Here is a 56,257-nt window from a genome sequence, read left to right as displayed (position 1 = left end):
CGCGCTCGAATTGAAAGACCTGCGCAAGAATTTCGGCAAGACCGAGATCATCCGCGGCGCCAACCTGGCGGTGAATGCGGGCGAGCGCATTGCCATCATCGGGCCGAACGGGGCGGGCAAATCGACGTTGTTCAACCTCATCAGCGGGCGGCTGGCGCCGACCAGCGGCGAGGTGCTGCTCAACGGCCAATTGGTCAATGGCCTGCGGCCGTACGAGATCAACCGGCTGGGCCTGTCGCGCAGCTTCCAGATCACCAACATCTTCCCCAAGCTCAGCGTGTTCGAGAACCTGCGCTGCGGCGTGCTGTGGAGCCTGGGCTACCGCTACACCTTTCTGCGCTTTCTCTCGAAGCTGGACGACGCCAACGAGCGCACCGAGCAACTCATCCGCCAGGTCGGGCTGGAGCGCAAGCGCGACGTGCTGGCGGTGAACCTCACCTACGCCGAGCAGCGTGCGCTGGAGATCGGCGTGACCATCGCCGGTGGCGCCCACGTGATCCTGCTCGACGAGCCGACCGCGGGCATGAGCAAGACCGAGACGGCGCACTTCATCGCGCTCATCAAGGAGGTGACGGTGGGGCGCACGCTGCTGACGGTGGAGCACGACATGGGCGTGGTGTTCGGCCTGGCCGACCGGATCGCTGTGGTGGTGTACGGCGAGGTGATCGCCTTCGACACGCCGGCCGCGGTGCGCGCCAATCCACGGGTGCAGGAAGCGTATCTCGGCTCCGCGGTCGCCGATGCCCAAGGAGGCCACTGACATGCTGAAGCTTCAAGACCTGCACGCCTACTACGGCAAGAGCCATGTGTTGCACGGCGTGTCTTTCGAGGTCGGTGCGGGCGAGATCGTCGCGCTGCTGGGGCGCAACGGCTCGGGTCGCTCGACCACCGCCAAGGCCATCATGGGCCTGGTGCATGCCGAGGGCGGGCTGCATTGGAAGGGGCAGGACATCCTGCGCCGCAAGGCCTACGAGATCGCGCATCTGGGCATCGGCTACGTGCCGGAGAACCGCGAGATCTTCCCGAAGCTCACCGTGCACCAGAACCTGCTGCTCGGACAGAAGGGCAAGGTGGCAGCGAAGAATAGCCGCTGGTCTTTCGACGACATGTACACCATGTTCCCGCGGCTCAAGGAGCGTCAGCACAACGAGGCCGGCGTGCTCTCCGGCGGCGAGCAGCAAATGCTGACGCTGTGCCGCACGCTGATGGGCGACCCCGACCTGATCATCATCGACGAGCCCACCGAGGGGCTGGCGCCGAAGATCGTCGAGCTGGTCGGCCAATATCTGAAGCGCCTGAAGGATCGTGGGGTGTCGGTGCTGCTCATCGAGCAGAAGCTCACCATCGCGATGGCGATCTCCGACCGCGCGCTGGTCATGGGCCACGGCAGCATCGTGTTCGACGGCACGCCCGACAGCCTGCGTGCCGATGTGGCCACCCGCAAGGAGTGGCTGGAGGTCTGAACGTTCTGTGACAGAACGGTGCCGCGCTTTGTCCCTCCAGCGACTTCGTGACGTTGCCCGGTCGCAGGAAATGCCTAGAATTCTCGAAGAAAAAGAACACTCGTTCTTTTCGGAGACACAGCGTACGGCGCGCAGCGTGCCGGGTGTGCTGCGCTCCGCGGTTCTTCCTCTCTCCCAACTCTCACTCGAAGGAACGCAGCATGACGGCTGAATACAAGGTGCTCGACGACATCGCCGTGATCACGCTGGCCAACCCGCCGGTCAATGGCCTCGGCTACGCGACGCGGGTGGGCATCACCGACGGTCTGGCCAAGGCGAACGCCGACGACGCGGTCAAGGCGATCATCATCACCGGCGCGGGCAAGGCCTTCTCCGGCGGAGCGGACATCAAGGAGTTCGGCACGCCCAAGGCCATCCAGGACCCGAATCTGCTCAGTGTGATCCTCGCGCTCGAAGCATCGGCCAAACCGATCGTCGCGGCGATCCATTCGGTGTGCATGGGCGGCGGCCTGGAACTGGCGATGGGATGCCATTACCGCGTGGCCGCGCCGGGCACCAGCATTGCGTTGCCAGAGGTCAAGCTGGGGCTCTTGCCCGGTGCCGGTGGCACGCAGCGCCTGCCACGGTTGCTCGGCGTGGAAACGGCGCTCAACATGATCGTCAGCGGCGAAGCGGTGAAAAGCGAAGTGCTCGCCGCGCTGCCCGGCCAGAAGCTGTTCGACCATCTCGCGGCCTCGGCCGAATCGCTGTTCGACGAAGCCCTGATCTACGCCAAGTCGGTCACCGGCAAGCGAGGCGATGCGTTGCCGCTGGTGCGCAAGCTGCCGTGCCAGCACCCGCAGGGCGATGCCTACTTCCAGTTTGCGCGCAACATGGTCGGCGGCATGTCGAAGAACTACCCGGCGCCGCTGAAGTGCGTCGATGCGGTCGAGGCCGCGACCAAGCTGAAGTTCGATGACGGCATGGCCGAAGAGCGCCGCCTTTTCACCATGCTGATGTTCACGCCCGAGTCGATCGCGTTGCGCCACCTCTTCATGGCCGAGCGTGCCGCCAGCAAGATTCCCGACGTGCCCGACGACACGCCCAAGCGTGACATCAAGTCGGTCGCCGTGATCGGCGCCGGCACCATGGGCGGCGGCATCTCGATGAACTTCCTGAACGCCGGCATCCCGGTGAAAATGCTCGAGATGAAGCAGGAGGCGCTCGACCGCGGCATCGCCACCATCCAGAAGAACTACGAGGCGCAGGTCAAGAAGGGCAAGCTCAAGCAAGACAAGTACGAGCAGCGCATGGCCCTGCTCACGACCACGCTGAGCTATGCCGACCTGAAGGACGCCGACCTGATCATCGAGGCGGTGTTCGAGGAACTGGGCGTGAAGGAGCAGGTCTTCAAGCAGCTCGACGAAGTGGCCAAGCCCGGCGCCATCCTGGCGTCTAACACCTCCACGCTCGACGTCGACAAGATCGCTGCCTTCACCAAGCGCCCGCAGGACGTGGTCGGCATGCACTTCTTCAGCCCGGCCAACGTGATGAAGCTGCTGGAAGTGGTGCGCGGTGCCAAGACCGGCAAGGACGTGCTCGCCACCGTGATGGGCGTGGCCAAGAAGATCAAGAAGACGGCGGTGGTGTCGGGCGTGTGCGACGGCTTCATCGGCAACCGTATGATCGAACAGTACAGCCGCCAGGCCGGCTTCCTGCTGGACGAAGGCGCAACGCCGCAGCAGGTCGACAAGGCCGTCGAGAAGTTCGGCTTCGCGATGGGGCCTTTCCGCATGGGCGACCTGGCCGGCAACGACATCGGCTGGGCGATCCGCAAGCGCCGCGCCACCGAGCGCGCCGACATGAAGTACAGCCGCACGGCCGACAAGCTGTGCGAGCTGGGCCGCTTCGGCCAGAAGACCGGCGCGGGCTGGTACGACTACCAGGCCGGCAAGCGCGATGCGATTCCGAGCCAGGTCGTGCTCGACCTGATCGAGCAGCACCGCAAGGACGAAGGCATCGTGCCGCGCAAGATCAGCGATGAGGAGATCGTGCAGCGGCTGGTCTATGCGCTGGTGAACGAGGGCGCGCACATCCTGGAAGACGGCATCGCCAGCAAGTCCGGCGACATCGACATGGTCTACCTCACGGGCTACGGCTTCCCGATCTGGCGCGGCGGGCCGATGCACTACGCGAGCCAGGTCGGCCTGTACAACGTGGCCGAAGCCATGAAGCGATTCGCGAAGAACCCGCACGACGACGGCAAGTTCTGGGAACCGGCGCCGCTGATCCAGAAGCTGGTGGCCGAAGGCAAGTCGTTCAGCTGAGCCTGAACGCCCACATCACATCAAGGAACTAGCACATGACCAACGCCGTCATCGTTTCCACCGCCCGCACCCCCCTCGCCAAGAGCTGGAAGGGCGCCTTCAACATGACCCACGGCGCCACCCTCGGCGGCCACGCGGTGCAGCACGCCGTGCAGCGTGCCGGCATCGACGGTGCCGAGGTCGACGACGTGATCATGGGCTGCGCCACGCCGGAAGGCGCGACCGGCTCGAACATCGCGCGCCAGATTGCGTTGCGCGCCGGCCTGCCCGTCACCACCTCGGGCATGACCATCAACCGCTTCTGCTCGTCGGGACTGCAGACCATCGCGACCGCGGCGCAGCGCATCATCGCGGGCGAGGGCGATGTGTATGTCGCCGGTGGCGTCGAGAGCATCTCGTGCGTGCAGAACGAGGCCAACCGCCACATGATCCAGGACCCGTGGCTGGTCAAGCACAAGCCCGAGATCTACTGGAACATGCTGCAGACCGCCGAGCAGGTGGCGAAGCGCTACCACATCGGCCGCGATGCCATGGACGAATACGGTGCCGCCAGCCAACAGAGGGCCACGGCCGCACTGGAAGCGGGCCGGTTCAAGGACGAGATCGCACCCATCACCGTGCTGGCCGGCGTGGCCGACCCGGTGATGGGCCTGCGTACCAAGGAAGTCACCATCGAGAACGACGAGGGCATCCGCGCCGGCACCACCAAGGAAGGCATCAGCGGCATCCGCCCGGCCATCCCGGGCGGGTTGATCTCGGCCGGCAACGCCAGCCAGTTCTCGGACGGCGGCGGTGCCTGCGTGGTGGTCGACGAGCGCTATGCCGAGCGCAAGGGCCTGAAGCCGCTGGGCCGCTTCCTCGGCTTCGCGGTGGCGGGCTGCGAGCCCGACGAGATGGGCATCGGCCCGGTCTTCGCGATCCCGAAGGTGCTCAAGAAGCTGGGTCTCACGGTCAACGACATCGACCTGTGGGAATTGAACGAAGCCTTCGCCGTGCAGGTGATCTATTGCCGCGACAAGCTGGGCATTCCGGCTGATCGCCTGAACGTCGACGGCGGCGCCATCGCGGTGGGCCACCCTTACGGCGTGAGCGGTCAGCGCCTGACTGGTCACGCGCTCATCGAAGGCAAGCGCCGCGGCGCGAAGAAGGTGGTGGTCACGATGTGCATCGGCGGTGGCATGGGGGCTGCCGGTGTGTTCGAAGTGATCTGATCGCGCTGCGATGAGCCTGCGTCCGACCCTCGACTTCCTTTTGTACGACTGGCTCGACGCCGCCGCGCTGAACGGGCGCGAGCGCTTCGCCGACCACTCGCGCGAAACCTTCGATGCGGTGCTCGACACCTGCGAGCGCATCGCGCGCGAGAAGTACGCGCCGCACAACCGCACGGTCGACACGCAGGAGCCGCACTTCGACGGCGAGAAGGTCGTGCTGCCGCAGGCCACGCACGACGCGCATGCGGCCTTCGTCGAATCGGGCATGCTCGCGGCGGCGCAAGACTACGACATCGGCGGGATGCAGCTGCCCTACACGGTGCAGGCGGCAGCCAATGCCTTCTTTGCCAAGGCCTCGGTCAGCATCGGCTCGAACATGCTGACCAGCGGCAACGCGAATCTGCTGATGGTGCATGGCACCACGCTGCAGAAGGAGGTGTTCGCGCTCAACGAGTTCTCGGGGCGCTGGGCCGGCACCATGTGTCTGTCGGAGCCGCAGGCCGGTTCGTCGCTGAGCGACGTGGCCACGCGCGCTGTGCCTGATGGCGATGGCTTCCAGAACGATGAGCTCGGCCCGCGCTACCGGCTCACCGGCAACAAGATGTGGATTTCTTCGGGCGACCACGAGTTGACCGAAAACATCGTGCACATCGTGCTCGCGAAGATCCCGGACGCCGAGGGCAAGCTGGTGCCCGGCACGCGCGGCATCTCACTGTTCATCGTGCCCAAGCGCATGGTCGACACGCAGGGCCGGCTCACCGGCGAGCGCAACGACGTGGCGCTGGCAGGTCTCAATCACAAGCTGGGCTGGCGCGGCACCACCAACACGCTGCTGAACTTCGGTGAAGGCAAGTACCCGGTGGGGGGGCAGGCAGGCGCCGTTGGCTACCTTGTCGGGCAGCCCGGAAAGGGCCTGCACTGCATGTTCCACATGATGAACGAGGCGCGTATCGCCATCGGCATGGCGGCCACGATGCTCGGCATGGCGGGCTACGAGGCCTCGCTGGCCTATGCCAGGCAGCGGCCCCAGGGCCGGCCCGCAGGCCCGGCGGGCAAGGATGCGGCCCAGCCGCAGGTGCGCATCATCGAGCACGCCGACGTGCGCCGCATGCTGCTGGCGCAGAAGGCGTACTGCGAAGGCTCACTGGCGCTGCAGCTGTACTGCGCCCGTCTGGTCGACGAACAGAAGACCGGCGACGCGCAGGCCGCGGACGAGGCGCGCCTGCTGCTGGAGGTGCTCACGCCCATTGCGAAGAGCTGGCCCAGCGAATGGTGCCTGGAGGCGAACTCGCTGGCGATCCAGGTGCACGGCGGCTACGGCTACACGCGCGATTTCCCGGTGGAGCAGTACTGGCGCGACAACCGCCTGAACATGATCCACGAGGGCACGCACGGCATCCAGGCGGCCGATCTGCTGGGCCGCAAGGTGCTGATGGAAGACGGCCGCGGCCTGACGCTGCTGGCTGCGCGCATGGCCGAGACGGCGCGCCGCGCCGCTGCCGCGCCCTCGCTCGCAGCCCACGCGAAGGCGCTGGGCGAGGCGCTCGCGCAGGTGGGTGAGGCCACGCGGGCGGCATGGTCGACCGGCGATCCGAAGGAGGCCCTCGCGAACGCGGTACCCTATATGCAGGCTTTCGGCCACACCGTGCTGGCGTGGATCTGGCTCGACGTCGCGCATCGCTCCCTGCAGGGCGACCCCGCGGCGGCGACGCCGGCCACTGTCGGACGGCTTGCGGCCGCCAGCTATTTCTTTCACTACGAGTTGCCGAAGATCGGCGCTTGGCTCATTGTGGTCGCATCCCGCGACCCGATCTGCGCCCAACTGCCCGAGGAGGCATTCTGAAATGCACAGCGGAAGCTACATGCCAAAACTACGCTCGACCGAGCCGCCCAAGCCGCACGCGCGGTTGGAGAAGTGGATCTGGATCCTGATCTACGGTGGACTCTTCACCTTCGTCCTGGGCTTCAGCACGACGCGTATCGACGCGGCGCTGGGCTGGAGCATCGCGACGCCCGGCGCCATCGCGGTGGCGGTCGGTATCGTGCTGATCTATGTGCGCTCGCGCTTCAAGGACGACCCGCAGTGATCAAGCACATCGTGATGTGGAAGCTGGCGGATGCCGCCGAGGCGCCGCGCTTCAAGGAAATCCTCGACACCTGCAAGGGCCTGGTGCCCGGCATGCGCGAGTTCGAGGTGGCGGTGCGGGCTGACGGCCTGGAGGCCAACCACGACGTGGCGCTGTACTCGGTGTTCGACGACACGGCCTCGCTGCAGGCGTACATCGTTCACCCGCGCCACCAGGAAGTGGTGGCCACGCTGCCGGCGCGCGCATCGCGCAGCGTTTTCGACTATGCCGTCTGACCGAGGAACCGAGTCCATGAGCCAACGCACCGTCCAGCAACTCTTCGACCTCAAGGGCAAGACCGCGCTCGTCACCGGCGGCTCGCGCGGCCTGGGCCTGCAGATGGCCCACGCGCTCGGCGAGGCCGGCGCCCGCATCATGCTGAGTTCGCGCAAGGCCGACGACCTGGAGCAGGCCACCGGCGATCTGCAGGCGGCCGGCATCGACGCACGCTGGATCGCCGCCGACTGTTCGAAGGAAGAAGAAACCCGCCGCCTGGCCGACCAGACGCTCGAACGCATGGGTGCCATCGACATCCTGGTGAACAACGCCGGCGCCAGCTGGGGTGCCCCCGCCGAGTCGCACCCGGTCGAGGCCTGGGACAAGGTGATGAACCTCAACGTGCGCGGCTACTTCATCCTGTCGCAGCAGGTGGCCAACAAGTACATGATCCCGAAGAAAACCGGGCGCATCATCAACATCGCCTCGATCGCCGGCCTGAACGGCAACCCGCCCGACATCCAGACGCTGGCCTACAACACCTCCAAGACCGCGGTGATCGGCTTCACCAAGACGCTGGCCGCCGAATGGGGCAAGTACAACATCAACGTCAACGCGATCTGCCCGGGCTTCTTCATGACGAAGATGGCGACCAAGCTGATCCAGAACATCGGCGAAGAGAAGATGACCGCCACCGTGCCGCTCGGCCGCCTGGGCGACGACGAAGACATGAAGGGCCTGACGCTGCTCTACGCCAGCGCGGCCGGCAAGCACATCACCGGCCAGTGGATGGCGGTGGATGGCGGCGTGAGCGTGGTGCTGGCGTGACGGAGGCGCGTGTGACCACGTCCGACGTCAGCATCCGCTCGTACACCAGCCAGATCCCGTTCGCGCGGCATCTGGGCTTCGAGCTGACGAAGTTCGAGGGCGGCGAGTCGGAGATCCTCTACACCGCCAAGCCCGAGCACCTGAACACCTTCGACGTGACGCACGGCGGGGCCTGCATGACGCTGCTCGACATCGCGATGGCGGCTGCGGCGCGGAGCGTCTCGCCGGAATCCGGTGTCGTCACCATCGAGATGAAGACGAGCTTCATGCGCCCGTCGGTCGGGCCGCTGCACGCCCGTGGCCGGCTGATGCACCGCACCGCCACCATGGCTTTCGTCGAGGCGACGATCTACGACGAGAAGGAGCAGGCCTGCGCTCATTCGACCGGCACCTTCAAGTACGTGACGCGCCGCCTGCCCACGGGCCCGGCCAGCGCCAACGCGCAGCGCCCGCCTTCGACAGACTGATACCTCGGCCGCCGCGTGCGGCCGTTTCGTCGTTACTGCACCGGAGACATCCATGCCTACCAATCGTCAGCAGCATCTGGCCAACCGTCCCGAGGGCGAGGCCGTCGCCAGCAACTTCGAGCTGGTGACCACCGAGACCCCGCCGCTGCAGGAGAACCAGGTGCTGGTGCGCCACCACTACCTGAGCCTCGACCCGTACATGCGCGGCCGCATGAACGACGCCAAGAGCTACGCACAGCCGCAGCCGCTGGGTGAAGTGATGCAGGGCGGCACCGTCGGCGTGGTGGTCGAGAGCAGACATCCGAAGTACGCCGTGGGCGACCAGGTGGTCGGCTTCGGCGGCTGGCAGGAATACAGCGTGGTCGATGGCAACCAGGTCGGCGCGCTGCGCAAGGTCGACACCACGCACGTGCCCCTGTCGCATTACCTTGGCGCGGTCGGCATGCCGGGCGTGACCGCCTGGTACGGCCTGGTGAAAATCATCGCGCCCAAGGAAGGCGATACGGTGGTGGTCACGGCCGCCAGCGGCGCGGTCGGCAGCGCCTTCGGTGCCCTGGCCAAGGCACGGGGCTGCCGCGTCGTCGGCATCGCGGGCGGCCCGGACAAGTGCCGCTACGTGACGGAAGCGCTCGGCTTCGATGCCTGCATCGACTACCGCGCGCATCCGGACGTGAAGACCATGAGCAAGGCGCTCAAGGATGCCTGCCCGAAGGGCATCGACGGCTACTTCGAGAACGTCGGCGGCTACATTTTCGACGCGGTGCTGCTGCGCACCAACGCCTTCGCCCGCGTCGCCCTGTGCGGGATGATCGCCGGCTACGACGGCGCACCGATGCCGCTGGCCAACCCGGCGCTGATCCTGATCAACCGCCTCAAGGTCGAAGGCTTCATCGTCAGCGAGCACATGGATGTGTGGCCCGAGGCGCTGAAGGAACTGGGTGGCCTGGTCGCCAGCGGCAAGCTGCGCCCGCGCGAGTCGGTGGCCGAGGGCATCGCGTCGGCGCCCGAGGCCTTCCTCGGTCTGCTGAAGGGCAAGAACTTCGGCAAGCAATTGGTGAAGCTGGTCTAGCGGCAACGACCGGAGGCCCACCATGGACGCGGCGCACGAGGTCTTCAACCAGCCTGCGCCGCTCGCGGGCTACAACCTCTTTCGCACGAACCACGCGCTGCGCGATGCGTTGGCCTTCAACGCACCGCAGCTCGACCTGGGTGCGCTCGACGCGTTGGGCGCCGCTGTCGGCACGCCCGAGATGCAGGCGCATGCGCGGCTGGCCAATGTGCACGCGCCGGTGCTGCACACACACGACCGCTTCGGGCGGCGCATTGACGAGGTGGAGTTCCATCCGAGCTACCACGCGCTCATGAAGGGGGCGGTCGGTGCGGGCCTGCACGGCACGCCATGGGCAGGCGCGAGTGCCTCGCCGCACGTGCAGCGCGCCGCCGGTTTCATGCTCTTCACCGAGCTCGAACCCTCCATCCTCTGCCCGATCTCGATGACCTATGCCGCCACGCCAGCGCTGCGCGGCAATGCGGCGGTCTACGCGGACTGGGGGCCGAAGCTCACCAGCCACGCCTACGACCCTGCGTTGCTGCCGTGGCGCGACAAGCCCGGTGTGACCATGGGCATGGGCATGACCGAGAAGCAGGGCGGTTCCGACGTCCGCGCCAACACCACGCAAGCGGTGCGCGACGGCAGCGACGCCTGGGGCGATCGCTACGTCCTGACGGGCCACAAGTGGTTCTTCTCGGCGCCGATGTGCGACGCCTTCCTGGTGCTGGCGCAGGCGCCGGCCGGGCTCAGCTGCTTCTTCCTGCCGCGCGTGTTGCCCGATGGATCGCGCAACGCGATCCGCATTCAGCGCCTGAAGGACAAGCTGGGCAACAGGGCCAACGCGAGCTCGGAAGTCGAGTTCCACGCCGCCGGCGCCTGGCTGATCGGCGAGGAGGGCCGCGGCATCCCGCAGATCCTCGAGATGGGCACGATGACACGGCTCGACTGCGCGCTCGGCACCAGCGGGCTGATGCGCCAGGCGCTGGCCCTGGCGCTGAACCACACGGCGCAGCGCAGCGCCTTCGGCAAACCGCTGATCGCACAGCCGCTGATGAAGAACGTGCTGGCCGATCTGGCGCTCGAGAGCGAAGCTGCCACCGCGCTCGCCATTCGCCTGGCGCGTGCCTTCGACCGCCCCGACGATGCGCACGAGCGCCTCATGGCGCGGCTGCTCACGCCGGTCGCCAAGTTCTGGATCTGCAAACGCGGCAGCCACTTTGCGCAGGAGGCGATGGAATGCCTGGGCGGCAACGGCTACGTGGAGGAGGGCGGCGAAGGCGTGATGGCACGCATCTACCGCGAGATGCCGCTCAACTCGATCTGGGAAGGCGCCGGCAACATCATGGCGCTCGACCTGCTGCGTGCCACGCGCAAGGGCGACGTGGTGGCTGCGCTCGCCGAAGAACTCTCGCCCGCGCGCGGCGCGCATGCCGCGCTCGATCGGCTGGCCGACGCGCTGCCGTCGCGCATCGAGGCGATGGCCACCGAGCCCGAGGCGCGCCGCCTCGCGCAGGACGTGGCGCTGGCGGTGCAAGCCGCCTTGCTGGCGCAGACCGCGCCACCTGCTGTGGTCGACGCCTTCTGCGCCTCGCGCCTGGACGGCGACTGGGGCCATGCCTTCGGCACGCTCGGCACCGGTGCCGACCTCGATTCGATCATCGCCCGCGCGATGCCCCGCTGAACCTGAAGAACGCCCAAAGAAAGACCACGATGTCCGACCTGATCCTGCACCACTACGCCACCTCGCCCTTCTCCGAGAAGATCCGGCTGGTGCTGGGCTACAAGAAGCTCGCCTGGCGCTCGGTCATCGTGCCTCAGATCATGCCCAAGCCCGATGTGCAGGCGCTCACCGGCGGCTACCGCAAGACGCCCTTCCTGCAGGTCGGCGCCGACATCTACTGCGACAGCGCGCTCATCTGCGATGTGCTGGAGCATCTGCAGCCCGAGCCTCATCTCTATCCGGAACCGAGCAAGGGCCTGGCGCGCACGCTGGCGCAATGGGCCGACGACACCCTGTTCTGGACCGGGATGGCGCACAGCTTCAGTCCCAAGGGGGTCGAGGATCTGTTTGCCAAGGCGCCACCGGACGCGGCCAAGGCGTTCTCGGAAGACCGCCGCGCGATGAGCGGCAACCGGGTCCGCCTGAGGCCGGCCGATGCCACCGGGGCCTACAAGTCCTACCTGCGGCGGCTGTCGGACATGCTGGACGACACGCCCTACCTGCTGGGTGAGGTGCCGACCATCGCCGACTTCGCCTGCTACCACCCGCTGTGGTTCACCCGCAAGCGCACCCCTTCGATGGCAGGCGTGCTGCAACTGACGCCGGCGGTGCTCGACTGGATGGACCGCATGGCGGCCATCGGCCACGGCACCATGGAAAGCACCGACGCGGCGACGGCCATCGCGCATGCCGCCGCATCGGTGCCGCACACGCTGCTGACCGACAGCACCTTCCAGGACGAGCATGGCATTCCGCTGGGCAGCCGCGTAAGGATCACTTCCGAAAGCTTCGGCCCCGAGCCGACCGAGGGCGAGCTGATCGCCGCCACGCGGACCCACTACACGCTGCGCCGCACCGACCCGCGCGCGGGCACGGTGCATGTGCACTTTCCGCGCATCGGCTATGTGCTCAAAACATCGGAGACAACGACATGATCCAGGACTTCCACGGAAAGACTGCGGTGCTCACCGGCGCCGGCTCGGGCTTCGGCCTCGAATGCGCACGCATCGGCGCGGCGCGCGGCATGAACCTCGTGCTGGTCGACGTGCAGCAGGACGCGCTCGACCGCGCCCAGGCCGAGATGGAGGCTGCCGGTGCGCAGGTGCTGGCGCGCCGGGTCGACGTGTCGAAGGCCGACCAGATGGAAGCCCTGGCCGAGGCGGTGCAGGCCCGTTTCGGCGTGCCGCACTTCGTCTTCAACAACGCGGGCGTGGGCGCCGGTGGACTGGTCTGGGAAAGCAGCGTGGCCGACTGGGAGTGGGTGCTGGGTGTCAACGTGTGGGGCGTGGTGCACGGCGTGCGCCTCTTCACGCCGATGATGCTGGCTGCCGCCGCGAAGGACCCGGCGTACCGCGGCCACATCGTCAACACCGCCAGCATGGCCGGCCTGCTCACGCCGCCCAACATGGGCGTCTACAACGTCAGCAAGCATGCCGTCGTGAGCCTCACCGAAACGCTGTACCAGGACTTGGCACTCGTCACCGACCAGGTCGGCGCCAGCCTGCTGTGCCCGTACTTCGTCGCGACCGGCATCCACAGCAGCGAACGCAACCGCCCGGGCACGCTGCCGTCCGGCGAGCCGACCAAGAGCCAGCTGATCGGCCAGGCCATGACCGCCAAGGCGGTGGGCAGCGGCAAGGTGAGTGCGGCGGACGTGGCGGCCAAGGTGTTCGACGCCATCGCCGCCAACCAGTTCTACATCTTCAGCCACCCCAAGGCGCTGGGGAACGTCAAGAGCCGCATGGAGAGCATCGTGTCGATCACCAACCCGGCCGACCCGTTCCTGGAGCGACCCGACATCGGCCAGCAATTGCGCGCCCAATTGCGTTCCTGACTACACGCCCGCCGACATGAGCGTGCTAGCTTGCACGACCATGCCGCAACGCACGCTCCTCACCAGGCTCCTCACGTCACTCACGCCCATCCGCCGCGGCCTCCGGGCGCTTCTCGCCACGCCGCTGGTGGCCCTGGCACTCATCGCACCCGCCGCCGCGCAGGACAGCGCTTCAATGCAGGCGAAGCACGCGGCGTTGACGGCACGCCTGGCGAACAACCCGTTCAAGCGGCCGCTGGTGCTGGATTCGGCCGAGAGCCCGCAGCGGCTCAGCGGCGACATCTACGCCGTCGTCGACCATCCCTTCGCCGAAACCGGTGCGCTCGCCGTGCCCGCCAACTGGTGCGCGGTGATGATGCTGCACCTCAACACCAAGCACTGCGCGGTCAAGGGCGAGGGGCAGGGCACCACCATCGAGGTGGCGGTCGGTCGCAAGTTCGATCAGCCGCTCGACCAGGCGCAACGCGTTGCCTTCACCTGGACTCAGGCGTCGAACACCGCCGACTATCTCTCGGTCCAGCTGGCGGCCGCCGAGGGGCCGCTGTCCACGCGCGACTACCGCATCGTCCTGGAGGCCGTGCCCTTGCCACAGGGCAAGTCCTTCGTGCATCTGGCCTATTCCTACGGGTATGGCACGGCGGCGCGGCTCGCGATGAAGGCCTACCTGGCCACGCTCGGCAGCGGCAAGGTCGGCTTCACCGTTGCCGGCGCCGCGGGGCAGGGTGCCGCAGAACCGATCGGCGGCGTCCGCGGCGTGGTGGAGCGCAACACGATGCGCTACTACCTGGCCATCGACGCCTTCCTCGATGCGCCGAAGCCGGAGCAGCTCGAGCGTCGGCTGGCGGCCTGGTTCGACGCCACCGAACGCTATGCGCGGCAGTTGCATGAGACCGAGCGTGAGGAGTACCTGACGATGAAGCGGAGCGAGTACAGGCGGCTCCAGAGCGGCGGCTGAAGACCTCGTCGGAATGCGCCACGACCTCCGGCCTCGTCGCAGCGCTGCCTACGTCGTTGTACGACATCGTGCAAGTTGTTACCTCGTTTATGACAGGGATTCCGTTGACCTGATTGGAGACTGACCGCAAGAATGGTCAGGCCAGCGTTGTGCAGACAACTGATGTTGTAAGACATCAGACGACGTGGGCCCGGCATTGCCGGCACTCAAACCCAAAGAGGTCCTTCATGAAACGCAGACAATTTGCGATCGCGGCCCTGTCCCCGCTCGCCTTGGCCGCCTGTGGCGGCGGTGGCGACGATTCCCCCCCGCCCGCACCGCCGCCCGCACCGCCGCCCACGCCGGCACCCACCCCTCAAGCCACCGCGACGGCGGCGCTCAAGAGCGCCGCCAGCTACATGGACGACGTGGTGTCCTACCGCGGCGGCTACGTGTGGTCGTATTCGCCCGACCTGACGCAGACCTTCGGCGAGATGGAGGCCAAGCGGACCATGCTGTGGCTGCAGCCGCCGGGCACCTCCTCCATCGGCCACATCTACCTGGACGCCTATCACGCCACCGGCGACGAGCGCTTCTACCAGGCCGCCGACCGCACGGCCAAGGCCGTTGCAGCCGCGCAGCATCCCTCGGGCGGCTGGAACTACATCTACGACTTCGCCGGCGAGGAATCCCTCAAGCACTGGTACGACACCATCGGCATGAATGGCTGGCGGCTGGAGGAGTTTCAGCATTACTACGGCAATGCCACCTTCGACGATGCAACCACCGCGGTGGCCTCGCAGTTGATGCTGCGCATGTACCTGGAGAAGAAGGACCCGGTCTACCAGGCCGCAACCGACAGAGCCATCAAGTTCATCACCGACGCGCAGTTCGGCCCGCAATTCGGCATCGCCGATGGCGGCTGGCCGCAGCGCTTTCCGCACAACCCGAACGCGATCAGTTCGATGCCGCTGCCCAACCCCACGCAGTTGCCGGCCGGCGCGCGCGCGGGCATGGAAGACAGCGACTACACGCTGCACGTCACCTTCAACGACGACGTGATGGGCGAGAACATCAAGTTCCTGACGATGTGCGTGATGACGCTGGGCCGCACCGACCTGGTCGCCAACATCACGCGGGCGATGGACTGTATGCAGCGCATGCAATGGACCTCGGGCGTGCTGCCGCTGCAGTCGGGCTGGAGCCTGCAGCACCTGTCGCGTGAAACGAGCGGCCGTCCGGCCGGTGCCCCTGCCGGGGCTCGCTCGTACGAGCCGCGCTCGTTGGCCACGCACACCACGCAGACCAACATCCAGCAGCTGTTCGGCTACTTCACGCTGACCGGTGACCGCAAGTACCTGTCGCAATTGCAGAAGGCGATCGACTGGCTCAAGTCGGCGTCGATCCAGCTGCCGGCGAACGTCGCGACGCTCAACCCGCTGCTGGCCGGCCGCAACGTCGCGACCTTCATCGAGCTCGACACCAACGCGCCGCTGTTCATCCACCGGTACGGATCGAACATCCACAACGGCGCCTACTTCTTCGACAAGGACATCACCAACACGATCAGCCACTACTCGTCGGGCCGCACCGTCGACACCGCAGCGCTGCAGAAGCGGCTGGACGAGTACAACGCCATGACGCAGGCGCAGGTCGATGCGATGGTCGCGAAGTCGCCGCTTCGGACCACCACGGCGCGGACGCTGCCGAAGTACTTCGCGGCGGTGCGCGAAGTGGACTTCCCGGACCTCTTCGAGGGCGCCGTGTTGAAGACGCCGACGGTGCCGGAATCGGAAGTGCAGACCATCGTGGGTGCGCTGGTGGACGGGAAGTACTGGACCGCCCCCGTCCCCGAGATCGTGAACCCCTACCGCGGCAACGGCCCGGCGACGCCCTACACCGGCACCGCCTACCGCAGCCGCCATGTGGGCGACATCTACGACACCTCGCCGTACCCCGCCGACGCACCGCCGGCCATCGCGCCGTATGTGTCGCGCGAGAAGCCGCAGTTCATCGTCACCTCGAACTTCATCGCACGCATGGGGCGGTTGATCTCGTTCGTCTCGCCGGTGAGCTGACGGCCGCGAGCGGTCCGGTGCCGCCCGGCCGCCTCACACCGCGACCGGGCTGCGCTCGGCGAACTGCCCGTTCCAGTACGGGTAGTACGGATAGGGCGGGATCACGGCGCTGGCCGCGTCGAGCCGCGCCACCTGGGCCGGTGTGAGCGACCAGCCGGCCGCGCCCAGGTTCTCGCGCAGTTGGGCCTCGTCGCGCGCGCCGACCAGCACGCTGGTGACGGTGGGGCGCTGCAGCAGCCAGTTGATGGCGATCTGCGGCAGGGTCTTGCCGGTTTCGGCCGCGATCTCGTCCAGCGCATCCACCACGCGGTACAGGCGCTCGGCGTCCGAGGGCGGCGCGAAGCCTTCGGTGTCGTGCAGCCTGCTGCCGGCAGGCAGCGGCTGGCCGCGGCGGATCTTGCCGGTGAGGCGGCCCCAGCCGAGCGGGCTCCACACGATCGCGCCCACGCCCTGGTCGATGGCCAGCGGCATCAGTTCGTACTCGTAGTCGCGGCCGATGAGCGAGTAGTAGGTCTGGTTGGCCACGTAGCGCTCGAGCCCGAGCCGCTCCGATGCCGCCAGCGACTTCATCAGTTGCCAGCCCGAGAAGTTCGACACGCCGATGTAGCGCACCTTGCCCGCGCGCACCAGGTCGTCGAGCGTGCGCAGCACCTGCTCCACCGGCGTCATCGCGTCGAAGGCGTGCAGTTGCAGGATGTCGATGTGCTCGGTGTCCAGGCGCTTGAGCGCGGCGTCGACGCCGGCCAGCAGGTGGTGCCGCGACGCGCCAGCATCGTTGGGCCCGTCGCCCATGCGCAGCGACAGCTTGGTCGAGACGATCGCCTGGTGGCGCCGTCCCTTGAGCGCCGCGCCGAGGATGCTTTCCGACGCGCCGTTCGAGTACACGTCGGCCGTGTCGAACAGCGTCACGCCCGCATCGAGGCACAGGTCGACGATGCGCCGCGCGCCGGCCACGTCGGTGTTGCCCCAGGCGCTGAAGAGCGGGCCGTGCCCGCCGAAGGTGCCGGCGCCGAAGCCGAGGGCAGGAAGCTTGAAGCCGGAGCGGCCGAGGTAGCGGTGTTCCATGGAAGTCGATCTTTCTGGAGTGGTGGGGTTCAGGCTTTGGCCGGCAGACCGCAGGGCAGGGCGGTCCCACGACGGTCGAGCTGATGGCTCCACACGGCGATGCCGAGGCCGACCAAGGTGATGGCGGCGGCGACCCAGCCGAGCGACGCCAGGCCCGGCCCCCGTTCGATGACCAGGCCGCCGGCCCCGGCGCCGATGGCGTTGCCGAGGTTGAAGGCCGCGATGTTGAGGCTCGACGCCAGGTTCTGGCCGGCACCCGATGCCTTGTCGAGAACGCGCATCTGCAGCGGCGCGACGGTGGCGAACGAGGCGATGCCGAGCACGCCGAAGAAGAGCACCGCCGGTACGACCGCGCCGATGGCGAAGGGCAGCGCGGCCAGCACCAGCGCGAGGGCACCGAGCGTCCACAGCACCGAGCGCATCACCCCGCGGTCGGCCAGCCGGCCGCCGAGCAGGTTGCCGATCGCCATGCCGCCGCCGAAGAGCAGCAGCACCGCGGACACGGCACCGTCGGTAAGGCCGGTCAGCCGGTTGAGCAGCGGTTGCACGAAGGTGAAGACGACGAATACGCCGGCATAGCCGATCACCGTCATCGCCAGGCCCAGCAGCACCTGGGGGCGGCGCAGCACCGCCAGCTCGTCGCGCAACGGTGGCAGGGCTTCGTTGCGCTCGCGGCGAGGCACGAAGAGCGCCAGCACGGCCAGCGCGGCGATGCCGATCAAGGTCACTGCCCAGAAAGAGGCGCGCCAGCCGTGGTGCAGGCCGAGCCATGCGCCCGCCGGCACGCCGAGGATGGTGGCGGCAGTGAGGCCGGTGAACATGATGGCGATTGCCGAGGCGCGGCGCTCCGGCGCGACCAGCCCGGTGGCGACCACCGCGCCGACGCCGAAGAAGGTGCCGTGCGCCAGCGCGGTGACCACCCGCGCGACCATCAGCCAGCCGTAGCTCGGTGCCAGCGCACAGGCCAGGTTGCCGAGCGTGAAGATCGCCATCAGCGCCAGCAGCACCGTCTTGCGCGGGAGCTTGCGCGTGGCCAGCGTGAGCACCGGCGCGCCGATGGCGACGCCGAGGGCATAGCCGGAGATCAGCAGGCCGGCGGCGGCAATGGAGACATGGAGATCGTCCGCGACCTGCTGCAACAGGCCCATCAGGACGAATTCGGTGGTGCCGATGCCGAAGGCGCCGACGGTGAGAGCAAGAAGAGCGATGGGCATGATGCGTCGACTATGTCGGCGCACGTGCTCTGTGACTAGAATGCCCGCCGGACAGACAGTTGTGAACTGAAATCACAGATCGGAGTCAACGATGCCGCGTATCGACGTCAACCGTTCCGGCGAGATGGAAGCCTTCGTGCAGGTGGTCGAGCGCGGCGGTTTTTCCGCGGCGGCACGCGCGCTCGGCATGACGCCGTCGGCGGTCAGCAAGCTGGTCGCGCGCCTCGAGGCGCGGTTGGCCGTGCAGTTGGTCCATCGTTCTACCCGCAAGCTCACGTTGACGCCCGAGGGCCAGCAGTTCCACGAACGCAGCCTGCGCGTGCTGGCCGACATGGACGAGGCCGAGCGCTGTGCCGCCTCGGGCGCCGCGCCGCGCGGCCGGGTCAGCATCAACGCCAGCGTTCCCTTCGGCCACCATGTGCTGCTGCCCTTGATGCCGCGCTTTCTCGAACTGCATCCGCAGGTCACGGTCGATGTGTCGCTGACCGACCGCGTGGTCGACCTGATGGACGAGCGCACCGACATCGCGGTGCGCTGGGGCCAGCTCCCGTCGTCGGATCTGGTCGCGCGGCGGCTGGGCGAAACCGAGCAGGCGATCGTCGGGGCGCCCAGCTACCTCGCGCGCTACGGCACACCGCGCACGCCGCAGGAACTGGAAGCCCACAACCGTTTGGGCACCAGCTACCGGCGCGCGGTGCCGGACTGGCCGCTCGTGGTCGATGGCCGCGCGATCGAGATGCCGATCGTCGGCAACATGCGCGTCGGCGACGGCGCTGCGCTGCGTCGGCTGGTGCTCGACGGCGTCGGCCTGGGCCGGCTGTCGCTCTATCACGTGCAGGCCGACATCGACGCGGGCCGGCTGGTGAAGGTGATGGAGGAATTCAATCCGCACGAGATAGAACCGATGCATGCGGTCTACCTCGGCAAGACGGGTCGGCTCCCCGCCCGGGTGCGGGCGATGCTGGATTTCCTGGTCGCGCATGTGACGCTGGATGGCACGCTGGGGCGCCGGTCATGAGCGCGTCGGCCGGTTTCGCGCTCTTCGCGACCGCCATCGGCCCCTGCGCCATCGCCTGGGGCGCGAAGGGCATCGTCGGCGCCCAGCTGCCGGAGACGGACGAGGCCACCACCCGTGCCCGCATGGCAGCGCGCTTTCCCCACCTCGACGAGGCCGCGCCGCCGCGCGCCGTGCAGGCCACGATGGCTGCCATGGCAGCCGTGCTGGACGGTACATCGAAGGATTTGCTGCTCGATGCGGTGCTCGACGAAGACGCCGTGCCGGCCTTTCACCGCCGCGTCTACGCGCTGGCGAGGCGCATCCCGCCCGGCGAGACGCGGACCTATGGCGAACTCGCCGAAGCGCTCGGCAGCAAGGGGCTGTCGCGTGCGGTCGGGCAGGCCTTGGGGCGCAATCCCTTCGCGCCCATCGTGCCCTGCCATCGGATCCTCGCCGCCGATGGCCGGCCCGGCGGTTTCTCGGCGCACGGGGGTGCGCTGGCGAAGCTGCGCATGCTGGCGCTCGAAGGGGCATGGCCGGGCGGGACCCGGCCGCTGTTCGACGAGCGTTGAGCGCTGCAAACCACCGTGCCGGCAAGGGCATTGAGCTCGCTGTCGTTCGTTGAAATCATTTCGCAACTAATAATGTTGCATGAAACGAGATAGCAAGCTGTCGGGTGTCCTGCACATCCTTCTTCACATGGCCGAGCGGAACGAACCGGCCACCTCGGAGGCGCTCGCCGTGGCGATGCACACCCACCCGGTCGTTGTTCGGCGCCTCATGAGCGGCCTGCGCGACGCCGGCTTCGTGAGTTCGGGCAAGGGCCATGGCGGCGGCTGGGTGCTGTCGTGTCCGCTGAGCGAAGTGACGCTTGGCGACATCCACCGCGCCCTGGGCGCGCCCACCTTGCTGGCGGTCGGGCACCGCACCGAAAGCCCCGGCTGCCTGGTGGAACAGGCGGTCAACGCCGCGCTCGACGAGACCTATCGCGAGGCCGAGACGCTGCTGCTGTCGCGGCTGGATGGCGTCACGCTTGCCGCGCTGTCGGCTGACTTCCACCGCCGCATGGTCGCCGGCGGCTTTTCGAGCCTGGAGATGTCGCATGCAGCATGACGCGATCGCCATCGGCGGCAGCTTCGCCGGGCTGTCGGCCGCCATGCAGCTCGCCCGTGCACGTCGCACGGTGTGTGTGGTGGATGCCGGCGAACCGCGCAACCGCTTCGCTGCCGCCTCGCACGGCTTCTTCGGGCAGGACGGCATGGCGCCGCAGGCCATGATCGCGCAGGCGCGCGACAAGCTGCTCGCCTATCCGTCGGTGCGCTTCGTGGCGGCGCGTGCGGTCGCGGCAGAGGCGGAGGGCGCCGGCGGCTTCGTCGTGACGCTCGACAGTGGCCAGGCGCTTCGATCCCGCAAGCTGCTGCTGGCCTTCGGCGTGCAGGACGGGCTGCCGGCGATCGCCGGACTGCGCGAGCGCTGGGGCGCCAGCGTGCTTCACTGTCCCTATTGCCATGGCTACGAATTCGGCGGGCAGCGCTTGGGCGTGCTGTACCGGGTGCCGATGTCGGTGCACCAGGCGCTGCTGATCTCCGACTGGGGTCCGACCACGCTGTTCCTCGATGGCGAACCGTTGGACGACGACGCCCGCGCCCGCCTTTCGGCGAAGCAGGTGCACATCGAGTCGGGGAAGGTCCGGTCGCTCGAGGGCGCCGGAAGCGGGCTGGAGGCGATCCGCCTTGCCGACGGTCGGGCGGTGCCGCTCGACGCGCTGTACCTGGCACCCAGCGTCCGTCCGGGCAGTGCGCTCGGTGCGCAGTTGGGTTGTGCGTTCGACGACGGCCCCTTCGGCCCGCTCATCCGGACCGATGCGGCCAAGTCGACGACCGTGCCGGGCGTCTATGCCGCTGGCGACGCGGCGCTGCTGGGACACAACGCCACGCTGGCCTCGGCCGACGGCGTGGTGGCCGGCGTCGCGCTGCATCAGTCGCTGGTGTTCGGCGAATGATGCGGCGCGCGGCCGCCATCGTTACTTCAGAACGCGGCCTGGCGCGTGAACGACAGGCTGGACTTCTTGTACTCGGCCGGCACCTGGTCGCGGTAGTACGACTTCGCGTTCAGGTTCTGCAGCGGGTCGTGTGCCGTGGCCACGGCCTGGTTGCGCACGGCGGCGCGGTCGGCCGTCGTGTTCACGGTCTGCACGCCGCTGGCGTAGCCTTCGCCGAAGACGTCGCCGGCACGGGCAGCGGTCACGGCGTCGCTCTGCACGGCAGCGCGGCTGACCGACGGGTTCACCGTCAGCACGCCGTCGTAGGTTTCGGCATGGGCGCCGGCAGCGGCCAGGAGGGAGAGGGCTGCGGCGGCGAGGATGTTGCGGGTGTTCATGTCAATGTTCCTTCAATGATTTGGATGATCTCGAACCGGTCTCGGGTGGGTGTCTCCGCTTCGTCGTTTTCGAAGCGGCCTCTTCGCTCGGTGGCCTGTTCACCCAGATCAACTTGTTCGGTTGGTCTGTGGGATGAAGTTTGCGGCCGCAAGGGCCTGCGCAACGCCTCCCGAAAGAACCACGGCGTTCGAGCTTTGGAAACAATCCCGCCCCGGCCGCGCGGTGCAGGCGTCGGCCAGCCCCTTTTCACCTTGACGACAATCGCTGCATGACTTCTTCGCGCTTCTTCCGCATCGCGCTGGTGCTGGGCCTGCTGTCGGCCATCGGGCCGTTCGCCATCGACATGTACCTGCCGGCGCTGCCGGCCATCGGCGCAAGCCTGCGCGCCGACATCGCGCCGGTCCAGATGAGCCTGACCGTCTTCTTCCTCGCGCTCGCCGCCGGCCAGCCCTTCTACGGGCCGGTGTCGGACATGGTGGGGCGCAAGCCGCCGCTGTACTTCGGCTTGGTGCTGTTCGCGCTGGCCAGCGTCGGCTGCGCGCTGGCCGAGAACATCGAGACGCTGATCGTGCTGCGCTTTCTGCAGGGGCTGGGCGCGGCGGCGGGCATGGCGATCCCGCGCGCCGTGGTGCGCGACCTGCACACCGGCAACGACGCGGCGCGGCTGATGTCGCTGCTCATGCTGGTCTTCAGCATCTCGCCCATCCTGGCGCCGCTGGTGGGCAGCGGCGTCATCGCCGTCGCGGGTTGGCGCGGCGTATTCTGGGCCGTCACGCTCGCGGCCGTGGCCGGGCTGGTGCTCATCGCGACCTCGCTGACCGAGACCCGCCCGCTCGCGCAGCGCGTCGACAGCAGCCTCGGCAGCGCCTTGTCGGCCTACGGCCTGCTGCTGCGCGACCGGCATTACCTGGGCCTGGTCTTCATTGGCAGCTTCGCCATGGCGGGCTTCTTCACCTACCTGGCCAACTCCTCCTTCGTGCTGATCGGCCACTACGGCCTGTCGCCGACGATGTACAGCGTGGCCTTCGGTGTGAACGCCGCCGCCTTCTTCGCTGCGGCGCAGTTCAACGGCGTGCTCGGCGAGCGCTTCGGCCTGGTGCCCGTGGTCAAGGGCGCGGTGGGCGCCTGCGGCCTGGTGATGATCGCGCTGTTCCTGTACTTCTTCCTCGGCGGCGACGCGCTGGCCGTGCTGCTGGTGCTGTACTTCATCGCCAGCGGGCTGATGGGCCTGGTCATCCCCACCACCTCGGTGCTGGCACTCGAGCAGCATGGCGCCATCGCCGGCACCGCGTCGGCGCTGCTCGGCACGCTGCAGATGCTCACCGGCGCCGTGGTGATGGGCGTGGTCGGGCTGTTCACCGATGGCCGACCGTTGCCCATGGTGGCCGGCATGGCCGGTGGTGCGCTGGTGGCGATGCTGCTGACCTGGCTGACGCTGGGCAGGCAGGCGCCGCACCTGAAAACCGTGGTGCGCTGAGATGGCGGCCACGCCCCTGAACAGCGCCGCCGCCGCGCCCGCTCACGCAGCTGCCGATGGCCTCCCGATGCCGCAGCGCCGGCGTGCGATGGCCGTGATCGTGCTCGGCATCATGGTCGCGGTGCTCGACGGCACCATCGTCAACCTGGCGCTGCCGGGCATCGCCCGCGAGCTGCAGGCCAGCGCCTCGCATTCGATCTGGGTCGTCAACGCCTACCAGATCGCCACCCTCGTCATGCTGCTGCCGCTGGCCTCGCTGGGCGACCTGATCGGCTACCGCCGGGTCTACCTGGTGGGCATGGCGCTCTTCACCGCCGCATCGCTCGGCGCCACGCTGGCGAATTCGCTCGACACGCTGATCGCGGCCCGCGCGCTGCAGGGCCTCGGTGCCGCCGGCATCATGAGCGTCAACGCGGCGCTGGTCCGGCTCATCTACCCGTCGGCGCAGCTCGGCCGCGGCATGGCGATCAATTCGATGGTGGTGGCCACCGCCTCGGTCGCGGGCCCGTCGGTGGCGGCGGCGATCCTGTCGGTCGCTTCCTGGCCGTGGCTCTTCGCCTTCAACGTGCCGCTGGGGCTGGTGGTGCTGATGCTCGGCATGCGCTCGCTGCCGGTCAATGTCACCGCGCCGAACACCGGATCACGCTTTTCCTGGGGCGACGTGCTGCTCAACGTGCTGATGTTCTCGCTCATCTTCCTCGGTGCCGACGGTCTGGGCGTGCGCGAGGGCGGCGCCGGCGCGCAGCCCATGGCCTGGGTGCTGCTGCTCGCGGGCATCGCGGTCGGCGTCGTGTTCCTTCGGCGCCAGCGCAAGCTCGCGCTGCCGCTGTTCCCGGTCGACCTGCTGCGCATCCCGGTCTTCGCGCTGTCGATGGGCACCTCGGTCGCGGCCTTCTGCGCGCAGATGCTGTCGTACATCGCGCTGCCCTTCCTGCTGCTCGACGTGTACGGCCGCACGCACCTGCAGGCCGGGCTGTTGATGAGCGTGTGGCCGCTGGCGATCGTGGTGATGGCGCCGGTCGCCGGCCGGCTGATCGGCCGCTACCCCGACGGGCTGCTCGGCGGCATCGGGCTCGGCCTGCTGGCGCTCGGCCTGGCCTTGCTGGCCGGCTTGCCGGCCCAGCCCAGCGACCTGGACATCGCCTGGCGCATGGTGCTGTGCGGCGCCGGCTTCGGCCTGTTCCAGTCGCCCAATAACCACACCATCGTCACCTCGCCGCCGCGGCACCGCAGCGGTGCCGCCAGCGGCATGCTGGGGACGGCCCGGCTGACCGGCCAGACCACCGGCGCGGTGCTGCTGGCGGCCGTCTTCAGCATCTGGAGCCCGCACGCCGGCCGCGGACCGGTCATCGCGCTGGGCCTGGCAGCGGCCTGCGCGGCGCTGGCCGGCATCTGCAGCAGCCTTCGTCTGAGGGTGGCGGCAGCGCCAAGCCATTAAGCTCGCCGCAATGAAGGAAGTTTCCGAGGCGATCGTCTGCGAGGGCTGCGACGCGGTCTACCACCGCACGCCGCTGCGCGCCCGCGAGGTGGCGTGCTGCCCACGCTGCGGCACCGAGCTGGATCGCCACCTGGGCGGGCAGCAGGCACGCATCCTTCCGCTGGCGGTGGCGGGCCTGATCATGTTCGCCGTCGCCAACCTGTTCCCGATCGTCGAGATCGAGCTGCGCGGCCTGCGCAGCCAGACCACGCTGGCCGGCGCCGTGGTGGTGCTGGCCGGCGAGGGCATGTCCCTGGTGGCGCTGCTGGTGCTGGCCACCACCATCCTGTTTCCGCTGCTGCAACTGCTGATCCTGCTGTGGCTGCTCATTCCGCTGCGCCGGCAGGGCCGGGTGGTCGCCGGCTTCGCCTGGCTGGTGCGCGCCATGCAGTCGCTGCGGCCCTGGGGAATGATCGAGGTCTTCCTGCTCGGCGTGCTGGTGGCGCTGGTCAAGCTGTCGAGCATGGCCACGGTGCTGCCCGGGCCTGCGCTCTATGCCTTCATGGTGCTCACGGTGCTGCTGACGGCGGTGCTGGCCTTCGACCCGCGCGGCTTCTGGGAGATGGCCGAAGGCGCCGCCAACGAGGCCGAGGCGCAAGCCGAAGCCTCCGGCCGCGAGGAAGCCGCGTGACGACGCAGCCGCCGCAGCGCGCCATCGACACCGGCCTGATCGGCTGCCGCCATTGCGGCACCGTGTGGCAGGACGCGGAGGAGGGCGCGCGCTGCGGCCGCTGCGGCACGCCGCTGCACATCCGCAAGCCCGACAGCCTGCGGCGCACCTGGGCCTTCCTGATTGCGGCCTGCCTGATGTACCTGCCGGCCAACCTGCTGCCCGTGATGATCACCCGCACCCTGTTCGGCCGCAGCGACGACACCATCATGAGCGGCATCATCTATTTCTGGGTGACCGGTGCCTACGGCCTGGCCGCCATCGTCTTCGTCGCCAGCTTTCTGGTGCCGCTGTTCAAGCTGGCGGCATTGTTCGTGCTGGTGGTGAGCGCGCAGCGGCGCAGCAACTGGCGCTGTGCCGAACGTGCCAAGCTCTATCACGTGATCGAGATCATCGGCCGCTGGTCGATGCTCGACGTGTTCGTGGTGGCGCTGCTGGCCGGGCTGGTGCGCATCCAGGGTTTCGCGGAGATCACCGCGGGCGTGGGCATCGCCGCCTTCGGCGCGGTGGTCGTGCTGACGATGCTGGCGTCGATCAGCTTCGATCCCAAGCTCAGTTGGGACGGCCCGACTGACGAAGAACACACAACGGAAGTACGACATGAGTGAAAACGATCCTCGCCCCGCGCCCGCGGGCGCCGGCGGACTGCCCGCACCGCGCGTGGCCCGCAGACGCGACTGGATGCCGTCGTTGATCTGGCTGATCCCGGTGGTGGCTGCGCTGGTCGGGATCTTCCTGGTGGCGCGCATCCTGATCGACCGTGGCCCCGAGATCGTGCTGACCTTCAAGACCGCCGAGGGGCTGGAGGCGGGCAAGACCGCCGTGAAGTACAAGGATGTGCAGATCGGCGTGGTGCAGAGTCTGCGCCTGTCGAACGATCGCTCCCATGTGCGGGTGACGCTGCAGCTCAACAAGGACGCGGACGCCTTCACCGCGCAGGACACGCGCTATTGGGTGGTGCGCCCGCGCCTGGACACCTCGGGTATCTCGGGCCTGAGCACGCTGCTCTCCGGCGCGTACATCGGCGCCGACGCCGGAACGGCCGAAGAGAGCGCCAAGGAGTTCACCGGCCTCGAAGTTCCGCCGATCGTCACCCGAGACGCGTCGGGCAAGCAGTTCCTGCTGCGCGCGGCGGACATCGGGTCGCTCGACGTCGGCTCGCCGGTGTACTTCCGCCGCATCAAGGTGGGCCAGGTCGCGGCCTACGAGCTGAACGACGACGGACGTGGTGTGACGCTGCGCATCTTCGTCAACGCGCCCTACGACAAATTCGTGGGCGGCAACTCGCGCTTCTGGCAGGCCAGCGGGCTCGACATGCGGCTCAACGCCGGCGGCATCACCTTGCGCACCCAGTCGCTCGCGACCATCCTGCTGGGCGGCATCGCCTTCGGTGCGCCCGAGAACGAGAACGGGCCGGTCGCCGGCGAGAACACCGCCTTCGCGCTGGCCGAGGACGAGGGCGTCGCGATGAAGCCGCCGGACGGCCCGGCCGAGACGGTGCTGCTGCACTTCAACCAGTCGCTGCGCGGCCTGTCGCCCGGTGCGCCGATCGACTTCCGTGGCGTGGTGATCGGCGAGGTCAAGTCGATCGGCATCCAGTTCGACCGGAGCGAGCGCGAGTTCCGCATGCCGGTGATCGCCACGGTCTACCCCGACCGTCTGCGCTCCCGCAAGCCCGGCGAAGTGGCCGAGTCGCGCTTCACGCAACGGCAGCGGCTGCGCTTCCTCGTCGGCAAGGGCCTGCGCGCGCAGATGCGCACCGGCAACCTGCTGACCGGGCAGAACTACATTGCGCTCGACTTCTTTCCCAACGCGCCGACGGCGACCGTCGATATCGACAAGGACCCGGTCGAACTGCCCACGATGCAGAACAGCCTCGACGAACTGCAGTCGCAGGTGCAGGAGATCGTGAGCAAGGTCAACAAGGTGCCCTTCGAGCAGATCGGCACCGACATGCGCAGCGCGCTCGCCACGCTCAACAAGACGCTGGTGAGCGCCGAGCAGCTCACGCGCACGCTCAACAACGACGTGTCGCCCGAGATCACCGCCGCCATGAAGGACGCGCGCAAGACCATCAACTCCGCCGAGCGCACGCTGGCGCAGGACTCGCCCCTGCAGCAGGACATGCGCCAGACGCTGCAGGAGCTGACGCGTGCCGCGGGCTCGGTCCGCGTGCTCACCGACTACCTCGAACGCCACCCCGAGTCGCTCCTGCGCGGCAAACCGGAAGACCAGAAGAAATGACGCGACGCTCAACTTCCCTTGCCGCTGCCGTGTGCCTGGCGGCCGCCTTGCTCGCCGCCGGCTGCGCCAGTGCGCCTGACCGCTACTACACGCTCGCTGCGCCGGGTGGCTCTTCGCGCACGGCGCCGGTTTCCGGCACACCCGTGTTCATCGAACTGGCGCCGGTCGCGGTGCCCGAGCGGCTGGCTCGGCCGCAGATGGTCGTGCACCAGGCCGATGGTCGGAGCGCCGAGGTGGCGCTGCTCGAGCAGCACCGCTGGTCGTCGTCCTTCGAGAACGAGTTGCGCGATGCGCTGTCGAGCGGCGTCGCGGCGCGGCTGGGCGCCATTGATGTGACCAAGGGCGGCCGCCAGCCCAGCACGCCGGCGTGGCGCATCGCGGTGCAGGTGCGGCAGTTCGACGCGATGGAGAACACGCGCGTCGATGCGGCCCTGAGCTGGACGGTGCGCCGCTCCGACGCCGACCTGAGCGCCACCTGCCAGTGGCGCACCAGCGAGCCCGTGGCCAGCGGCATCGATGCGCTGGCGCAAGGCGCGCAACGCGTGGCGTCGAATGCGGCGGATGCGATCGCACGGCACATCGCGCAGCTGCAGCAGAACCCCGGCGCGCCCTGCACGGCACCATAGCGTCGCGCCTTGGCCGTGTCGCGGACACCGAGCCTGAAAACTTGAGGGACGTGGGCCGCCACCACGCCGTCGCTCACCGTGCGGAGATCTGGCGGCACCACACCGGGATGGACGCCGGCTGGTCGGCGAAGGCGGTCGTCGCGTTCTCCTTCACCGCATCGAAGGGCGCCGTCCGGAAGTTGTCCGCCGAGCAGTGCAGGAGGCGCACCGCGCGGCCGGCCACCACCTCACTCACGATGCCGACATGGCCAAAGCGCATGTCCGCCGGCTTGGGGTAGACCATCAGGCAACCGGGTACCGCTGCATCGAGCCGCGTGAACAGCCGCTGGCCGTGCAACGCGTCCTCGTGGATGGCATCGGTGAAGATCCATTCGCCGAAGCCGGGCAGCGGCGGCGACAAATGGCGCGGCAGCCCGAGCGCCCAGCTCACGAAACCCGAGCAGTCGCAGGCCGGCAGCTCCAGCGCTGGGTCGTCCAGGTCGATGCCGGCCGCCTCGGCCACCGGTTGCAGCTCGGCCTGTTCGGCGGCCGACAGCGCCGACCACGCAGCCGCGACCTGCATGGCCCGTGCGGCCGACGCGGTGTCGGGGTCTTCGCCGCCGGCACCGGCCCAGTAGACCGTGCCGCGTCCCAGCATCGTGCGGGCACGCAAAAGGAGAGCGTCGACGGTCGTCATGGGGCACCTGCGCTTGCAAAGCAACGCACCTTAGCTGCGGCCTCTGCGGTTGGCGATAGCGCGTTCGCGCTATGCCTTCGGTGCCGTGCCGGTGGGAAGATCGACACCCTGCACCGTCGCCAAAGGAGACGCGATGACACGGGTGTTGATCGTCGAGGATGAGCCGGAATTCATGCGCCGCTTCTCCAGCGCGGTGCTGAACGATCCGGCGTTCAGTCTGGTCGCCGCCGTGTCGACCGGACTGGCCGCGAATGCGATGCTCGATCTGCAGCGGCCCGACGTGCTGCTGGTCGACCTCGGCCTGCCCGACGTGAGCGGCGTCGAGGTCATCCGCTACGCCGCGTCGCGCCACCCCCAGTGCGAGGTGCTGGTGGTCACCATGTTCGGCGACGACGCGCATGTGGTGGCGGCGATCGAGGCTGGCGCCACCGGTTACCTGCTGAAGGACGCCTCTGAAGAGCGCATTGCCGCCAGCATCCACGAGCTGTGCGCCGGCGGTTCGCCCATCAATCCGGGCATCGCGCGGCGCGTGCTGGCGCGCTTCCGGCTGGCGCCGAAGCCACCGCCGCCGAGCGAGCCCGGCCTGGCCGGCGAACGCTCGCCGCTCACCGCACGCGAGACCGAACTGCTGCGGCTCACCGCCAAGGGCTTCACCTTCGACACCATCGGCCAGGTCATGGAGATCTCGCCCCACACGGTGGTCGCGCATGTGAAGAAGATCTACCGCAAGCTGGCGGTCCACTCGCGCAGCGAAGCGGTCTACGAAGCCAGTCAGATGGGCCTGCTGTGAGCCGGTGGTCGGTGGCGCCGGGGTGGCGCCCTTGGCGGCCATGGCCGATGGCACTGGCACTGGCACTGGCACTGGCACTGGCACTGCCGTGTGGTGCCACGCAGGCGGCTCCTGCGGTGATGGTGATCGATCGGGTGCAGCGCCTGGCATCGAACGAGCGCGCACCGCCCGAGGCCGACCGCGCCTGGGTGCCGGCCTCGCTGCCCGACGGCGGCGCCGCGAACCGCGGCCGGCCGCAGCCGGAGTCGGTCTGGTATCGCATGGTGTTCAACGGCCCGCCCACCGACGCGACGCCCGCCTCGTGGGCGGTGTACCTGCCGTTCTTCTACGACGGCGGCGCGTTCTGGCTCAACGGGCTGCAGGTCGCCAGCGTGCCGGAAAGCAGTGCGACGGTGCAGGTGCGTTGGGAGCGGCCTCATCTCGTCAACCTGCCGGCCGGCTTGCTGCACAGCGGCGAGAACGCGCTTGCCATCCGTGCGGCAGCGCTGCCGGCCGGCAACGTGCGCCGCATGCCGCGGGTGAGCATCGGCCCGCTGGACGCGCTCCAGCCCGCCTACGACCGGCGGATGTTCTGGGCCCGCACCTTGCCGCAGATCACCACCGCGGTCTGCCTGCTGATGGCCGGCTTCGTGCTCTTCATCTGGTGGCGGCGTCGCAGCGAAATGCTCTACGGCCTGTTCGGCATCACCGCCGCGCTCTGGGGCATCCGCACGCTCACCTTCGTCATCGAGCAGATGCCGGTCGCGCAGTGGCATCTGTGGCGCATGGCCTACCTCGGGGCGACCGGCGGCTTCGTCGTGCTGATGGCCATCTTCGCCCTGCGCTTCGCCGGCATCCGCCGGCCCTGGATCGAGCGCGGCCTGCTGCTCTACGCACTCGTCGGCCCGCTCTGGCTGGGCCTGCAGGGGCGGGCGGCGGAGCCCTTCATCAACCGCTTCTGGAGCGCCGGGCTCATTCCGGTCGGGCTGTCGGTGCTCGGCGTGTCGCTCTACAACCTGGTGCGCCAGCGCACCTGGGCCGCGGCACTGCTGCCGGCCGCGCTGGTCTTCCCGGTGGTGGCCGGTGTGCACGACTACCTGCTCGCCTGGGACGTGGCGCCGCTGATGGCGGCGCTGCCGCACTGGACCGAGCAGCGCATCTTCCTGCTGCACCACGGCGCCAACCTGCTGCTGCTGCTCATGGGCGGGCTGCTGACGGTGCGCTTCGTTCGTGCCCTGTCCGCGCTCGAGCAGCTCAACCTCACGCTCGAGGCGCGGGTGGCCGACCGCGAGCGGCACCTGGCGGCCAATTTCTCGCGCATGGCAACGCTGCAGCAGCAGCATGCGGCCGCGCAGGAGCGTCAGCTGATCATGCGGGAGATCCACGACGGCCTGGGCTCGCGGCTGTTCACCTCGCTGTCGCGCGTCGAACGCGGCGACATGGACGAGGCGCAGATCGCCGAGGCGCTGCGCGACTGCATCGGCGACATGCGCCTCGCGCTCGATGCGCTCACGCCGGGCGAGGAAGACTTCCGCGTGGTGCTCGGCAATTTCCTGTTCCGCTGGCAGGAACAGCTGGACGACGCCGGCGTGCGTTCGGCATGGACCATCGACTGGCCCGACGGGGCGCCGCCGCTGGCGCCGCAACGTCTGCTGCAACTGCTGCGCATCATGCAGGAGGCCTTCACCAATGTGCTCAAGCATGCGCAGGCGACGCAGCTGCACATGGCGCTGAGGCCCTGGGCGGGTGGCGTCGAGATGGAGGTGCAGGACGACGGCCGCAGCGCCGTCGCACCGCAGCGCCACGGCGGCCGCGGCCTGGCGAACATGCGTGCCCGGGCGGCACAACTCGGCGGTGAACTGATCTTCGAGCGCAGCGACCGTGGCACCCGCGTGCTGGCACGCGTGCCGGTGGTCGCGCCTTCCAGCACGGGACCGGCCCTGCAGACCATCGCGTGAACACGCGATGCCGCCACGCGGATGCGGCATGGCCGCGGCGCACCGGGCTGCCTAGAGTCTTATCGGTCCGGCATCGACGTCGGAATCACTCGAAAGGCGCTGGCATGAGCATGTCCCCGATCTCGATTCCGCTGCACGACAGCGCCCTGCTGTCGGCGATCGCATGGGCCTACCTCGTCACGAATGCCGTCCGCGTGTTCACCTATCTGCCGCAGATTGCGGCGGTCTGGCGTTGCAGCGACGGCGCGCTGTCGATCTCGTTGCTCACCTGGGGCTCGTGGGTGCTCTCGCACGTGACGGCAGTGCTCTACGGCACGCTGGTGGTGCTCGACGGCTTCTTCGTGGTGATCTCGCTCGTCAACCTGCTGGGCTGCGGTGCGGTCACCGTGATCGCGATGCGGCGCCGCACGCAGTGGAAGCAGGCCGCCCGCGAGGCGCCGCATGCGGCGGCGCTCAGCCGCTGACCGCCGCGGCGAAACACCCGCAGCACCTGCCGCACGTACCGCTTCACACCAGCCGCCGGATCGCCTTCTTGCGCCATACCAGCCGGTAGTAGGCGGTCTGCAGCCCGAGCATCGCAAGGAAGGCGACCGGGTAGGCCACCCACACGCCGTTGATGCCGATGCGGTGGCTCATCCCATAGGCCACCGGCACCTCGATCAGCGCGATGCAGACGATCGAGATCGCCGTGGGTACCAGCACCGAGCCGCTGGCCCGCATGATCCCCGACAGCACCGACGCCATGCCGAACACCACGCTGCTCCACAGCATGATGTGCAGCAGCGTCTGTGCCAGCTCGATCACCGGCGCGCTGGTGATGAAGAAGCCCATCAGCCGGCGAGAGAACAGATAGCCGAGCAGCACCAGCGCGCCGGTCAGCACCAGGTTCATCAGCAGGCCGGTGCGCGCGATGGCGCTCAACTGGCTGGTGCGGCCCGCACCGATCGCCTGCGCGCCGAGGATCGACGCGGTGACCGCGATCGAGATGGCGGGGAACTGCACGTAGGCCACCACCTGGTTGACCGCGCCATAGGCGGCGGTGGCCTGCGAGCCGTAGCTGTTGACGAGCGAGAGCAGGGCGATCTCCGCCAGCGCGATGACGATCATCTGCACGCCGGTGGGCACACCCACCTTGAGCACCGTCTTGAGGATGGCCGGGTCGATACGCAGGCGTCGCGCGAATTCGGCATCCGGCGCCAGCGCGCTCTTCGTACGGCGCAGCCGGAAGCCCAGCCACGCGGTCGCGAGCACGAAAGACAGCACGGTGGCCACGGCACCGCTGGCCACACCCAGCATCGGCAGACCGCCCCAGCCGCGTATGAGTGCGGGTGTCACCACCAGGCCGATGCCGGTCGAGAGGGTCAGCGTGTACAGCGGCGTCACGGTGTCGCCGATGCCGCGCAGCATCGCCGTCGACAGCAGGAAGACGAAGAGCCCGGGCATCGCGATCAGCATGATGCGGGCGTAGCGCGTGGCGTCGGCCAGGATGTCGGGCGGTGTGCCCAGCGCCTTCAGCAGCGGCGCGGTGAAGGCGCCGCCGAACAGCGCCACCAGCAGACCGAAGGCGATGCCCACCGTGAGCGTGGTGCCGGCGATGGCCTTCACCCGGCCGGTGTCGCGCGCGCCCCAGGCCTGCCCGATGAGCACCGACGCGCCGGCGCCCAGGCCGATGGTGAAGGCGATGAAGAAGAACATCACCGGAAAGAAGCTCGACACCGCCGCGAGCGCACCGACGCCGATCATCTGCCCGACGTACACGTTGTTCAGCGTGCCCGAGAGCGACTGCAGGATGTTGCTCAGCAGCATGGGGGCGAGGAAGAACAGGAAGGTCTTCCAGAGCGGGCGGTCGAGAGAGGACATCGTGGAGCTTCAAAGGGGAGTATGCCTGCGCCGCTCCGGCCGATGCCGCCGTGCCAACTAGTCAGCACTATCTGTTAACAATGCCGCCGAAATCTCGCGAAACCTCGCATTCGCCCCTGGCATCCCCCCGTGCTCGACACCATCCGGCCCTCAGGGAACGATGGTCAGAGCAGCCCGCAGTGTTTGCCCGACCGCATTCGGAACTTACGAGGGTAAACACATGAACAGCACATTCAGGTCGATCTGGAACGAGTCGCTCGGCGCTTGGGTGGCGGCCAGCGAGCTTTGCGCCGCGCGCGGCAAGAAATCTTCGAGCAGCGTGCTTGCTGCGGGCCTTTTGGCTGCGGTGGTCTGCGGCGGCGCACCGTCCGCTTGGGCGGCCAACGAGTGCGGTGTTGTCGCTTCAGGCGGCACCGTGACTTGCCAGGGCGATGGCACGCCCGTGGGGGACGCCAACCCGAATACCACCGGTATTGCGTATGGCACCGACAACATCAAAGTCATCGTTGACGGCACCGCTGCGCCCTTCACCATCGCGACGACAACCGCCAATGCTGTTTATTCGACCGGTAGCGGCGCAGGCAACCAACAGATCGAAGTCAATGGCCCTGTCACGATCAATGTGACCGCTCCCGCGGGCAATACAGGGGCCAATCCTTTGTGGGCTGTGCTGGCCGAAACGAGCGGCGGAAACGGTGATGCAAGCGTCGTCATCAATGGTGCGCAGATCACCAGCACCGGCGAATATGCTTCTGGCGCCACCTCAGCCGCCCACGGCGACGGCAATGCAACCTCGGTTCTCAACAGCGGTTCCATCTCCACCACCGGCCAGCAAGGTTCCGCGGTCGGTCTGTATGCCGTGACGTACGGCAGCGGCACGGCGACGGTCACGGTCAACGGCGGTTCGATCAATACAGGCACCAGTACTGCAAACGGGTCGCACGCGGCTTACGCATTGGCGTACGGCAATGGCGATGCTGTCGCCACCATGACGGGTGGGGCTGCCACCACACAGGCCTTGAACAACTCGGTCGTAGTGGCCCAGACATTCGGTTCCGGCACGGCTTCCGCCACCATTTCTGGCGGCACTGCGACGACCAACGGCGCCAGCTCGACCGTCATCGCCGTTGGCTCCGGGTCCGGCGCCGCCATTGCCAGCCAGACGGGAGGGACGGTGATCGCCAACGGAGCGGGCGGCGTCGGGCTGGCCGCGTTGGCCGTCGGCACCGGCGCCGCGACCGCGTCGATGACGGGTGGCAGCATTGCGACCCAGGGCAGCAACGGCTACGGGATCTGGGCCACTGTCCTGAACCCAGCCAGCACGGCCGCGGCAACGGCAACCATGGATGCCGCAGCTTCGACGATCACCACGCAGCAGACCGGCGCCGCCGGTATCTACGCACACAACGCCGGCAGTGGCACGGCCACGGCCACGCTGCAGAACGGCCGCATCAGCACCGCGGGCACCTACGGTTACGGCGTGTATGCCGAAACGCTCGGCACTGGCAATGCGGTTGCCAGTTCTTCGGCGGGCACATCCATCCAGACCAGCGGCATCGACGGTGCCAAGGGGATCTTTGCCAATGCCATGGGCACCGGCAATGCAACGGCGATCAACAACGGAAACGTGCTGACGACCGGTGCCTCCGGTCTCGATGGCAATTTCGGCGTCTATGCCGTTGCGGCGAGCGGCAACGCGACAGCGGCCAACACCGGCACCGTGACGACCGGTGGGACGTTCGGCTATGGCGTCTATGCAGTCGCGAACGGCAATGGCGTCGCGACGGCCACCTCGAGCGGCGCCGTCACGACCAACGGCCCCTACTCCACCGGGATCGGTGCGCACATCGACAATTCCGATTCGACCAAGCATGGCACTGCGATCGCCACGCTCCAGAGCGGCGGCACCGTGACGACGAACGGGTCGCCCTACGGCATCGGCATCTTTGCCGACGTCATGGGCTATGGAGACGCGGTCGCCACCAATGCGGGGACCGTCGCTACGCGGGGCCAGTTCGCAGGCGGCGTGGCGGCCCGTGTGCTTTACGGCGCGGGCGACGCCAGCGCTGTGAATCAAGGGGCAATTTCCACCACTGGCATCGCGGCTAATGGCCTGTATGCGGCCGCGGGGCAGGGCGCGGCGGGCAACGCCGACGCGCTGAACACGGGGACGGTGACGACGACGGGGGACAGCTCGGCTGGCGTCGTGGCGTCGGTCGAGACCGTCGGAAGCGCGTCGATCGCCACGGCGACCATGGGCGGCGGCACGGTCAGCACATCGGGCGCGGCGGCGGCGGGTGTGCTGGCAGACAACCAGGGCGTCGGCCTGGCTTCACTTCAGATGAGCGGCGGTACCGTGACGACGACGGGCGCGAATTCGGACGGACTGGTCGCGCGCGCAACCGGCGGGATCTACGCGGTCGCAATGACCGGCGGCAGCGTGACCAGCGGCAGCGGCGCCGGTGCGGCCATCCATACCCTGGCAGCGGCAGGCGGGACGGTCAACATCGGCGCGGCGGCCACGGTCAACGGGTCCGCCTCCGGCATCGCCATCCGCGACGGCGACGCCGGCAACACCGGCACCGACGCGCTCGGCGGCAATGCCATCGTCACCACCGCCGGCACCGTCACCGGCGACGCGATCCTCGGCCTGGGCAACGACAGCCTGGCGCTCACCGGCGGCGGCTTCACGGGCAACATCTACGGCGACGACCGTGTCGCTAGCGCCGGCGACGGCAACGACAGCTTCAATTGGACCGGTGGCAGCCTCGCGGGCGGCTTCTACGGCCAGAACGGCTCCGACGCCGCGCTCGTGTCCGCCGCCGGCTACAACGGCAGCACGGTCCTCAACGGCGGCGACGACGTATCGGCCGCCGACGGATGGGTCGACAAGCTGACGCTGCAGGGCGTGAACGCAACGGCCGGCGGAACCCAGCTGGTCAACTGGGAAACCATCAACCTCGACAACACCCGCCTGACCCTCGCCGGCACGCCGCTGGCTGTCGGCGCCGGCGTCGACGGCAGCGGCGCCCCGATGGGCCTGTTCGTCAATACCGGCAGCAGCCTGCTGATGGGCCAGCCGGCCTTCGCCATCACCGGCGACGTGCACAACAGCGGCCTCGTCGACCTGCGCAACCCCTCGGGCGTGCCCGGCAACGTGCTCACGGTCAACGGCAACTATGCCGGCAACAACGGCCTCGTGAACATCAACACGGCTTTGGGCGGCGATGCCAGCGCCACCGACAAGCTCGTGGTCAACGGCAGCACCAGCGGCACTACGCGGGTGCAGGTCACCAATGCCGGCGGCGCTGGTGCCGCGACGGTCAACGGCATCCAGGTCGTGCAGGTGACAGGCACGTCGAGCGCCGGCAACTTCACGCTGGCTTCGCCGGTGCAGGCCGGCGCCTATGAATACGGGCTGCAGCGCGGCGGCAACACCGATGGCGACGCCAACAGCTTCTACCTGAGCAGCGTCTACGTCCCGGCGCCGAACCCCGTCGAACCCACGCCGGGCCCAACGCCTGTCCCCGCTCCGCCGCCCGAAGTCTTCCGCCCCGCGGTGCCGGGCTACGTGCTGGGCCAGGTCGCCAGCAACGAGCTGGGCCTGGGCCTGCTCGGCAGCCTGCACAAGCGTGTCGGCGAGGAGCAGACCGCCAAGTGGGACTACTGCGGCTGCGATGACAAGGCGCCGGCCGATCAGGTCTGGGGCCGCCTGCATGCGCAGCGCCTGGACATCGACGGCAAGCGCCAGTTCGGCGCCGAGCAGAACCTGCAGTTCGTGCAGTTCGGTAAGGACCTCTCGATCGCCTACAGCGGCGACCCGGGCGACAAGTCGCGCACGCACACCGGCCTGAGCATGGGCTACGGCCGCACCACCACCGACTTCGGCGACCGCCGCCGCGGTGATGCCGGCATGGGCTACGACACCGGCAAGATGAAGGGCCAGATGGCCACCCTCGGGGCCTACCACACGCGCTATGCCGACAACGGCAGCTACCTCGACCTGGTCGGGCAGCTGCACGCGGTGCACAACAAGTACACCGACAAGTACGGCGGCGAGGGCACACAGAAGGGCGCGGGTCTCGGCCTGAGCGTCGAGGTCGGCCGGCCCTGGCAGATCGGCGACAGCCAGTGGCTCATCGAGCCGCAGGCGCAGCTGAGCTACCAGGCCACGCGTTACCGCGGCTTCTCGGACGACGTGTCCTCGGTGGACGGCTTCACCGGCCAAAGCCTGCGGGCGCGCCTCGGCGGCCGCCTGGCCTGGAACGACAAGGCAGAACGCGCCGACAAGCTCACCCGCACCAACACCTTCTATGTGACGGCCAACCTGCTGCACGAGTTCATGGACCCGGAGGCGGTGACCATCGGCGGCACCTCGGTGAGCGAGGACTGGGCCAAGAAGACCTGGGCCGAAGTGGGCGTCGGCGCGCAGTTGCCGCTGGGCAAGTCGACCTACCTGTATGGCGGCCTGCAGTACCAGCGCTCGCTCGGCGACCGCAGCCGCGAAGGCGTGTCGGGGCAGGTGGGCGTGAAGGTGGCGTGGTGAGCGCCGGTCAATCGACAACCCCAAGGAAACATCCCATGCAAACGAACCACATTCCACGCCATCGGGTGCTCGCTGCGGCGGCACTTGCCAGTCTTGCACTTGCTGGCTGCGGCAGCCTGCACGACGAACGCTACAACTGGTGCCAGGGGCAGAACTGCGCCGTCACGCCGGGGGTCATGCCGACGCCGGCCGTTGCATCTGCACCTGCAGCGCCGACGCTGCGCCGCGTGAGCCTCAGTGCAGACACGCTGTTCGTGTTCGACCGTTCCAGCGCAGCCGACATGCTGCCCAAGGGCAAGGCCGAGCTCGACGCACTGGCACGTTCGCTCCGAGAGCAGACCCTGCAAGTGCAAAGCCTGACCATCACCGGCCATACCGACCGGCTCGGCGACGAGGCCTACAACGACGCGCTCGCGCTTCAACGGGCCAACACCGTGCGGGACTACCTCAAGGCGGCGGGCGTCGTCGCATCGATGGCGGTGCGGTCGTTGGGCGAGCGTGAGCCCGTCACGCGGGACTGCCAGGGGACGGACCGCACGCCGGGCCTGATCGCCTGCTTGCAACCCGATCGGCGGGTTGTCGTGGACATCCGGGGACAGGCCAGGTAGGCGATCCCTGGCGCGCGCCGCGTCGGCTTGCGCCGGCACGGCCGCGGCGTTTTCGCGCCCGTCGGCCGTCCGGCGTTCGGCCGACGTTTTGGCCCATGAGTCGTGGATCGTGTGCACGACCGCACGAAGTCGAGCGCGGGAACGCGATTCCATTTTGTGAACTTTTGTGTTCAATTGATAAACGCCTCATTCAACCAGGGAGGCGTCGAATGAACGCATGGATCGACAGGAATGCGGCAGCCTTACGCGTGTGGACGCGCACCGGCCTGTTCGTCGCGGCGGCAGCCATGCTGGCCAGCTGCGGTGGGGGTGGCGGAGACGGCGGGCAGGGGGGCGGTGCGGGCACCGGCACTGCGGCACCCGTGCCCGGCACCACCGCAATGACGCCGGAGGTCGCAGCCGTCGTCGCGGCCGAGCAGGACACCCCGGGCGCGCCGATCGACTCCGGCACACCCCCATCACCACCATCGCCGCCGGTGCCGCCGCCCTCCAAACCACCCGGCCAGCCGCCGGAGCAACCCCTCCGGCCGCCCGAGCCCGTGCCGGCACTCACACCGGAGTTGCGCGAGGCGGGCACGAAGGGCCTGTGGTCGGCGCCGGAGACCTGGCCGATCAACGCCATCCATGCGGTGCTGACGCCCGACGGCAAGGTGATGACCTACGGCAGCAATCCGAGTGGGGAGCAGGGCGCGCAGCTCTACTACGACGTCTGGAACCCGGTGACGAAGGCGCATGCCCTGTTGCAGCACACGACCGGCACCGACCTCTTCTGCAATGCGCAGTTGGTGCTGCCCGTGTCGGGCCAGGTGCTGCTCGCGGGCGGCGACGTCCGAGGGCAGAACGTGCGCAACGCAGCGGGCAATCTGATCGTCAACAGCGGCGTGGCCGACGTCAATCTCTTCGATCCGGTGGCGCAGTCCCTCAAGGCCTCCGGCACGCCGATGAACTATGCGCGCTGGTACGACACGCTGACGACGCTGCCGGACGGTCGCGTGTTCGTGCTCGCCGGCATGGACACCGTCGGCGCGCGGGCCGAGTATCCGGAGGTCTACACCGCCGGCCAGGGCTGGCGCACGCTCACCGGCATCCGCTGGCCGGGCGAGTTGTTCTATCCGCGCGTGATGCTCGCCCCTACCGGCCAATTGATCGCGGCCAGCGGCAGCACGCTGTACGGCATCAACACCGACGGAAACGGCTCCATGGCACAGGTCGGCGCGCTGCCCTCCATCGTCCGATGGCAGCTCCCCTGGGCCATGTTCGACAAGGGCAAGGCGCTGTTCGTGCGAGCCGGCGGCAAGGTCTCGGTGGTGGACGTCAACACCACCACGCCGGTCGTCACCGAGACCGAGGGCATCGGTGTCAACCGCATCTGGTCATCCACCACCGTGCTGCCTGACGGCCAGGTGTTGGTCACCGGTGGGTCGGGCCGGGAAAATGTGGCGTTCAACGTATCGCTCGAGGCGAGCATCTGGAACCCGAAGACCGGCAAATGGAGTGTCGGCGCCTCGGCGCAGAAATACCGCCTCTACCATTCCACGGCGCTGCTGCTGCCCGACGCCACCGTGCTCACGGTCGGCGGCGGCTCGCCCGGGCCGGTGGTCCAGTTGAACGGCGAGGTCTATGCGCCGCCCTATCTGTTCGCCAAGGACGGCAGCGGCCGGCGCCTGCCGCGCCCGATGATCGTGGCGGGGCAGAGCGACTTGACCCTGGGCACCGACTTCGGAATGTCTGTGATCTCGTCACGCCCGATCCAGCGCGTGACGTTGGTGCGCACCGGTTCGGTGACCCACTCGACCGACTTTGAACAGCGCTTCCTCGAACTGCCCTTCACCCAGGACGGCAGCCGCCTCAAGATCAAGCTGAACGAGAACGCCAATGTGGTGCCGCCGGGGCACTACATGGTGTTCGCCTTCGACGATGCCGGCGTGCCGTCCGTGGCGAAGATCGTGCGCATCGGCAGCACGGCGGTGCCGGCCCAATTCACGCTGGCGGCGCATCTGCCGTCCTTCCTCGGCACCGCCGATGTCGGCCGCAACGGCTCGGCGCATATCGACAGCGCCGGGGTGCTGATGCTGACCGATCCCAAGGCCGGGCAGCTCGGCTCTGCCTTCTATCGTGCGCCGGTGGCGCTGAGCGCGGACACCTCGTTCAGCACCCGGTTCCAGTTCAAGATGGGGAGTGGCGGTGGCGAGGGCATGACCTTCGTGGTGCAGGGCAACGACTCATCCACGCTGGGCGAGGGCGGCAGCGCCCTCGGCTACGGCGGCATCCGACGCAGCGTGGCCGTCAAGCTCGACACGCGCGCCACGCCGGGGCAGGACCCGAACGGCAACCACGTTGGCATCCTGCTCAACGGCAGCCTGCTGGCCGATGCCTATGTCGACGCGCCCTTCACTCTGGCGGACGGCTTCGCGCACACGATGTGGGTGGACTACGACGCGCGTTCGCGCAGGTTGTCGGTGTTTCTCTCGCGCGATGCCACCGCCGTCAAGCCGGCCCAGCCCGTGCTGCAGCGCGAGATCAACCTGGAGCGGGTGGTCGACAGTGCCAAGCTCTACTTCGGATTCACGGCCGCCAATGCCCAACAGGCCACCGCCCACCAGATCGACAACTGGAGCTTTCTGGCCGGCGCCGCGCCGACGGCGAAGGATCGCCTGGCCGCGGGAGAACAACTGATTCCGGGCCAGCGCCTGGCGTCGCCGGATGGCCGTTTTGGCCTGACCTTCGAGGGAAGCGGCAACCTCGTGCTGACCGAGTACGCCAGCGGCACCGTGCGCTGGCAGTCGGGCACCGCGGGCAAGCCGGCGGCGCGCCTGGCCCTGGGCAGTGAGGGCAATCTGGTGCTGTATGGACTCGACCTCGTACCGATCTGGAAAAGCGGCAACACCGGCTCGGGGGGCACTTCGGCTGCGCTTGGAAACGATGGCGTTTTGGTGCTCTCCCGGGCGGACGGCACGGTCGTCTGGCGCTCCGCGGGCGCACCGCCGGCAGGCCTCGCCGCGCAGCAGTGAGCGGACAGGAGCCGTCGGGACGTCTCGCCATGGGGTGCCGCCGCGCGTCAGGTAGACCAGCCGTTGCGCAGCAGCACGACGTCGATGTCGCTGCCGGCAGCGGTGGCATGCTCGAGGCATGACTGCAAAACTGTGTCGTGCCTTGGGTTGGCTGCTGGCGTTGGGCAGCCTGTCGGGTTGCGACCTCCAACTGTTCACGGCGACGCCTTCCGATCCCTTGATGAGCAAGGAGGCCATCGCCACGCGCGAAGCGCCTGCAGAACGCGTCTTTCAGGGCCGGCTGGCGGGTGAACCCACGTTCCTGGTGCTGCACGACTGCGAGGTGTACCGGGTCGAGCGCCGTGAAGAGGGCGGCGTCCGCTGGGTCAGTGTTCTGGCACCCGAGTTCTATCCGTTCTGGACCGTGTGCCAACGCGAGTCCCTGGCGTTCGATGCCGGCGTATTGACCGTCACGCTCGGCCGCATGGCCATCGGCGCGGGCGGATGCTGCGCCACGGGCGGCACCTACCGATCCGTGGACGGGCGAACCTGGAAAAAACGCTGAGCCACCGCATCGCCACCGAACACGAGCAACAGGTTGTTCGCCGGCATCGGACGCCGTGCGCGCAGCGCGAGGCCCGAACGGGCCGCTTCGCGCACCACCTCGTCCAGCCTGCGGATGCCCCAGGCCGGATCACGCGACCGCAGGCTCCGATCGAACGCCTCATTGCTCGGTGCGACCGGACCGTCTTCCAAGTAAGGGCCATACGTGATCAGCACACCGTCCGGCTGCAGATGGCGGGCCGCGCCCTGCATGAGCGCGGCGCACGTGGCGGGCGGGGCGATGTGCAGCATGTTGGCGCAGAAGATCGCGTCGAAGCGCTCCGCGAAGGGTGCATCCGCGGCGGGCCACGGTGTCGACATGACGTCCAGCCGCACCGGCGGTCGCAGATTGGGCAGCCCGCTCTGCGCGATCCGGGTGGCGATTGCAGGCAACGCGCGGGCATCGGCGTCGGTGGGTTGCCAGACCCAATCCTCCAGCGCCGCGGCGAACCACACCGCATGCTGGCCCGTGCCGGAGGCGATCTCGAGGGCAGCGCCGCGCTCGCCCAACAGGTCGCGCAGGGCGTCGAGGATGGGTTGCTTGTTGCGCTCGGCGGCGGTGCTGAAGGGCAGATCGGTCATCGGCCGGATTTTGCGGCACTATGTTCATACCCAAGCCATCGGCCTTCGCCGATGAGCACATTGAAGAGCCACTGTTCTACCCCCATGAAGACCATCGACGAGATGCTGAACCTCGACCTGCTCACCCCTGAGCAGCACCGCCAGATCGGCGACTGGATTGCGCGCGCGAACTCGCCCGAAGAAATTCTGAAGATGCCCGCGCCGCTTTGGCAGGCCGTCGAACGCGCCAGCGAGGTCATGGGCATCGACCAGGACCTGACGCGTCCGCCTTTGCTCGGGGCCGGCGACGCCGTCTTCAACTAGCGAACCGGTAGGCGAGCGCCCGGAGGCCTATGGCAAACTTCCGCGCTTCATTGCGCGCCAGGGACTCATTCGAACATGCAAAAAATCATTCGCCAGCTCGCCGCTGAAATCAAGGTCGGGGAGCACCAGGTGAAGGCGGCCATCGAGCTGCTCGACGGCGGCGCCACGGTGCCTTTCATCGCCCGCTACCGCAAGGAAGTGACCGATGGCCTCGACGACATCCAGTTGCGCGAACTCGAGGCGCGCCTGTCGTACCTGCGAGAGCTCGACGACCGCCGTGAAACGGTGCTCAAGAGCATCGACGAGCAGGGCAAGCTGACCGACGCGCTGCGGATCGCCATCGCGACCGTGGCGACCAAGCAGGAGCTGGAAGACCTCTACCTGCCCTTCAAGCAGAAGCGCCGCACCAAGGGCCAGATCGCGCGCGAGTTCGGCATCGAGCCGCTGGCCGACAGGCTCTACGCCGACCCGACGCTCGACCCGGCCATCGAGGCGCAAGCCTTCCTGAAGCCGCCCGAGACGCTGGACGACGGCAAGCCGGGCGCCGACTTCTCCACCGTGCCGGCCGTGCTCGATGGCGTGCGCGACATCCTGTCGGAGCGCTGGGCCGAAGATGCGGCGCTGGTGCAGCGCCTGCGCGAATGGCTGTGGGCCGAGGGCTTGCTGAAGTCCACGCTGATGGCGGGCAAGGACGAGAACAACGCCGACGTCGCCAAGTTCCGCGACTACTTCGACTACGACGAGCCGATCGGCCGCGTGCCCTCGCACCGTGCGCTGGCCGTGTTCCGCGGCCGCGCGCTCGACATCCTCGATGCCAAGCTGGTGCTGCCGGTGGAGCCCGAGCCCGGCAAGCCGTCGATCGCCGAGGGCAAGATCGCATTGCACCTGGGCTGGAGCCATGCGGGTCGCAAGGCCGACGACCTGATCCGCAAGTGCGTGGCCTGGACCTGGCGCGTGAAGCTGGCGCTCTCGACCGAGCGCGACCTGTTCACCCGCCTGCGCGAAGAGGCCGAGAAGGTGGCGATCAAGGTCTTCGCCGACAACTTGCGCGACCTGCTCTTGGCCGCGCCGGCCGGCCCGCGCGTGGTGCTGGGCCTGGACCCCGGCATCCGCACCGGCGTGAAGGTGGCGGTGGTCGATGCGACTGGCAAGCTGGTCGAGACCGCCACCGTGTTCCCGCACGAGCCGCGCAAGGACTGGGAAGGCTCGCTGCACACGCTGGGCAAGCTGTGCGCCAAGCACGGCGTGAACCTGATCGCCATCGGCAACGGCACCGCCAGCCGCGAGACCGACAAGCTGGCCGGCGACCTGATCAAGCTGCTCGCCAAGATGGCCGACCAGGCCGGCGCGCCGCCGATGGCCATCGACAAGGTCGTGGTGAGCGAGGCGGGCGCCTCGGTCTATTCCGCCAGCGAATTCGCCTCGCAGGAAATGCCCGATGTCGACGTGAGCCTGCGCGGCGCCGCCAGCATCGCGCGCCGACTGCAGGACCCGCTGGCCGAACTGGTGAAGATCGACCCGAAGTCGATCGGCGTCGGCCAGTACCAGCACGACGTGAACCAGAGCGAGCTTGCGCGCACGCTGGTCGCGGTGGTCGAGGACTGCGTGAACTCGGTGGGCGTCGACCTCAACACGGCCAGCGTGCCACTGCTGTCGCGCGTGTCGGGCCTGTCGGCCAGCGTGGCCAAGGCGGTGGTGCGCTGGCGCGAGGCCAACGGCGCCTTCGCCACCCGCAAGCAGTTGCTCGATGTCACCGGCTTCGGCCCCAAGGCCTTTGAGCAGAGCGCCGGCTTCCTGCGCGTGCGCGGCGGCAGCAACCCGCTCGACGTGACCGGCGTGCACCCGGAAACCTATCCGGTGGTCGAACAGATCATGGCCAAGACCGGCAAGCCGATCGCCGAGTTGATGGGCCGCGCCGAGATGCTCAAGACGCTGCGGCCGGAGCTGTTCGCCAACGAGAAGTTCGGCGTCATCACGGTCAAGGACATCCTGGGCGAACTCGAGAAGCCCGGCCGCGACCCGCGCCCCGACTTCAAGGTGGCGCGTTTCAACGATGGCGTGGACGACATCGCCGACCTCAAGGAGGGCATGGTGCTCGAGGGCACGGTGAGCAACGTGGCGCAGTTCGGGGCCTTCATCGACCTGGGCGTGCACCAGGACGGCCTGGTGCATGTGAGCCAGCTCGCCAACAAGTTCGTCGAGGACGCGCGCGAGATCGTCAAGACCGGTGACATCGTCAAGGTCAAGGTGATGGAAGTCGACGTGGCGCGCAAGCGCATCGCGCTGTCGATGCGACTGGACGCTACGCCGGCACGGCGCGACGGCCCGCGCGACAACCGCTTCGAGGGTGCAGGCCGCGGCCAGCAACAGGGCGCGCGCCGCGACAACGCGCCGCAGCCCGCCGGGCAGATGGCCAGTGCCTTTGCCAAGCTGCAGGGGCTGCGCAAGTAGCGTTCGGCCAGCCTCTTCGTCGGGCCGTGCGAACTGCTTCGCCGCGGCACCGGGCGTAACGAATTCCTTCGCAGCCGCAGAGCCCCGCACACACGCGGTCACACCGCGCGTTGTGTGCGCGCCAGCACTACCACTTCTGCGGGATGAGATCTCTGACTTTTGGGGAGTCGGCCTATGGCCGATGCACGCCGCGGAGGCGTTGGACAAATCAAGTGATGGGCTTTCAATAGGCACGCCTCGATGGGGCGCGGGCATCGTCCGCGCCATGAGGCATGCGCTGCATCGGCGTCCGTTCCGCACGGGTGGCCGACACATCCGCGCCAGCACGCGGAGTTCCACGATGAATGCCCACACCCTTGAGGAGACCGCCATGAAGAAGAGTGCGCCGCCAACGTCCATGCCTGCCACCAAGTCGACCGGAAAATCGCACGCCTCGTCGCCGCCGCCCCCGCCTCCGCCTCCGCCTCCGCCTCCGCCCCGCAGCCATGGCTACAGCACCGCCAATGCCGACCCGGTGCGCAGCAACATGGTCAAGCCCGGCCGCTTCGGCTTCCTGTTCCCCGAGCTTTCCACCAGCCCATGGACCACCGGCAGCCCGACGACCGATGCACAGGTGGCCGAGGAACTGGGCGCGGCGATGCATGCGCCAGTGACCAGCCCGACGCCCGGCGTCATCCCGGCCGGCTTCACCTACTTCGGGCAGTTCGTCGACCACGACATCACCTTCGACCCGACCAGCCTCGGCGAGAACGCGGTGGATGTGGGCGACCTCGTCAACTTCCGTTCGCCCGCACTCGACCTCGACAGCCTCTACGGCTCCGGGCCGCGCGACCAGCCTTTCCTTTATCGGCGGCAGACGCAGACCAGCGCGAACCAGTTCATCCTGGGGCCGGTCAAGGACTCCGGCCCGGGGCCGGGCACCGAACTGCCGCAGGTGCATGCGCTCGACGGCGCCACCTACGACCTGCCGCGCACCTGCTTCCTGCAGGGCGATGCGACGGCCATCCTCGGCGACAAGCGCAACGACGAAAACCTGATCGTCGCGCAGCTGCACCGCACGATGCTGCACTTCCACAATGCCATCTGTCTCGCCTTCCCGGAGAAGTCCTTCCTCGACGTGCGCCGGCTGGTGATCCACCATTACCAGCGCATCCTGCTCAACCAGTTCCTGCCGCTCATCGTGGGGCAGCAGGCGGTCGACGACGCGATGGCCGAACTGAAGTTCTATCGCATCGGGCCCGGCGAGCTGGCGACCGAGTCCTTCATTCCGCTCGAGTTCTCCGGGGCGGCCTACCGCTTCGGCCACAGCATGGTGCGCTCCAAGTACGAGTTCAATCGTGTGTTCGCCGCCGGCACCGACTTCCGTCTGGCTTTCGCCTTCACCGGCGACGGTTTCGCCAAGGCGCCCGGCGGGCCGCTGCTGCAATACCCGACGAACTGGCTGCTCGACTTCGGCGCCTTCTTCCCGGACCTGGGCCGCACGCCGCAGATGGCCTCGGCCATCGACGCATCCATCTCCGACCAGCTCATGATCGGCGCGCCACCGGGGCGCCCGCTGGCCGCCCTCAACCTGCTGCGTGGCTCGATGCACTACAAGCTGCCCACCGGCCAGGCCGTGGCCGGCCGCATGGGCATGCCGCTGCTGACCAAGGCCGAGCTGGAGAGCGGCACGGGCGGCGCGGTGATCAAGAAGTTCAACATCGGCGAGCACACGCCGCTGTGGTTCTACCTGTTGAAGGAGGCCGAGGTGAAGGCCGGCAGCCAGCACCTCGGGCCGACCGGCGCGGCGATCGTGGCGGAGGTATTTGTGGGCCTGCTCAAGGACGACCCCGAGAGCCTGCTGGGCAACCCGCCCAAGCCGGGCGAGGAACTTCCCTCGGCCGATGGCCGCTTCAAGATCAGCGACCTCTTCAACTTCACGGAGAAGCACAAGGGCCAGGGCAACATCCCGGCCGCGGGGGTCATCAATCCGCTGGCGTAGGGGCCTTGGACGTAGGAGATGGCCGCGCGAAGCGCTGCATCACGGCGGGTTGGAATCCAGGGCACGGACTCGCTGCGTATGAGTGGGTGTCGCCACGCATCTCCGTGGCGGCACATCCAACAGGAGCCATCCATGCATGCCAAGTTCTCGCACCTCGCTTCCCTTACGCTCGCCGCCGCGCTGTCGGTGGGCGCCGTCACGGCCTACGCCCAGGTGATGGTCGGCGGCGCACCGATGTACGCCAACAAGGACATCATCGACAACGCCGTCAACTCCAAGGACCACACCACCCTGGTCGCCGCGGTCAAGGCCGCGGGGTTGGTCGACACGCTCAAGGGGCCAGGCCCGTTCACCGTCTTCGCGCCGACCAACGAAGCCTTCGCCGCACTGCCGGCCGGCACCGTCGACTCGCTGCTCAAGCCCGAGAACAAGGCGATGCTCACGGGCATCCTCACCTACCACGTGGTGCCGGGCAAGATCGACGCCAAGACGCTCATGAAGATGATGGAAGACGGCAAGGGCACCACCTCGTTCAAGACCGTCGCCGGCGGGACGCTCGTTGCCAAGACCAGCGGCGGCAAGGTGATGATCACCGACGAGAAGGGCGGCAGCGCCACCGTGACCATCGCCGACGTGGTGCAGTCGAACGGCGTGATTCACGTGGTGGACAAGGTGCTGCTGCCGAAGTAAGGGCCACGGGCCGCGCTGCATGGCGGTTGGGTTCAGCCGTCGCGTGCGGCGCGGTCACTACACTCGACGTTCGTCCCCAACCAACGTCGTTCGCATCGCATGGAATTCTTCACCCTGGTGGTCTTTGTCACCATCGGCCTCTACGTGCTCAAGGCCACGGACCAGGCCCGCCGCATCCGCCTGCTGGGTGGCCACCTGGGCCACTACCAGATCGAGAAGCTGATGGAGACGCTGACCGAGGGCTACCTGCGTTGCCTCGGCGAGAGCGACGAGGAACGGCGGTCGCAGATCTGGTCGCTGCTCGCGCAGAGCGAGCAGACCCTCGCATCGCAGTTCGAACGATTCGCCGGCGACTTCGCCAAGGTCGACCCGGCGCAGGCGCGCGTGAGCAAGTGGCCGATCGCCGTTCCGGTGATCGACCGTCTGCTGCCCGGCTCGACCTTCGACGCCCGCCAGGCCTTCTCGATTCATGCACGGGGCATCGCGGACGCGGCCGCCAACATCGCGCAGCAGACGCCCAAGGACAAGGCCTTCATGTTGTCGGCCGAGATGTTCCTCATGCAGCACACCTGCCATTGGTTCTGTCGCTCGCGCGCGGTGGCTTCGGCACGCATTCAGCTGCGCCACGAAACTTCCCATGCGATGGCGCTGGCCTCGGTATCGCCGAAGACGCGCGAGGCTTACCGGGCGCTCACCGGCGTCTGACCGCGATTCTTTTTGACTCCGCGCCGAAGAAAAAAGACCCACCATGTCCCTCTCCGACCAGCTCCAGGTTCCCACGCCGAATGCCGACGGCAGCTTCGCCGCGCCGGTGCCACCCAGCACCGCGGCCGACGCCCTGCGCGAGGCGCAGGAGCGGCAGGCGGCACTGTCCGAACAGCTGGAAGCCGTCAACGAACTGCTGGCCAAGCCGCTCAACGAGATCCTGGCCGACCGTGACCGTTTCAAGGAAGCGGCCGCCGCGTGGGACGCCTTCGGTGCCATGTGGATGCTGTCGCAGCGGGCAATGAAGCGGGTGGCGCTCGATCTCGCGGCACAGCACGGCGTGAGCGAGGAAGAGGTGGTGTCGCGCGCGCTGGTAAATGCGAACGCGGTGCTCAACGGCGACGGTGTCGACCTCGACGGCATCGTGGCCGAAGCGCAGCTCGCACACATCGGCCGGCACAAGCCTTTCCTGCGCAAGCAGTTCCGCTAGCCGCCGCCCGCCGCCCGCCGCCGCTGGCCCACCGAGAGCCCCGACACCGGCATGGCCGCGCACCGCGCCGTATGCTTGCGCGCCATGGATGCCTCCGCCTCGCTTGCCGACTTCGTCGGCCGCCACCGCCGCCTCTTCGTGTTGACCGGCGCGGGTTGCAGCACCGAATCCGGCATCCCCGATTACCGTGATGTCAACGGCGACTGGAAGCGTCCGTCGCCGGTCACCTTCCAGGCCTTCACCGGTGACGACACCACGCGCCGGCGCTACTGGGCGCGCAGCCTGGTCGGCTGGCCCACCATGGCGACGGCCCGACCGGGCGCATCGCACCGCGCTCTGGCCCGCCTGGAAGAAGCCGGCCGCATCGGCCTTCTTCTGACCCAGAACGTCGATGGCCTGCACGAAATTGCCGGCAGCCGCCAGACCCTCGACCTGCACGGCCGCATCGACACCGTGCGCTGCCTGGGCTGCGAAACCCGCACGCCGCGCGCCGAGCTGCAGCACACGCTGCGTGTGCGCAACCCCGCGTGGGCGGCGCTGGAGGCGACCGCGGCCCCCGACGGCGATGCCGACCTCGACGGGCGCGACTTCGCGGCCTTCGAGGTGCCGGACTGTCCGCGCTGCGGCGGCATGCTCAAGCCCGATGTGGTGTTCTTCGGCGAAAGCGTGCCGCGCGATCGGGTGCAGGCCGCCTTCGACGCACTGGCCGAGGCCGACGCGATGCTGGTCGCCGGATCTTCGCTGATGGTTTATTCGGGCTTTCGCTTCGTGCAGGCGGCAGTGGCCGCCGGCAAGCCGGTGGCGGCCGTCAACCTCGGCCGCACCCGCGCCGACGAACTGCTGACGCTGAAGGTCGAGCAGCCGGTCGGTGCAGCATTGACGGCCGTGGCAGAGCAACTGGCGGTATGAGCGTCAAGGCGCTGCGCTCGACCTTCGGTGACCGCTGCCACTGGTGCGGGCTGGCGATGGATTTCGACCCGCCGCACGACCGGCCGGAGTCGGCCACCATCGAGCACCTGCTCGACGCCACTCTGGGCAGCACGCGGAAGCCGAAGTACCGGCGCCTGGCGCATGCGGTGTGCAACCACACGCGCAACGAATTCCGGATGCAGGCTGAGCGGGCCTTCGCGGCCTGGGTGGCGCAGCGGGTCGCCGACGCGACGCCCGATTAGGGATGCGACGTGCCCGGCCGAGCGGGCATGAAGGACGTCGTGCCGACGCGCCCCGGCAGATGCAGCGCCGCAGTGGTCGGTGGCGTCTCGGCCAGCAGCCTGCCGCGCCGGTACACCTTCAGCCGCGTGGCGCGCAGGCGGATGGCCTCCACCGGGTCGCGCGCCTGCAGCAGCACGAAGCTCGCGTCGCAGCCCGCCTCGAGCCCGTAGGCCGGCAGATGGAAGACCTTGGCAGCATTCGTCGTCACCGCGTCGAAGCAGCGGCGGATGCCGGCCTGGCTGGTCATTTGCGCCACATGCAGGCCCATGTGCGCGACTTCGAGCATGTCGCCCGAGCCCATGCCATACCACGGGTCCATCACGCAGTCGTGGCCGAAGGCGACGGTCACGCCGGCGGCCATCAGCTCGGGCACGCGCGTCATGCCGCGGCGCTTGGGGTAGGTATCGTGGCGGCCCTGCAGCGTGATGTTGATGAGCGGGTTGGCGATCACGGCGACGCCGCTTTCGGCGATCAACGGCAGCAGCTTGCTCACGTAGTAGTTGTCCATGCTGTGCATCGATGTGCAGTGTGAGCCGGTCACGCGGCCCCGCAGGCCCAGGCGCTGCGCCTCGAAGGCAAGGGTCTCGATGTGGCGCGAGAGCGGGTCGTCGGATTCATCGCAGTGCATGTCGACCAGCAGCCCGCGCTCCGCCGCGATCTCGCACAGCAGCTTCACGCTGGCGGCGCCGTCGGCCATCGTGCGTTCGAAATGCGGAATGCCGCCCACCACATCCACGCCCTTGTCGAGTGCGCGCTTCAGGCTGTCGACACCGCCCGTGGTGCGCAGCACGCCGTCCTGCGGAAAGGCGACCAGTTGCAGGTCGAGATACGGCGCGACGAGGCGCTTGACCTCCAGCAGCGCGTCGACCGCCAGCAGGCTCGGGTCGCTGGTGTCGACGTGCGTGCGGATGGCCAGCAGGCCCTTGGCCACGGCCCAGTCGCAGTAGGCCAGCGCGCGTTCGATCAGCGCTTCCTGCTTGAGCAGCGGCTTGAGTTCGCCCCACAGGGCGATGCCTTCGAGCAGCGTGCCGCTCTCGTTGACGCGCGGCAGGCCGTAGCTGAGCGTCGCGTCCATGTGGAAGTGCGGGTCGACGAAGTGCGGCGCGACAAGCTGTCCCTGTGCATCGAGTGTCTCGTGAGCCGGCGCGTCGAGCGCCTCGGCGACCTCGACGATGCGGCCGTCTTGCACGGCGATGGACAGGCCGCTGCGGCCGTCGGGAACGGTGGCGTTGCGCACGAGGAGGTCGAGCATGGACGAGCGCCTTCTGGAGGTATCGGTGGGGAAGAATCCATTATCTGCGTCGGCTGCTTCAGGGCAGCGCCAGCTTGCCGAGCCGCGCGACGATCAGGTCGTGCAAGCCCTGTGCCGCCACCGACAGGCTGCCCTCGCGCCGTTGCACCAGATAGACCGTGCGCATCAGCCCCGGCACCGGCAGCGGCCGCGTCACCAGCGTGTCGCGGCGGAAATGGAACAAGGTCAGCGCCGGCACCACGCTGATGCCCAGGCCCGCCTCGACCAGCCCCATGACGGTGGCGAGATGCTCGACCTCGAACACCGCGTTGAGCCGCAGCGGATGCAGCGCCGCATCGAGCGACTGGCGCACGCTGCTGTGGCGCGCCATCTGGATGAAGGGGTAGGGCGCGATCTTGCGGGCACTCAGGCGCGTCTCGGCCGCCAGCGGATGGTCGGCCCGGCACACCAGATGGAAGCGGTCGCTGCACAGCTTGCGGCTGCGCAGGTCGCTGGCCGCCGCGGTGCCGTTGCCCGCCGACGCCAGCGCGAAGTCGGCCTCGCCGCTGCGCACCCGCGCGATGCAGGCGTCCGACAGCGCATCGTCCAGGCCGACCGTGATGCCCGGCCAGGTGGCCATGAACTCGGCGAACACCGCGGGCAGCCAGCCGGCCGCCAGCGAGGGCAGGGCGGCCACCCGGACCCGGCCCTTGCGGCGCTCCACATGGTCGGCCAGGTCGCTGATCGCACCGCGCATGTCGTCGAGCAGCCGCTGCGCCGCGCCCTCGAACAGCCGCCCCTCGGGTGTGAGTTGCACGCTGCGCGTGTCGCGGTCGAACAGACGCGCGCCGAGCGACTCCTCGAGGGTGCGGATCAACGCACTGAACGCCGGCTGCGAGAGGTGGCACAGTTGGGCCGCGCGGGTGAAGTTCCGCTGTTCGGCCAGGGCCACGAAGGCCCGCAGCTGCCGTGTCGAGAGGTCGGGTGTTTTCATGGCGTGATCCGTCTTTCAAATGAATCGATCCGAAGTTTCGATTTTACGGATGGGCTGGGTCGACCTACATTCATCGCATACACGAGAGACGAGCCATGACGCTTCAGGCCATTGCGCCCCCACCGCTGCTGATCGGCTGCGCCGCCGGCTTTTCCGGCGACCGGACCGATGCGGCCGGCCCGGTGGTCGACACGCTGATCGCTCGGCTTGCCGCCGGCCCGGCCGGCCAGCGCGCCTTCCTCATCTTCGAAACCCTGGCCGAGCGAACCCTCGCGCTGGCGCAGTTGCGCCGGCGCGCCGACCCGGAGGCCGGCTACGAGCCGCTGCTCGACGCGATGCTGCGGCCGGTGCTGGCCCGCTGCCTGACGCACGGGATCCGCATCGTGAGCAACTTCGGCGCCGCCAACCCGCGTGCGGCGGCGCGCCACATCGCCCGCATGGCGCGCGAGCTCGGCCAGCCGGCGCCGCGCATCGCGGTGGTCGAAGGCGACGACCTGTCGTCGCCGGCCCACCAGGCCCTGCTGCGCGAGGCGCTGGGCACGGCGATGGACGGGCTGAAGCTCGTCAGCGCCAACGCCTACATCGGTGCCGAGCCGATCGCCGCCGCGCTCGATGCCGGCGCCGACATCGTGGTGTGCGGCCGCGTCGCCGACCCCTCGCTCACCGTCGGGCCGGCCATGTCGCACTTCGGCTGGGCCGCCGACGACTGGGACGTGCTGGGCCGCGCCACCATGGCCGGGCACCTCCTCGAATGCGGTGCCCAGGTCTGCGGGGGCTACTTCGCCGATCCGGGCTACAAGGACGTGCCGGGCCTCGCCGAGGTCGGCTTCCCGATCGCGGAGATCGGGGTCGATGGCCGCTGCACCGTCGGCAAGTCCGAGGGCACCGGTGGCTTCGTGACGGAGGCCACGGTGAAGGAGCAACTGCTCTACGAGGTGCATGACCCGGCCGCCTACCTGACCCCGGACGTGGTGGCCGACATCGCCGAGGCCGAGGTGCGGCGCATCGGCGACGACCGGGTAGCGCTGAGCGGCGTGCGCGGCCATGCGCGGCCGACGCACTACAAGGTGAACGTCTGCCATGAAGGCGGCTGGCTGGCCGAGGGCGAGATCTCCTATGCCGGTCCGCGCGCCGAGGCGCGTGCGCGCATTGCGGCGGAGGTGCTGCGCAGCCGGCTGACGGGCCTGCGCCTGCGCGTCGACCTGATCGGCGCCATCAGCATCCTGGCCGACGACGCCGGCCGCGCGCTCGCGGCCACGCCCGACAACGGCGCGCGCGATGTGCGGCTGCGGGTGGCCGCCACGCACGCCGACCGGGCCGAAGCCGAGCGCGTCGGCCGCGAGGTGATGGCGCTCTACACCTGCGGCCCTGCTGGCGGGGGCGGCGTGCGCAGCCTGCTCACGCCGCGGCTCAACACCATCTCCTGCCTGCTGCCGCGCGAACGCGTGCCAGTCGGCTTCGCCATGGTGGAGACCACCGCATGACCACGATCACCGTTCCGCTCTACCGCGCCGCCCACGGCCGCACCGGCGACAAGGGCGACCGGTCCAACATCAGCGTGATCGCCTGGCACTCGGCGCTCTGGCCGCTGCTGGTCGAGCAGGTCACGCCCGAGGCGGTGGCGGCGCAGTTCCGCCATCGCGCGCCGAGCCGGGTGCAGCGCTTTCTGCTGCCGACCCTGGAGGCGATGAATTTCGTGCTCGATGCGGTGCTCGATGGCGGCGTGAACGACGCGCTCAACCTCGACACGCACGGCAAGTCGCTGTCCTTCCTGCTGCTCGACCTGCCGATCGTGGTGCCGCTCGATCTGCAACCTTTTCTCGCCGGCCCATCCGAAGGCTGATTCCCTCTCACAACCCTGGAGACAACAGACATGAACCGCAACCCGTCCATCGCGCTCGCTGCCGCCGCCCTTGCGCTGGCACCGCTTCTGGCGCAGGCGCAGGCCTTCCCGGACAAGCCCATCACCTTCGTCGTTCCCTTCGCCGCCGGCACCGCGACCGACCAGATCGCCCGCGCCATCGGCAACGGCATCACCGCGGAAACCAAGCAGTCGGTGGTGATCGACAACCGCGCCGGCGCCAGCGGCTTCATCGCATCGCAATTCGCGGCCAAGGCGCCGGCCGATGGCTACACGGTGCTGATCACCACCAACACCACGCACGCCGCCAACGAGCACCTCTACAAGAAGCTGCCCTACGACCCGGTGAAGGATTTCTCGCCGATCACCGGCCTGGGCAAGGGCGGGCAGATCATGGTGGTGAACCCGTCATTTCCCGCGAAGACGGTGGCGGAGTTCGTCGCGCTGGCCAAGAAGGAGCCGGGCAAGTACAGCTTCGGCAGCGGCAGCTCGTCCAGCCGCATGGCCGGTGAACTGCTGCAGCAGATGGCCGACATCAAGCTGCTGCACGTGCCGTACAAGAGCAACACACTGGCGGTGACCGACCTGCTGGGCAACCAGATCCACATGATGATCACCGACACCGCGACCGGCCTGCCGCAGGTCAAGGGGGGCAAGCTGCGCGCGCTCGGCGTGTCGGGCGCCAGCCGCTCTCCGCTGGCGCCCGAGGTGCCCACCATCACCGAGGCCGGCGTGAAGGGTTACGAAATGGGCTACTGGTTCGCCGCCTACGCCCCCGCGAAGACCCCGCCGGCGGTGGTGAAGCGCCTGAACGAACTGATGGTGAAGGCTGCCAAGAGCGAGGCCGCCAAGACCGCCTTCTACGAGCCGACGGGTACCGAGGTCTTCACCACCTCGCCCGAGGAACTGGCGAAGTTTCAGACGGCCGAGTCGACGAAGTGGGGCCGCATCGTGAAAGCGGCGGGCATCGAGGCGGAGTAAACGGGCCGGGTGCGCCGCCAGTCGACCTCGCCCGCAGCGGCGCAATTCAGTCCCGCTGCTCGAGCGTCCGGTTGACCCACAGCGCGGTGAGCGTGCAGGCCGCGCCCGACAGCAGGTAGACGCTGACGTAACCCAGACCGAAGTGCGCCGACAGACCGAGCGCCACCAATGGCGCGAAGGCCGCGCCGATGAGCCAGGCCACGTCGGCCGTGAGGGCCGCACCGGTGTAGCGGAAGCGGGCGGCGAAGTTCGACGTCACGGTGCCCGAGGCCTGGCCATAGGACAGGCCCAGCAGGACGAAACCGACCAGGATGAAGGTGTCCTGCCCGATGGTTCCACCGTCCAGCAGCGTCGGCGCGAAGCCGCTGAAAACCGCGATCGC

General features: G+C 68.5%; 52 protein-coding genes (2 of these 52 only partly in view). 43 read left to right on the top strand and 9 right to left on the bottom strand.

Going from position 1 to position 56,257, the window contains the following annotated elements; all coding sequences use genetic code 11:
• The 15 genes from ACSFBE_RS05680 to ACSFBE_RS05610 all read left to right on the top strand — a co-directional run.
• On the top strand, positions 1-760 hold the 3' portion of the coding sequence (locus ACSFBE_RS05680) for an ABC transporter ATP-binding protein (protein WP_435489402.1). The gene continues 8 nt to the left of window position 1, outside the view; the window shows 760 of its 768 coding nt (coding positions 9-768); its start codon lies beyond the left edge, outside the window; the stop codon is at positions 758-760.
• A 1-nt stretch (position 761) separates the two neighbouring features.
• Positions 762-1,463, top strand: coding sequence for an ABC transporter ATP-binding protein (locus tag ACSFBE_RS05675; RefSeq protein WP_435489401.1), 702 nt, complete (start codon positions 762-764; stop codon positions 1,461-1,463).
• A gap of 200 nt (positions 1,464-1,663) precedes the next feature.
• Positions 1,664-3,769, top strand: a complete 2,106-nt coding sequence (locus tag ACSFBE_RS05670) for a 3-hydroxyacyl-CoA dehydrogenase NAD-binding domain-containing protein (protein ID WP_435489400.1) — start codon at positions 1,664-1,666, stop codon at positions 3,767-3,769.
• Between the two features lie 35 nt (positions 3,770-3,804).
• Positions 3,805-4,980, top strand: a complete 1,176-nt coding sequence (locus ACSFBE_RS05665) for an acetyl-CoA C-acyltransferase (protein ID WP_435489399.1) — start codon at positions 3,805-3,807, stop codon at positions 4,978-4,980.
• A gap of 10 nt (positions 4,981-4,990) precedes the next feature.
• Entirely contained in the window at positions 4,991-6,823 is a 1,833-nt protein-coding gene (locus tag ACSFBE_RS05660; protein WP_435489398.1) for an acyl-CoA dehydrogenase, read from the top strand.
• Between the two features lie 19 nt (positions 6,824-6,842).
• Entirely contained in the window at positions 6,843-7,067 is a 225-nt protein-coding gene (locus ACSFBE_RS05655; protein WP_435489397.1) for a hypothetical protein, read from the top strand.
• A complete protein-coding gene (locus ACSFBE_RS05650) occupies positions 7,064-7,342 on the top strand; it encodes a Dabb family protein (protein ID WP_435489396.1) in 279 nt (92 codons plus the stop codon). The genes ACSFBE_RS05655 and ACSFBE_RS05650 overlap by 4 nt, the downstream gene beginning before the upstream one ends.
• A 16-nt stretch (positions 7,343-7,358) precedes the next feature.
• The gene (locus tag ACSFBE_RS05645) at positions 7,359-8,150 is read left to right on the top strand and encodes an SDR family oxidoreductase (RefSeq protein ID WP_435489395.1); all 792 of its coding nucleotides are present in this window, start codon (positions 7,359-7,361) and stop codon (positions 8,148-8,150) included.
• Between the two features lie 11 nt (positions 8,151-8,161).
• Complete coding sequence (locus ACSFBE_RS05640; RefSeq protein WP_435489394.1) at positions 8,162-8,617, top strand: PaaI family thioesterase; 456 nt, start codon at positions 8,162-8,164, stop codon at positions 8,615-8,617.
• Between the two features lie 52 nt (positions 8,618-8,669).
• A complete protein-coding gene (locus tag ACSFBE_RS05635) occupies positions 8,670-9,686 on the top strand; it encodes an NADP-dependent oxidoreductase (protein WP_435489393.1) in 1,017 nt (338 codons plus the stop codon).
• A gap of 22 nt (positions 9,687-9,708) precedes the next feature.
• Complete coding sequence (locus ACSFBE_RS05630; protein ID WP_435489392.1) at positions 9,709-11,349, top strand: isovaleryl-CoA dehydrogenase; 1,641 nt, start codon at positions 9,709-9,711, stop codon at positions 11,347-11,349.
• Between the two features lie 29 nt (positions 11,350-11,378).
• Positions 11,379-12,323 (top strand): glutathione S-transferase family protein, encoded by a 945-nt coding sequence (locus ACSFBE_RS05625; RefSeq protein WP_435489391.1) that lies wholly within the window; start codon positions 11,379-11,381, stop codon positions 12,321-12,323.
• Positions 12,320-13,222 carry an SDR family oxidoreductase gene (locus tag ACSFBE_RS05620; protein ID WP_435489390.1) on the top strand — a complete coding sequence of 301 codons (903 nt, stop codon included), beginning with the start codon at positions 12,320-12,322 and terminating at the stop codon, positions 13,220-13,222. The genes ACSFBE_RS05625 and ACSFBE_RS05620 overlap by 4 nt, the downstream gene beginning before the upstream one ends.
• Before the next feature lie 16 nt (positions 13,223-13,238).
• Positions 13,239-14,177, top strand: coding sequence for a hypothetical protein (locus ACSFBE_RS05615; RefSeq protein WP_435489389.1), 939 nt, complete (start codon positions 13,239-13,241; stop codon positions 14,175-14,177).
• 227 nt (positions 14,178-14,404) lie between these two features.
• The gene (locus ACSFBE_RS05610; RefSeq protein WP_435489388.1) at positions 14,405-16,234 is read left to right on the top strand and encodes a pectate lyase; all 1,830 of its coding nucleotides are present in this window, start codon (positions 14,405-14,407) and stop codon (positions 16,232-16,234) included.
• A gap of 33 nt (positions 16,235-16,267) precedes the next feature.
• Here the strand turns inward: ACSFBE_RS05610 and ACSFBE_RS05605 are convergent, their stop codons facing one another.
• The gene (locus ACSFBE_RS05605; RefSeq protein ID WP_435489387.1) at positions 16,268-17,299 is read right to left on the bottom strand and encodes an aldo/keto reductase; all 1,032 of its coding nucleotides are present in this window, start codon (positions 17,297-17,299) and stop codon (positions 16,268-16,270) included.
• A gap of 29 nt (positions 17,300-17,328) precedes the next feature.
• Positions 17,329-18,513, bottom strand: coding sequence for an MFS transporter (locus tag ACSFBE_RS05600; RefSeq protein WP_435489386.1), 1,185 nt, complete (start codon positions 18,511-18,513; stop codon positions 17,329-17,331).
• Between the two features lie 91 nt (positions 18,514-18,604).
• On the opposite strand from ACSFBE_RS05600, the gene ACSFBE_RS05595 reads away from it, so the two are divergent.
• The 4 genes from ACSFBE_RS05595 (at position 18,605) to ACSFBE_RS05580 (ending at position 21,512) form a co-directional block, all read left to right on the top strand.
• The gene (locus tag ACSFBE_RS05595; RefSeq protein ID WP_435489385.1) at positions 18,605-19,531 is read left to right on the top strand and encodes a LysR family transcriptional regulator; all 927 of its coding nucleotides are present in this window, start codon (positions 18,605-18,607) and stop codon (positions 19,529-19,531) included.
• A complete protein-coding gene (locus ACSFBE_RS05590) occupies positions 19,528-20,082 on the top strand; it encodes a methylated-DNA--[protein]-cysteine S-methyltransferase (RefSeq protein WP_435489384.1) in 555 nt (184 codons plus the stop codon). The genes ACSFBE_RS05595 and ACSFBE_RS05590 overlap by 4 nt, the downstream gene beginning before the upstream one ends.
• A 79-nt stretch (positions 20,083-20,161) precedes the next feature.
• Positions 20,162-20,623, top strand: a complete 462-nt coding sequence (locus ACSFBE_RS05585; protein ID WP_435489383.1) for an Rrf2 family transcriptional regulator — start codon at positions 20,162-20,164, stop codon at positions 20,621-20,623.
• Positions 20,613-21,512, top strand: coding sequence for an NAD(P)/FAD-dependent oxidoreductase (locus ACSFBE_RS05580; protein ID WP_435489382.1), 900 nt, complete (start codon positions 20,613-20,615; stop codon positions 21,510-21,512). The genes ACSFBE_RS05585 and ACSFBE_RS05580 overlap by 11 nt, the downstream gene beginning before the upstream one ends.
• 26 nt (positions 21,513-21,538) lie before the next feature.
• On the opposite strand, the gene ACSFBE_RS05575 is transcribed toward ACSFBE_RS05580, so the two are convergent.
• Positions 21,539-21,889, bottom strand: coding sequence for an alpha/beta hydrolase (locus ACSFBE_RS05575; RefSeq protein WP_435489381.1), 351 nt, complete (start codon positions 21,887-21,889; stop codon positions 21,539-21,541).
• Positions 21,890-22,158: 269 nt separating this feature from the next.
• Here ACSFBE_RS05575 and ACSFBE_RS05570 point away from each other — a divergent pair, with 269 nt between their 5' ends.
• The 6 genes from ACSFBE_RS05570 to ACSFBE_RS05545 are packed head-to-tail and all read left to right on the top strand — an operon-like array spanning position 22,159 to position 28,384.
• A complete protein-coding gene (locus ACSFBE_RS05570; protein ID WP_435489380.1) occupies positions 22,159-23,367 on the top strand; it encodes a multidrug effflux MFS transporter in 1,209 nt (402 codons plus the stop codon).
• Position 23,368: 1 nt separating this feature from the next.
• On the top strand, positions 23,369-24,805 hold the full coding sequence (locus tag ACSFBE_RS05565; RefSeq protein WP_435489379.1) for an MFS transporter: 1,437 nt from the start codon (positions 23,369-23,371) through the stop codon (positions 24,803-24,805).
• A 10-nt stretch (positions 24,806-24,815) separates the two neighbouring features.
• Complete coding sequence (locus ACSFBE_RS05560) at positions 24,816-25,475, top strand: paraquat-inducible protein A (protein WP_435489378.1); 660 nt, start codon at positions 24,816-24,818, stop codon at positions 25,473-25,475.
• Positions 25,472-26,122: a paraquat-inducible protein A gene (locus ACSFBE_RS05555; protein ID WP_435489377.1), complete on the top strand. Its 651-nt coding sequence runs from the start codon at positions 25,472-25,474 to the stop codon at positions 26,120-26,122. Before ACSFBE_RS05560 ends, ACSFBE_RS05555 begins: the two co-directional genes overlap by 4 nt.
• Positions 26,115-27,758, top strand: a complete 1,644-nt coding sequence (locus ACSFBE_RS05550; RefSeq protein WP_435489376.1) for a PqiB family protein — start codon at positions 26,115-26,117, stop codon at positions 27,756-27,758. The genes ACSFBE_RS05555 and ACSFBE_RS05550 overlap by 8 nt, the downstream gene beginning before the upstream one ends.
• On the top strand, positions 27,755-28,384 hold the full coding sequence (locus tag ACSFBE_RS05545; RefSeq protein WP_435489375.1) for a PqiC family protein: 630 nt from the start codon (positions 27,755-27,757) through the stop codon (positions 28,382-28,384). The genes ACSFBE_RS05550 and ACSFBE_RS05545 overlap by 4 nt, the downstream gene beginning before the upstream one ends.
• A 73-nt stretch (positions 28,385-28,457) precedes the next feature.
• On the opposite strand, the gene ACSFBE_RS05540 is transcribed toward ACSFBE_RS05545, so the two are convergent.
• Positions 28,458-29,060 carry a CHAP domain-containing protein gene (locus ACSFBE_RS05540; protein WP_435489374.1) on the bottom strand — a complete coding sequence of 201 codons (603 nt, stop codon included), beginning with the start codon at positions 29,058-29,060 and terminating at the stop codon, positions 28,458-28,460.
• A 133-nt stretch (positions 29,061-29,193) separates the two neighbouring features.
• Here ACSFBE_RS05540 and ACSFBE_RS05535 point away from each other — a divergent pair, with 133 nt between their 5' ends.
• The 3 genes from ACSFBE_RS05535 (at position 29,194) to ACSFBE_RS05525 (ending at position 32,251) form a co-directional block, all read left to right on the top strand.
• Positions 29,194-29,850 carry a response regulator gene (locus tag ACSFBE_RS05535; protein WP_435489373.1) on the top strand — a complete coding sequence of 219 codons (657 nt, stop codon included), beginning with the start codon at positions 29,194-29,196 and terminating at the stop codon, positions 29,848-29,850.
• A gap of 47 nt (positions 29,851-29,897) precedes the next feature.
• Complete coding sequence (locus tag ACSFBE_RS05530; protein WP_435489372.1) at positions 29,898-31,787, top strand: sensor histidine kinase; 1,890 nt, start codon at positions 29,898-29,900, stop codon at positions 31,785-31,787.
• A gap of 104 nt (positions 31,788-31,891) precedes the next feature.
• Complete coding sequence (locus ACSFBE_RS05525) at positions 31,892-32,251, top strand: hypothetical protein (RefSeq protein WP_435489371.1); 360 nt, start codon at positions 31,892-31,894, stop codon at positions 32,249-32,251.
• A gap of 43 nt (positions 32,252-32,294) precedes the next feature.
• On the opposite strand, the gene ACSFBE_RS05520 is transcribed toward ACSFBE_RS05525, so the two are convergent.
• Positions 32,295-33,647: an MATE family efflux transporter gene (locus ACSFBE_RS05520; RefSeq protein WP_435489370.1), complete on the bottom strand. Its 1,353-nt coding sequence runs from the start codon at positions 33,645-33,647 to the stop codon at positions 32,295-32,297.
• Between the two features lie 220 nt (positions 33,648-33,867).
• Here ACSFBE_RS05520 and ACSFBE_RS05515 point away from each other — a divergent pair, with 220 nt between their 5' ends.
• The 4 genes from ACSFBE_RS05515 to ACSFBE_RS05500 all read left to right on the top strand — a co-directional run bounded on the left by ACSFBE_RS05515 (position 33,868) and on the right by ACSFBE_RS05500 (position 42,356).
• Positions 33,868-38,193, top strand: a complete 4,326-nt coding sequence (locus ACSFBE_RS05515; protein WP_435489369.1) for an autotransporter outer membrane beta-barrel domain-containing protein — start codon at positions 33,868-33,870, stop codon at positions 38,191-38,193.
• 35 nt (positions 38,194-38,228) lie between these two features.
• Positions 38,229-38,801 (top strand): OmpA family protein, encoded by a 573-nt coding sequence (locus tag ACSFBE_RS05510; RefSeq protein ID WP_435489368.1) that lies wholly within the window; start codon positions 38,229-38,231, stop codon positions 38,799-38,801.
• A 209-nt stretch (positions 38,802-39,010) separates the two neighbouring features.
• Positions 39,011-41,812: a galactose oxidase-like domain-containing protein gene (locus ACSFBE_RS05505; RefSeq protein WP_435489367.1), complete on the top strand. Its 2,802-nt coding sequence runs from the start codon at positions 39,011-39,013 to the stop codon at positions 41,810-41,812.
• 118 nt (positions 41,813-41,930) lie between these two features.
• Positions 41,931-42,356, top strand: a complete 426-nt coding sequence (locus tag ACSFBE_RS05500) for a hypothetical protein (protein WP_435489366.1) — start codon at positions 41,931-41,933, stop codon at positions 42,354-42,356.
• Here the strand turns inward: ACSFBE_RS05500 and ACSFBE_RS05495 are convergent.
• Positions 42,317-42,976, bottom strand: coding sequence for a DUF938 domain-containing protein (locus ACSFBE_RS05495; RefSeq protein WP_435489365.1), 660 nt, complete (start codon positions 42,974-42,976; stop codon positions 42,317-42,319). The two genes, ACSFBE_RS05500 and ACSFBE_RS05495, sit on opposite strands and share 40 nt — an antisense overlap.
• A gap of 84 nt (positions 42,977-43,060) precedes the next feature.
• Here ACSFBE_RS05495 and ACSFBE_RS05490 point away from each other — a divergent pair, with 84 nt between their 5' ends.
• From ACSFBE_RS05490 to ACSFBE_RS05455, 8 genes are all read left to right on the top strand, one after another.
• On the top strand, positions 43,061-43,279 hold the full coding sequence (locus tag ACSFBE_RS05490; protein ID WP_435489364.1) for a hypothetical protein: 219 nt from the start codon (positions 43,061-43,063) through the stop codon (positions 43,277-43,279).
• A 75-nt stretch (positions 43,280-43,354) separates the two neighbouring features.
• Complete coding sequence (locus tag ACSFBE_RS05485) at positions 43,355-45,730, top strand: Tex family protein (RefSeq protein ID WP_435489363.1); 2,376 nt, start codon at positions 43,355-43,357, stop codon at positions 45,728-45,730.
• Positions 45,731-46,100: 370 nt separating this feature from the next.
• Complete coding sequence (locus tag ACSFBE_RS05480) at positions 46,101-47,711, top strand: peroxidase family protein (protein ID WP_435489362.1); 1,611 nt, start codon at positions 46,101-46,103, stop codon at positions 47,709-47,711.
• Positions 47,712-47,843: 132 nt separating this feature from the next.
• Entirely contained in the window at positions 47,844-48,401 is a 558-nt protein-coding gene (locus tag ACSFBE_RS05475) for a fasciclin domain-containing protein (protein ID WP_435489361.1), read from the top strand.
• Between the two features lie 99 nt (positions 48,402-48,500).
• Positions 48,501-49,106 carry a hypothetical protein gene (locus ACSFBE_RS05470; protein WP_435489360.1) on the top strand — a complete coding sequence of 202 codons (606 nt, stop codon included), beginning with the start codon at positions 48,501-48,503 and terminating at the stop codon, positions 49,104-49,106.
• Positions 49,107-49,149: 43 nt separating this feature from the next.
• Positions 49,150-49,596, top strand: coding sequence for a hypothetical protein (locus ACSFBE_RS05465; protein WP_435489359.1), 447 nt, complete (start codon positions 49,150-49,152; stop codon positions 49,594-49,596).
• Between the two features lie 84 nt (positions 49,597-49,680).
• Positions 49,681-50,505, top strand: a complete 825-nt coding sequence (locus ACSFBE_RS05460; RefSeq protein ID WP_435489358.1) for an NAD-dependent protein deacetylase — start codon at positions 49,681-49,683, stop codon at positions 50,503-50,505.
• The gene (locus tag ACSFBE_RS05455; protein ID WP_435489357.1) at positions 50,502-50,768 is read left to right on the top strand and encodes a hypothetical protein; all 267 of its coding nucleotides are present in this window, start codon (positions 50,502-50,504) and stop codon (positions 50,766-50,768) included. Before ACSFBE_RS05460 ends, ACSFBE_RS05455 begins: the two co-directional genes overlap by 4 nt.
• Here the strand turns inward: ACSFBE_RS05455 and ACSFBE_RS05450 are convergent.
• Both ACSFBE_RS05450 and ACSFBE_RS05445 read right to left on the bottom strand, forming a co-directional pair.
• Positions 50,765-52,060, bottom strand: coding sequence for an amidohydrolase family protein (locus ACSFBE_RS05450; protein ID WP_435489356.1), 1,296 nt, complete (start codon positions 52,058-52,060; stop codon positions 50,765-50,767). The genes ACSFBE_RS05455 and ACSFBE_RS05450 overlap by 4 nt on opposite strands.
• Before the next feature lie 58 nt (positions 52,061-52,118).
• Positions 52,119-53,033, bottom strand: coding sequence for a LysR family transcriptional regulator (locus ACSFBE_RS05445; RefSeq protein WP_435489355.1), 915 nt, complete (start codon positions 53,031-53,033; stop codon positions 52,119-52,121).
• 95 nt (positions 53,034-53,128) lie between these two features.
• On the opposite strand from ACSFBE_RS05445, the gene ACSFBE_RS05440 reads away from it, so the two are divergent.
• Genes ACSFBE_RS05440 through ACSFBE_RS05430 form a run of 3 tightly spaced genes read left to right on the top strand, consistent with a single transcriptional unit; the run spans position 53,129 to position 55,875 of the window.
• Positions 53,129-54,517: an acyclic terpene utilization AtuA family protein gene (locus ACSFBE_RS05440; protein ID WP_435489354.1), complete on the top strand. Its 1,389-nt coding sequence runs from the start codon at positions 53,129-53,131 to the stop codon at positions 54,515-54,517.
• Positions 54,514-54,876 carry an AtuA-related protein gene (locus ACSFBE_RS05435; protein ID WP_435489353.1) on the top strand — a complete coding sequence of 121 codons (363 nt, stop codon included), beginning with the start codon at positions 54,514-54,516 and terminating at the stop codon, positions 54,874-54,876. Before ACSFBE_RS05440 ends, ACSFBE_RS05435 begins: the two co-directional genes overlap by 4 nt.
• A gap of 30 nt (positions 54,877-54,906) precedes the next feature.
• Positions 54,907-55,875 (top strand): Bug family tripartite tricarboxylate transporter substrate binding protein, encoded by a 969-nt coding sequence (locus ACSFBE_RS05430; protein WP_435489352.1) that lies wholly within the window; start codon positions 54,907-54,909, stop codon positions 55,873-55,875.
• A 46-nt stretch (positions 55,876-55,921) separates the two neighbouring features.
• On the opposite strand, the gene ACSFBE_RS05425 is transcribed toward ACSFBE_RS05430, so the two are convergent.
• Positions 55,922-56,257, bottom strand: the end of a protein-coding gene (locus tag ACSFBE_RS05425) for an MFS transporter (RefSeq protein WP_435489351.1). The gene runs 1,017 nt beyond the window's last position; 336 of the gene's 1,353 nt are visible here — the last part of the coding sequence; its start codon lies off the right edge, out of view; its stop codon occupies positions 55,922-55,924.

The sequence above is a fragment of the Variovorax sucrosi genome, assembly GCF_051216635.1.
Taxonomy (GTDB): domain Bacteria; phylum Pseudomonadota; class Gammaproteobacteria; order Burkholderiales; family Burkholderiaceae_C; genus Variovorax.
Note: the sequence above shows the minus strand (reverse complement) of the source record. Positions and strands in the feature narration are given on the sequence as shown.

Excerpts from the sequence above, each read along its gene's own strand:
- ACSFBE_RS05675 (WP_435489401.1), top strand. The coding sequence starts at position 762 with ATGCTGAAGCTTCAAGACCTGCACGCCTACTACGGCAAGAGCCATGTG.
- ACSFBE_RS05670 (WP_435489400.1), top strand. The coding sequence starts at position 1,664 with ATGACGGCTGAATACAAGGTGCTCGACGACATCGCCGTGATCACGCTG.
- ACSFBE_RS05665 (WP_435489399.1), top strand. The coding sequence starts at position 3,805 with ATGACCAACGCCGTCATCGTTTCCACCGCCCGCACCCCCCTCGCCAAG.
- ACSFBE_RS05660 (WP_435489398.1), top strand. The coding sequence starts at position 4,991 with ATGAGCCTGCGTCCGACCCTCGACTTCCTTTTGTACGACTGGCTCGAC.
- ACSFBE_RS05655 (WP_435489397.1), top strand. The coding sequence starts at position 6,843 with ATGCCAAAACTACGCTCGACCGAGCCGCCCAAGCCGCACGCGCGGTTG.
- ACSFBE_RS05645 (WP_435489395.1), top strand. The coding sequence starts at position 7,359 with ATGAGCCAACGCACCGTCCAGCAACTCTTCGACCTCAAGGGCAAGACC.
- ACSFBE_RS05635 (WP_435489393.1), top strand. The coding sequence starts at position 8,670 with ATGCCTACCAATCGTCAGCAGCATCTGGCCAACCGTCCCGAGGGCGAG.
- ACSFBE_RS05630 (WP_435489392.1), top strand. The coding sequence starts at position 9,709 with ATGGACGCGGCGCACGAGGTCTTCAACCAGCCTGCGCCGCTCGCGGGC.
- ACSFBE_RS05625 (WP_435489391.1), top strand. The coding sequence starts at position 11,379 with ATGTCCGACCTGATCCTGCACCACTACGCCACCTCGCCCTTCTCCGAG.
- ACSFBE_RS05620 (WP_435489390.1), top strand. The coding sequence starts at position 12,320 with ATGATCCAGGACTTCCACGGAAAGACTGCGGTGCTCACCGGCGCCGGC.
- ACSFBE_RS05615 (WP_435489389.1), top strand. The coding sequence starts at position 13,239 with ATGAGCGTGCTAGCTTGCACGACCATGCCGCAACGCACGCTCCTCACC.
- ACSFBE_RS05610 (WP_435489388.1), top strand. The coding sequence starts at position 14,405 with ATGAAACGCAGACAATTTGCGATCGCGGCCCTGTCCCCGCTCGCCTTG.
- ACSFBE_RS05605 (WP_435489387.1), bottom strand. The coding sequence starts at position 17,299 with ATGGAACACCGCTACCTCGGCCGCTCCGGCTTCAAGCTTCCTGCCCTC.
- ACSFBE_RS05600 (WP_435489386.1), bottom strand. The coding sequence starts at position 18,513 with ATGCCCATCGCTCTTCTTGCTCTCACCGTCGGCGCCTTCGGCATCGGC.
- ACSFBE_RS05595 (WP_435489385.1), top strand. The coding sequence starts at position 18,605 with ATGCCGCGTATCGACGTCAACCGTTCCGGCGAGATGGAAGCCTTCGTG.
- ACSFBE_RS05590 (WP_435489384.1), top strand. The coding sequence starts at position 19,528 with ATGAGCGCGTCGGCCGGTTTCGCGCTCTTCGCGACCGCCATCGGCCCC.
- ACSFBE_RS05585 (WP_435489383.1), top strand. The coding sequence starts at position 20,162 with ATGAAACGAGATAGCAAGCTGTCGGGTGTCCTGCACATCCTTCTTCAC.
- ACSFBE_RS05580 (WP_435489382.1), top strand. The coding sequence starts at position 20,613 with ATGCAGCATGACGCGATCGCCATCGGCGGCAGCTTCGCCGGGCTGTCG.
- ACSFBE_RS05575 (WP_435489381.1), bottom strand. The coding sequence starts at position 21,889 with ATGAACACCCGCAACATCCTCGCCGCCGCAGCCCTCTCCCTCCTGGCC.
- ACSFBE_RS05570 (WP_435489380.1), top strand. The coding sequence starts at position 22,159 with ATGACTTCTTCGCGCTTCTTCCGCATCGCGCTGGTGCTGGGCCTGCTG.
- ACSFBE_RS05565 (WP_435489379.1), top strand. The coding sequence starts at position 23,369 with ATGGCGGCCACGCCCCTGAACAGCGCCGCCGCCGCGCCCGCTCACGCA.
- ACSFBE_RS05560 (WP_435489378.1), top strand. The coding sequence starts at position 24,816 with ATGAAGGAAGTTTCCGAGGCGATCGTCTGCGAGGGCTGCGACGCGGTC.
- ACSFBE_RS05550 (WP_435489376.1), top strand. The coding sequence starts at position 26,115 with ATGAGTGAAAACGATCCTCGCCCCGCGCCCGCGGGCGCCGGCGGACTG.
- ACSFBE_RS05545 (WP_435489375.1), top strand. The coding sequence starts at position 27,755 with ATGACGCGACGCTCAACTTCCCTTGCCGCTGCCGTGTGCCTGGCGGCC.
- ACSFBE_RS05540 (WP_435489374.1), bottom strand. The coding sequence starts at position 29,060 with ATGACGACCGTCGACGCTCTCCTTTTGCGTGCCCGCACGATGCTGGGA.
- ACSFBE_RS05535 (WP_435489373.1), top strand. The coding sequence starts at position 29,194 with ATGACACGGGTGTTGATCGTCGAGGATGAGCCGGAATTCATGCGCCGC.
- ACSFBE_RS05530 (WP_435489372.1), top strand. The coding sequence starts at position 29,898 with ATGGCACTGGCACTGGCACTGGCACTGGCACTGGCACTGCCGTGTGGT.
- ACSFBE_RS05525 (WP_435489371.1), top strand. The coding sequence starts at position 31,892 with ATGAGCATGTCCCCGATCTCGATTCCGCTGCACGACAGCGCCCTGCTG.
- ACSFBE_RS05520 (WP_435489370.1), bottom strand. The coding sequence starts at position 33,647 with ATGTCCTCTCTCGACCGCCCGCTCTGGAAGACCTTCCTGTTCTTCCTC.
- ACSFBE_RS05515 (WP_435489369.1), top strand. The coding sequence starts at position 33,868 with ATGAACAGCACATTCAGGTCGATCTGGAACGAGTCGCTCGGCGCTTGG.
- ACSFBE_RS05510 (WP_435489368.1), top strand. The coding sequence starts at position 38,229 with ATGCAAACGAACCACATTCCACGCCATCGGGTGCTCGCTGCGGCGGCA.
- ACSFBE_RS05505 (WP_435489367.1), top strand. The coding sequence starts at position 39,011 with ATGAACGCATGGATCGACAGGAATGCGGCAGCCTTACGCGTGTGGACG.
- ACSFBE_RS05500 (WP_435489366.1), top strand. The coding sequence starts at position 41,931 with ATGACTGCAAAACTGTGTCGTGCCTTGGGTTGGCTGCTGGCGTTGGGC.
- ACSFBE_RS05495 (WP_435489365.1), bottom strand. The coding sequence starts at position 42,976 with ATGACCGATCTGCCCTTCAGCACCGCCGCCGAGCGCAACAAGCAACCC.
- ACSFBE_RS05490 (WP_435489364.1), top strand. The coding sequence starts at position 43,061 with ATGAAGACCATCGACGAGATGCTGAACCTCGACCTGCTCACCCCTGAG.
- ACSFBE_RS05485 (WP_435489363.1), top strand. The coding sequence starts at position 43,355 with ATGCAAAAAATCATTCGCCAGCTCGCCGCTGAAATCAAGGTCGGGGAG.
- ACSFBE_RS05480 (WP_435489362.1), top strand. The coding sequence starts at position 46,101 with ATGAAGAAGAGTGCGCCGCCAACGTCCATGCCTGCCACCAAGTCGACC.
- ACSFBE_RS05475 (WP_435489361.1), top strand. The coding sequence starts at position 47,844 with ATGCATGCCAAGTTCTCGCACCTCGCTTCCCTTACGCTCGCCGCCGCG.
- ACSFBE_RS05470 (WP_435489360.1), top strand. The coding sequence starts at position 48,501 with ATGGAATTCTTCACCCTGGTGGTCTTTGTCACCATCGGCCTCTACGTG.
- ACSFBE_RS05465 (WP_435489359.1), top strand. The coding sequence starts at position 49,150 with ATGTCCCTCTCCGACCAGCTCCAGGTTCCCACGCCGAATGCCGACGGC.
- ACSFBE_RS05460 (WP_435489358.1), top strand. The coding sequence starts at position 49,681 with ATGGATGCCTCCGCCTCGCTTGCCGACTTCGTCGGCCGCCACCGCCGC.
- ACSFBE_RS05455 (WP_435489357.1), top strand. The coding sequence starts at position 50,502 with ATGAGCGTCAAGGCGCTGCGCTCGACCTTCGGTGACCGCTGCCACTGG.
- ACSFBE_RS05450 (WP_435489356.1), bottom strand. The coding sequence starts at position 52,060 with ATGCTCGACCTCCTCGTGCGCAACGCCACCGTTCCCGACGGCCGCAGC.
- ACSFBE_RS05445 (WP_435489355.1), bottom strand. The coding sequence starts at position 53,033 with ATGAAAACACCCGACCTCTCGACACGGCAGCTGCGGGCCTTCGTGGCC.
- ACSFBE_RS05440 (WP_435489354.1), top strand. The coding sequence starts at position 53,129 with ATGACGCTTCAGGCCATTGCGCCCCCACCGCTGCTGATCGGCTGCGCC.
- ACSFBE_RS05435 (WP_435489353.1), top strand. The coding sequence starts at position 54,514 with ATGACCACGATCACCGTTCCGCTCTACCGCGCCGCCCACGGCCGCACC.
- ACSFBE_RS05430 (WP_435489352.1), top strand. The coding sequence starts at position 54,907 with ATGAACCGCAACCCGTCCATCGCGCTCGCTGCCGCCGCCCTTGCGCTG.